The sequence below is a fragment of the Arthrobacter sp. YD2 genome, assembly GCF_030410475.1.
Lineage (GTDB): Bacteria > Actinomycetota > Actinomycetes > Actinomycetales > Micrococcaceae > Arthrobacter_B > Arthrobacter_B zhangbolii.
In genome coordinates this window covers 171,657-229,327 of record NZ_JAUHHB010000003.1, presented here as the reverse complement: position 1 = coordinate 229,327, position 57,671 = coordinate 171,657, and the positions used below count along the sequence as shown (strand labels likewise).

General features: G+C 65.7%; 51 protein-coding genes (2 of these 51 cut by a window edge). 30 read left to right on the top strand and 21 right to left on the bottom strand.

All coding sequences use genetic code 11. From position 1 onward, the window contains the following. The 3 genes in view from QWJ37_RS12110 to QWJ37_RS12100 are tightly spaced (each overlapping or abutting the next) and all read left to right on the top strand, a layout consistent with a single transcriptional unit that may run on beyond the window. Positions 1-317, top strand: the final stretch of a protein-coding gene (locus QWJ37_RS12110; protein WP_356882306.1) for a signal peptidase I. The gene continues 478 nt to the left of window position 1, outside the view; 317 of the gene's 795 nt are visible here — the last part of the coding sequence; its start codon lies beyond the left edge, outside the window; it ends in the stop codon at positions 315-317. Next, positions 317-1,228, top strand: coding sequence for a hypothetical protein (locus QWJ37_RS12105; protein ID WP_227928930.1), 912 nt, complete (start codon positions 317-319; stop codon positions 1,226-1,228). The genes QWJ37_RS12110 and QWJ37_RS12105 overlap by 1 nt, the downstream gene beginning before the upstream one ends. Continuing rightward, positions 1,225-1,839, top strand: coding sequence for a hypothetical protein (locus QWJ37_RS12100; RefSeq protein WP_290245404.1), 615 nt, complete (start codon positions 1,225-1,227; stop codon positions 1,837-1,839). Before QWJ37_RS12105 ends, QWJ37_RS12100 begins: the two co-directional genes overlap by 4 nt. On the opposite strand, the gene nhaA is transcribed toward QWJ37_RS12100, so the two are convergent. The 4 genes from nhaA to QWJ37_RS12080 all read right to left on the bottom strand — a co-directional run bounded on the left by nhaA (position 1,836) and on the right by QWJ37_RS12080 (position 4,905). Next, positions 1,836-3,209 (bottom strand): Na+/H+ antiporter NhaA, encoded by a 1,374-nt coding sequence (nhaA, locus tag QWJ37_RS12095; RefSeq protein WP_290245403.1) that lies wholly within the window; start codon positions 3,207-3,209, stop codon positions 1,836-1,838. The genes QWJ37_RS12100 and nhaA overlap by 4 nt on opposite strands. A gap of 173 nt (positions 3,210-3,382) precedes the next feature. After that, positions 3,383-3,604 carry an SCO4848 family membrane protein gene (locus QWJ37_RS12090; RefSeq protein ID WP_227904289.1) on the bottom strand — a complete coding sequence of 74 codons (222 nt, stop codon included), beginning with the start codon at positions 3,602-3,604 and terminating at the stop codon, positions 3,383-3,385. 8 nt (positions 3,605-3,612) lie between these two features. Continuing rightward, positions 3,613-4,116, bottom strand: a complete 504-nt coding sequence (locus QWJ37_RS12085) for a DUF2505 domain-containing protein (protein WP_227904290.1) — start codon at positions 4,114-4,116, stop codon at positions 3,613-3,615. 111 nt (positions 4,117-4,227) lie between these two features. Beyond that, complete coding sequence (locus QWJ37_RS12080; protein WP_290245402.1) at positions 4,228-4,905, bottom strand: hypothetical protein; 678 nt, start codon at positions 4,903-4,905, stop codon at positions 4,228-4,230. 589 nt (positions 4,906-5,494) lie between these two features. Here QWJ37_RS12080 and QWJ37_RS12075 point away from each other — a divergent pair. Both QWJ37_RS12075 and mfd read left to right on the top strand, forming a co-directional pair. Next, on the top strand, positions 5,495-6,895 hold the full coding sequence (locus tag QWJ37_RS12075; protein ID WP_290245401.1) for a M28 family metallopeptidase: 1,401 nt from the start codon (positions 5,495-5,497) through the stop codon (positions 6,893-6,895). 196 nt (positions 6,896-7,091) lie between these two features. After that, positions 7,092-10,691, top strand: coding sequence for a transcription-repair coupling factor (mfd, locus tag QWJ37_RS12070; RefSeq protein ID WP_290245400.1), 3,600 nt, complete (start codon positions 7,092-7,094; stop codon positions 10,689-10,691). A gap of 31 nt (positions 10,692-10,722) precedes the next feature. On the opposite strand, the gene QWJ37_RS12065 is transcribed toward mfd, so the two are convergent. From QWJ37_RS12065 to deoC, 3 genes are all read right to left on the bottom strand, one after another. After that, entirely contained in the window at positions 10,723-10,860 is a 138-nt protein-coding gene (locus QWJ37_RS12065) for a hypothetical protein (RefSeq protein ID WP_227904294.1), read from the bottom strand. A 161-nt stretch (positions 10,861-11,021) separates the two neighbouring features. Then, the gene (locus tag QWJ37_RS12060; RefSeq protein ID WP_227904295.1) at positions 11,022-11,273 is read right to left on the bottom strand and encodes a hypothetical protein; all 252 of its coding nucleotides are present in this window, start codon (positions 11,271-11,273) and stop codon (positions 11,022-11,024) included. A gap of 41 nt (positions 11,274-11,314) precedes the next feature. Next, on the bottom strand, positions 11,315-11,989 hold the full coding sequence (gene deoC, locus QWJ37_RS12055) for a deoxyribose-phosphate aldolase (RefSeq protein ID WP_227904296.1): 675 nt from the start codon (positions 11,987-11,989) through the stop codon (positions 11,315-11,317). A gap of 501 nt (positions 11,990-12,490) precedes the next feature. Between deoC and QWJ37_RS12050 the strand changes: the two genes are divergently transcribed. From QWJ37_RS12050 to QWJ37_RS12040, 3 genes are all read left to right on the top strand, one after another. Beyond that, positions 12,491-13,519 (top strand): hypothetical protein, encoded by a 1,029-nt coding sequence (locus tag QWJ37_RS12050; protein ID WP_290245399.1) that lies wholly within the window; start codon positions 12,491-12,493, stop codon positions 13,517-13,519. A 156-nt stretch (positions 13,520-13,675) separates the two neighbouring features. Further along, positions 13,676-14,122, top strand: a complete 447-nt coding sequence (locus QWJ37_RS12045) for an STAS/SEC14 domain-containing protein (RefSeq protein WP_227904298.1) — start codon at positions 13,676-13,678, stop codon at positions 14,120-14,122. After that, positions 14,119-15,693, top strand: coding sequence for an EAL domain-containing protein (locus tag QWJ37_RS12040; protein ID WP_290245398.1), 1,575 nt, complete (start codon positions 14,119-14,121; stop codon positions 15,691-15,693). The genes QWJ37_RS12045 and QWJ37_RS12040 overlap by 4 nt, the downstream gene beginning before the upstream one ends. Before the next feature lie 15 nt (positions 15,694-15,708). Here QWJ37_RS12040 and QWJ37_RS12035 read toward each other — a convergent pair whose 3' ends face one another. From QWJ37_RS12035 to QWJ37_RS12025, 3 genes are read right to left on the bottom strand one after another with little or no spacing between them, the layout of a single operon-like run. Next, entirely contained in the window at positions 15,709-16,266 is a 558-nt protein-coding gene (locus tag QWJ37_RS12035) for a dihydrofolate reductase family protein (RefSeq protein ID WP_227904300.1), read from the bottom strand. A gap of 17 nt (positions 16,267-16,283) precedes the next feature. After that, positions 16,284-18,053: a phospho-sugar mutase gene (locus QWJ37_RS12030; protein WP_290245397.1), complete on the bottom strand. Its 1,770-nt coding sequence runs from the start codon at positions 18,051-18,053 to the stop codon at positions 16,284-16,286. Between the two features lie 42 nt (positions 18,054-18,095). Then, positions 18,096-18,896, bottom strand: a complete 801-nt coding sequence (locus QWJ37_RS12025; RefSeq protein WP_290245396.1) for a purine-nucleoside phosphorylase — start codon at positions 18,894-18,896, stop codon at positions 18,096-18,098. A 93-nt stretch (positions 18,897-18,989) separates the two neighbouring features. Between QWJ37_RS12025 and QWJ37_RS12020 the strand changes: the two genes are divergently transcribed. Further along, on the top strand, positions 18,990-20,396 hold the full coding sequence (locus QWJ37_RS12020; protein WP_227904303.1) for an NAD(P)H-quinone dehydrogenase: 1,407 nt from the start codon (positions 18,990-18,992) through the stop codon (positions 20,394-20,396). A 179-nt stretch (positions 20,397-20,575) separates the two neighbouring features. Next, on the top strand, positions 20,576-21,994 hold the full coding sequence (locus QWJ37_RS12015) for an MFS transporter (protein WP_227904304.1): 1,419 nt from the start codon (positions 20,576-20,578) through the stop codon (positions 21,992-21,994). 74 nt (positions 21,995-22,068) lie between these two features. Here QWJ37_RS12015 and QWJ37_RS12010 read toward each other — a convergent pair whose 3' ends face one another. From QWJ37_RS12010 to QWJ37_RS11985, 6 genes are all read right to left on the bottom strand, one after another. Beyond that, positions 22,069-23,874 carry a biotin carboxylase N-terminal domain-containing protein gene (locus QWJ37_RS12010; RefSeq protein ID WP_227904305.1) on the bottom strand — a complete coding sequence of 602 codons (1,806 nt, stop codon included), beginning with the start codon at positions 23,872-23,874 and terminating at the stop codon, positions 22,069-22,071. 554 nt (positions 23,875-24,428) lie between these two features. Beyond that, positions 24,429-25,064 (bottom strand): Maf family protein, encoded by a 636-nt coding sequence (locus QWJ37_RS12005; protein WP_227928940.1) that lies wholly within the window; start codon positions 25,062-25,064, stop codon positions 24,429-24,431. Positions 25,065-25,182: 118 nt separating this feature from the next. Next, a complete protein-coding gene (locus QWJ37_RS12000) occupies positions 25,183-26,634 on the bottom strand; it encodes a dicarboxylate/amino acid:cation symporter (RefSeq protein WP_290245395.1) in 1,452 nt (483 codons plus the stop codon). 181 nt (positions 26,635-26,815) lie between these two features. Next, positions 26,816-28,543, bottom strand: coding sequence for a DUF885 domain-containing protein (locus tag QWJ37_RS11995; protein ID WP_290245394.1), 1,728 nt, complete (start codon positions 28,541-28,543; stop codon positions 26,816-26,818). Positions 28,544-28,588: 45 nt separating this feature from the next. Beyond that, complete coding sequence (locus QWJ37_RS11990; RefSeq protein ID WP_227904310.1) at positions 28,589-28,822, bottom strand: acyl-CoA carboxylase subunit epsilon; 234 nt, start codon at positions 28,820-28,822, stop codon at positions 28,589-28,591. Further along, a complete protein-coding gene (locus QWJ37_RS11985) occupies positions 28,819-30,414 on the bottom strand; it encodes an acyl-CoA carboxylase subunit beta (RefSeq protein ID WP_290245393.1) in 1,596 nt (531 codons plus the stop codon). The genes QWJ37_RS11990 and QWJ37_RS11985 overlap by 4 nt, the downstream gene beginning before the upstream one ends. 250 nt (positions 30,415-30,664) lie before the next feature. Here QWJ37_RS11985 and QWJ37_RS11980 point away from each other — a divergent pair, with 250 nt between their 5' ends. The 6 genes from QWJ37_RS11980 to QWJ37_RS11955 all read left to right on the top strand — a co-directional run bounded on the left by QWJ37_RS11980 (position 30,665) and on the right by QWJ37_RS11955 (position 35,525). Beyond that, on the top strand, positions 30,665-31,522 hold the full coding sequence (locus tag QWJ37_RS11980) for an NAD(P)-dependent oxidoreductase (protein ID WP_227904312.1): 858 nt from the start codon (positions 30,665-30,667) through the stop codon (positions 31,520-31,522). A 60-nt stretch (positions 31,523-31,582) separates the two neighbouring features. After that, entirely contained in the window at positions 31,583-32,467 is an 885-nt protein-coding gene (locus QWJ37_RS11975; RefSeq protein ID WP_290245392.1) for a biotin--[acetyl-CoA-carboxylase] ligase, read from the top strand. A 48-nt stretch (positions 32,468-32,515) separates the two neighbouring features. Beyond that, positions 32,516-33,085, top strand: coding sequence for a PH domain-containing protein (locus QWJ37_RS11970; protein ID WP_290245391.1), 570 nt, complete (start codon positions 32,516-32,518; stop codon positions 33,083-33,085). After that, complete coding sequence (locus QWJ37_RS11965) at positions 33,078-34,226, top strand: adenylate/guanylate cyclase domain-containing protein (protein WP_227904315.1); 1,149 nt, start codon at positions 33,078-33,080, stop codon at positions 34,224-34,226. The genes QWJ37_RS11970 and QWJ37_RS11965 overlap by 8 nt, the downstream gene beginning before the upstream one ends. A 126-nt stretch (positions 34,227-34,352) precedes the next feature. After that, entirely contained in the window at positions 34,353-35,162 is an 810-nt protein-coding gene (locus tag QWJ37_RS11960; RefSeq protein ID WP_227904316.1) for a PP2C family serine/threonine-protein phosphatase, read from the top strand. Positions 35,163-35,204: 42 nt separating this feature from the next. Beyond that, positions 35,205-35,525 carry a DUF6457 domain-containing protein gene (locus QWJ37_RS11955; RefSeq protein WP_227904317.1) on the top strand — a complete coding sequence of 107 codons (321 nt, stop codon included), beginning with the start codon at positions 35,205-35,207 and terminating at the stop codon, positions 35,523-35,525. Between the two features lie 10 nt (positions 35,526-35,535). Here QWJ37_RS11955 and QWJ37_RS11950 read toward each other — a convergent pair whose 3' ends face one another. Continuing rightward, a complete protein-coding gene (locus QWJ37_RS11950) occupies positions 35,536-37,878 on the bottom strand; it encodes an FdhF/YdeP family oxidoreductase (protein WP_290245390.1) in 2,343 nt (780 codons plus the stop codon). A 260-nt stretch (positions 37,879-38,138) separates the two neighbouring features. Between QWJ37_RS11950 and ligA the strand changes: the two genes are divergently transcribed. Together ligA and QWJ37_RS11940 are read left to right on the top strand one after the other, a co-directional pair. Then, positions 38,139-40,406 (top strand): NAD-dependent DNA ligase LigA, encoded by a 2,268-nt coding sequence (ligA, locus tag QWJ37_RS11945; protein WP_290245389.1) that lies wholly within the window; start codon positions 38,139-38,141, stop codon positions 40,404-40,406. After that, positions 40,403-41,197, top strand: coding sequence for an inositol monophosphatase family protein (locus QWJ37_RS11940; protein WP_290245387.1), 795 nt, complete (start codon positions 40,403-40,405; stop codon positions 41,195-41,197). Before ligA ends, QWJ37_RS11940 begins: the two co-directional genes overlap by 4 nt. Here the strand turns inward: QWJ37_RS11940 and QWJ37_RS11935 are convergent. Next, positions 41,194-41,808 carry a GNAT family protein gene (locus tag QWJ37_RS11935; RefSeq protein WP_290245386.1) on the bottom strand — a complete coding sequence of 205 codons (615 nt, stop codon included), beginning with the start codon at positions 41,806-41,808 and terminating at the stop codon, positions 41,194-41,196. The two genes, QWJ37_RS11940 and QWJ37_RS11935, sit on opposite strands and share 4 nt — an antisense overlap. 56 nt (positions 41,809-41,864) lie before the next feature. Beyond that, entirely contained in the window at positions 41,865-42,629 is a 765-nt protein-coding gene (locus tag QWJ37_RS11930; protein WP_290245384.1) for a class I SAM-dependent methyltransferase, read from the bottom strand. A 143-nt stretch (positions 42,630-42,772) separates the two neighbouring features. Between QWJ37_RS11930 and QWJ37_RS11925 the strand changes: the two genes are divergently transcribed. From QWJ37_RS11925 to QWJ37_RS11885, 9 genes are all read left to right on the top strand, one after another. After that, a complete protein-coding gene (locus tag QWJ37_RS11925; RefSeq protein WP_227904323.1) occupies positions 42,773-43,219 on the top strand; it encodes a TraR/DksA family transcriptional regulator in 447 nt (148 codons plus the stop codon). 117 nt (positions 43,220-43,336) lie between these two features. Next, complete coding sequence (locus QWJ37_RS11920; RefSeq protein WP_227904324.1) at positions 43,337-43,831, top strand: GNAT family N-acetyltransferase; 495 nt, start codon at positions 43,337-43,339, stop codon at positions 43,829-43,831. A 209-nt stretch (positions 43,832-44,040) separates the two neighbouring features. Then, positions 44,041-44,337: an Asp-tRNA(Asn)/Glu-tRNA(Gln) amidotransferase subunit GatC gene (gatC, locus tag QWJ37_RS11915; protein ID WP_146363477.1), complete on the top strand. Its 297-nt coding sequence runs from the start codon at positions 44,041-44,043 to the stop codon at positions 44,335-44,337. Between the two features lie 8 nt (positions 44,338-44,345). Then, positions 44,346-45,848, top strand: coding sequence for an Asp-tRNA(Asn)/Glu-tRNA(Gln) amidotransferase subunit GatA (gene gatA / locus QWJ37_RS11910; protein WP_227904325.1), 1,503 nt, complete (start codon positions 44,346-44,348; stop codon positions 45,846-45,848). After that, positions 45,849-47,366, top strand: coding sequence for an Asp-tRNA(Asn)/Glu-tRNA(Gln) amidotransferase subunit GatB (gene gatB / locus QWJ37_RS11905; RefSeq protein ID WP_227904326.1), 1,518 nt, complete (start codon positions 45,849-45,851; stop codon positions 47,364-47,366). Between the two features lie 144 nt (positions 47,367-47,510). Beyond that, positions 47,511-48,413 (top strand): aminoglycoside phosphotransferase family protein, encoded by a 903-nt coding sequence (locus QWJ37_RS11900; protein ID WP_290245383.1) that lies wholly within the window; start codon positions 47,511-47,513, stop codon positions 48,411-48,413. Continuing rightward, positions 48,414-49,220 (top strand): hypothetical protein, encoded by an 807-nt coding sequence (locus QWJ37_RS11895; protein WP_290245382.1) that lies wholly within the window; start codon positions 48,414-48,416, stop codon positions 49,218-49,220. After that, a complete protein-coding gene (locus tag QWJ37_RS11890; protein ID WP_290245381.1) occupies positions 49,217-50,332 on the top strand; it encodes an FAD-dependent oxidoreductase in 1,116 nt (371 codons plus the stop codon). The genes QWJ37_RS11895 and QWJ37_RS11890 overlap by 4 nt, the downstream gene beginning before the upstream one ends. Positions 50,333-50,517: 185 nt before the next feature. Next, the gene (locus QWJ37_RS11885) at positions 50,518-51,486 is read left to right on the top strand and encodes a hypothetical protein (protein WP_290245380.1); all 969 of its coding nucleotides are present in this window, start codon (positions 50,518-50,520) and stop codon (positions 51,484-51,486) included. Positions 51,487-51,729: 243 nt separating this feature from the next. On the opposite strand, the gene QWJ37_RS11880 is transcribed toward QWJ37_RS11885, so the two are convergent. Together QWJ37_RS11880 and hutH are read right to left on the bottom strand one after the other, a co-directional pair. Then, entirely contained in the window at positions 51,730-52,029 is a 300-nt protein-coding gene (locus QWJ37_RS11880) for an acylphosphatase (RefSeq protein WP_290245379.1), read from the bottom strand. 110 nt (positions 52,030-52,139) lie between these two features. Continuing rightward, on the bottom strand, positions 52,140-53,711 hold the full coding sequence (hutH, locus tag QWJ37_RS11875) for a histidine ammonia-lyase (RefSeq protein ID WP_227904337.1): 1,572 nt from the start codon (positions 53,709-53,711) through the stop codon (positions 52,140-52,142). A 163-nt stretch (positions 53,712-53,874) separates the two neighbouring features. On the opposite strand from hutH, the gene QWJ37_RS11870 reads away from it, so the two are divergent. The 3 genes from QWJ37_RS11870 to QWJ37_RS11860 form a co-directional block, all read left to right on the top strand. Continuing rightward, positions 53,875-54,747, top strand: a complete 873-nt coding sequence (locus QWJ37_RS11870) for an IclR family transcriptional regulator (protein WP_290245378.1) — start codon at positions 53,875-53,877, stop codon at positions 54,745-54,747. 127 nt (positions 54,748-54,874) lie between these two features. Next, positions 54,875-56,560 carry a urocanate hydratase gene (hutU, locus tag QWJ37_RS11865; RefSeq protein ID WP_227928959.1) on the top strand — a complete coding sequence of 562 codons (1,686 nt, stop codon included), beginning with the start codon at positions 54,875-54,877 and terminating at the stop codon, positions 56,558-56,560. Between the two features lie 10 nt (positions 56,561-56,570). Continuing rightward, positions 56,571-57,671, top strand: partial view of an allantoate amidohydrolase gene (locus tag QWJ37_RS11860; RefSeq protein ID WP_290245377.1) — the 5' portion only. It continues 105 nt past the right edge of the window; only the first 1,101 of its 1,206 coding nucleotides appear in the window; the start codon lies at positions 56,571-56,573; the stop codon falls past the right edge of the window.

The following is a 57,671-nucleotide window of genomic DNA, read 5'->3' as shown; positions in this document are numbered from 1 at the left end:
GGGGTGCGGTAGCCCTGCTCGGTTACGGTGTGGTCACCATGGTCCGCGGAGCCCTGGCCAAGAAGCGCGGGGAAGGCGAAACCCCTCAGGACGGCACGGGAACGGATGAACCGGGCCTTGATTCCTCCGACGGTGGGGATTCCTCCGACGGTGGAGCCGGCGCTGCGTCCCGGTCCATGCCGGGCAGCGGAGCAACGGTTACGGACTCCTATGACCACCTGGAGACGGGCGATCCGATCCTGGAAGAGTGCGATCACTGCACCCACGACGCCGCTCACCGCCACGGCAGTGCCACCCGGAAGCCTGTTGCCGTCTAATGACCTTCTCCAAGCCGTTGTGGCGCCGGCTGGTGCTCGGTGCGGTGACCGGAACTGCTGCCGCGGTCACCTTTGGTGGAATCCCCGCGGCATCGGCAGCGGAGAGCTACCTCAGTTTCAGCACCGACGGCACCAATTTCACCTCCACCCTGGCACGGCCCGTCTTTGATCAGAACCTGACCCTGGTTCCCGGAACATCCACGGCCGGAACCATCTGGGTGCGCAACGACGGCGATGACGCCGCCTACCTTTCCGCCGGTGCGGTAGCAACCCGGATGGACCCGCAGCTGGCAGGGATGCTCGGCGTCAGCGGATCGGCTCCTTCCCGAAACGGAAAGCCGGTTTATCTGGGCCCCGTCGGGGAATGTGCGGAGCTTTACCGCGGGTGGGAAATCCCCTCCGGGGATGCCGTGCGGGTAGCCCTCACCGCCGGACTCTCCCCGGACGCGCCAAACGAGGCCCGCAACCGCAGCGCCGGATTCAACGTTGTTTTCCATCTCCAGGCCATGGACGGCACCGGCACCGCCCCCGGGGCCTGCGACGCCCTGGACACTGATGCCGGGACCCCGGTTGCCCCGCCGGAAGATGAAAACGCCGGCAGCAGTACGGGTACGGACACCGGGGACGCGCAACCGTCCCGGTCCAACCAGCCGGCGGCCGGCCGGGCGCCGGAGGCTGCGCTGGCCGGTTTTCCCGCCACCGGGATAGGACCCGGGCAGGCAGTGACATCGCCGGAGTTCAACAAGATTCTCTCGCCGATGGACTCGGGGCGCCCGGTGCAGGCGGTGCCTGCCGGTTTCCAGAGCACTGTTGAACCCATCATCCGTTCTCTCTCGGGTACTCTCCTGATAGTGATGTCGGTGGCGTTTTTCGCCGCCGCGGGGATCCGACTACGAAGCAGGGGTCAATGAGCTGGAAAACGCAGCAGGGGGCTGCGGAACACCCTGAAACCGGCGACGGCAGGCGTCCGGGCGTGTTCGGCAGGCTCCGCAGGCAGCCGGGCTTCCGGACCGCCGTGATCGCGTTCATCGTCACGGTGGTCCTGGGACTGGGTGGCACTGCGGCCTACGCATACTGGAGCGCCTCTACGGCAGCAACCATCATGGTGACGCCGAAGGCGAACCTTGGCACGCCGCCGGCCAAGCCCGTCTGCCATGACGGTCCGTTGCCCAACGAGATTCGCTGGCCTGCCGTAACCGGCGCAGACAAGGACGTTGTTTATCTTGTGAGCTTCACGGTTGAAGGCACCACGAAGTTGTACGCCCTTCCTACCAACGGAAAATACGTTGTGCAGGGGAACGTGGTCATACAACCGGCGACTATTCGGTCACTGCAGCATGCATTCGGCCAGACCACCGCGCAGAAGCTACCATTGACTGTCACTTTGCGGACAGCCACAGTCAAACCGGCCGTGGGATCACTTGTACCGATTACCGAAGCGGACGTCATCGAACAGAGCGCACCGCAGGTGTTGCAGATGTTCTACAGCACCACTTTCTGGGGCAACTTCCCCTGCCGCTAGCCGGCTTCGCCTTCCTGGTACACATCCGGAATGCCGTCCTTGTCATCATCGCGGCGCTCTTCCGCCTCGATGGCCCGGTAGCGGCGGTTCCGCACCGTGAGCAGGGCTGAGGCGATGAGTGCCGCCAGCACGGAGGCCGCGAGGATGCCCACCTTGGCGTCGTCGTTATGCGCTGAACCGACGGCGAAGCTGAGGTCATTGACCAGCAGGGAGACGGTGAAGCCGATGCCGGCCAGGATGCCGATGCCCAGCAGGTCAACCCAGCGCAGGTCCGGGTCCAGCTTGGCCTTGGTGCCGGCGGTGATGCCCCACGTGGTGAGCAGGATGCCGATTGGCTTGCCGAGCACGAGGGCAATGATGATGCCGATGGCTACCGGGTCGGCCAGTACGCGGCTGAGCCCGTCCCAGCCGCCAATAGCGACGCCGGCGGAGAAGAACGCGAAGATCGGCACCGCGATGCCGGTGGAGATGGGACGGAACCGGTGCTCGAGGATCTCCGAGAGCCCCGGTGCTTCCGGGTTGGCAGGCAGCTTCTGCCGGTCCGGTCCGCGGCGCAGTACGGGGACGGCGAAGCCCAGCAGCACACCGGCGACGGTGGCGTGGACACCGGAGGCATGCATCAGCGCCCAGGTGGCCAGGGCCAGCGGCAGCAGGATGACCCAGGCGGGCCAGATACGGGTACCGAAGAACCGGGGTACGCGCTGGACCAGAACGGTGAACGCGGCCAGCGGCAGGAGCATCCAGAGCAGGTACAGGGGCTGGACGTTGTCGGAGTAGAACAGGGCGATGATGGTGATGGCGATCAGGTCATCCACCACGGCCAGGGTCAGCAGGAAGATGCGCAGGGCACTGGGCAGATGGGAGCTGATAACCGCCAGCACGGCAAGGGCGAAGGCAATATCAGTGGCGGTGGGGATGGCCCAGCCCCGCAGGCCGTCGGAGCCGGCGATCAGGTTGACGGCCACGTAGATCAGGGCGGGAACAACAACTCCGCCGAACGCTGCGGCAATCGGCACGATCGCCCGGCGCATGTCCCTAAGGTCGCCGGCGACGAATTCCTTCTTCAGCTCCAGGCCCACCAGGAAGAAGAAGATGGCCAGCAATCCGTCCGCTGCCCAGGCGCCAATGCTCAGTTCCAGATGCCAGGGCTCGTAACCGATTTCGTAGTCGCGGAGAGCGAAGTAGGTGTCCGAGGCGGGGGAGTTGGCCCAGATCAGGGCGGCAACGGTCGCTATCAGGAGGAGGATGCCGCCAACGGTTTCCTTACGCAGGATTTCGCCGATGCGCAGGGTCTCGCCGTAGCTGGACCGGCCAAGGACGGTTCGCGGGCTCGGCGGCTTGGAGGGCAGGTTCTGGGGCTCAGTGGCCATTAATCAGGTTCCTTACGGATTCGGGTACGGCAAACAATTGCCGACCAGACTTCCCGGCGCACCGCAGACCAGTCTACCCGGTCTCACCGGGTATGTGTGACCGGAGGCTACCGGCCGGGCAGCAAAACGCCCCGGCAGGCATACCCGGCCGGGGCGTTGGATGCTGCTGTGGACTAGCCGACCAGGGCGCGGATACCAATCACGATGGTGGCCAGGCCAAAGACCATGGCGGTGCTGATCTTCATCAGGTTTACGGTCATGTATCGGGTGGCGGCACCGTTTTCATCGCGTGCCTTGGGGGACTTGAGGACGTCCTTCAGGAAGGCCGGCCAGACCAGGATGGACCACAGGCCGGCAATAATCAGGATGATTGCAAGGGGGGCGGGAAGGCTCATGGCGGCGGTTAGCCCTGCCGGCTTTCGATCCACTTGCCGGCCTGTCCGGCCTGGATGGTCAGCGCCTTGCCGATCATCGGTTCCGCAGCCTTGGCAATCTTGTCGCCGAGGAACGGGATGGAGGAGCCAACCTTGCCGTCTACATCCACGCGGGTGCCTTCGGCCACGGTGACCAGACGCTGTACCGCGTTGACCTTCAGGGGCACCCCGCCAACGGACAGCTCAACGGTTGCCTCGCGGGACCCGTCAGCAGCCGGTGCTGCCCATTCTTCCTTCTGGGTCACGGTGAGGGTGGCACCAACAAATTTCTTGGCGATGTCCGGAAGCCGGTCGGTGGGCATGGTGCGTACGGCGGTGAGCACAAATGCACCGGCGGTGTTGCCTTCCACCAGGGCCGAGACCAGGGAGCCGCCCACGTGCTCGCTGATGCTGCGCAGGAACCCCTCGTCGGCAAACGTGTCCGTCACGGTGACGACGTCGTAGGGCAGGATGGTTGAAGCGTTCAGGGCCATGGGTCCTCCAGATGTGGGTGTGATGCCGGATGAATGCCGCAGGCGCTAGCCTGCCTACCGGCCAACCCTCATCCTAAACCGAGCACACAGCCGCCCATAAACAGCGGGAACCTAGCGGCCCAGGTTTACACATCCCGCAGCCTCACCCATTCCGTTGCTGCCGGTCACCTCGTAAATGAGGAGGGACTCACCATCCCCGTTGTCAGGCACCGTCCACGGCACGGTGCTGCTCACCGTGGCGTTGCCCGAGGGATCCGTGGTGAAGTCCAGGACGAGCCCGCCGCTGCCGGCATCCTGCGGGTCCACTTCCTCCTCCCCGGCGTCGGAGGCTGAAGCGCCACAGGCTTTCTGGTGCAGCCGGCCGGTGTAGCCGGTGTCCGGCTGGAAACCCTGCGCCTGCAGTTTCACCGTGGTGTCCGCTTCGGTTTCGGACACGGTGAGGATGGCCTCGGCATCGTCGGGGATTTGGGCGGTGTTGTAGGTGCTGGCGACGGCGCCGTCGCAGTAGCTGCCGAAGGTGCCCTCGATCAGGCCGTCCGGGCCCGGCGTCGCATCGCCCCCGCACCGGTCCGGGCTCACGGTTTCGCCGGGTATTCCGGCTGCCTGGCAATCCTGCTCGCCGGGACTGTTCGGAGACACGGTATCGCAGGAGGAAGCGGCAGAGGGCGTTCCCGACGCCGGGCCGGTGGTGTTCTCCCCGCTACTGTCTCCGCTGCCGCCCGCGCACCCGGCGACGCCGAGCGCGAGTACCGCCCAGCCGGTGGCCCAAAGGGATGCTTTGCGTGCCATGGGGCAATCCTCCGTATCTCGACCAGTACGTGGCCCGTGCCATTTCAGGGTGGCAGGGCCCTGAACGAAAAACCAGATGTCCCGGCCCTCCGGGGTGCCGTGTGCCCCAGAGCGCCAAACCTGCCCACCCTAGGCGCCGGCAGGCCGGAAGGGTAGCGGACAGGGCCGTTTGTGCGTCAATAGCAGCCAACCCTGCGCAGACGCGCTTCCGTGCTTACCCAAGGCGATACGAGTGCCGTAGTTTCGGCCTCACGGCGCCGACGGGGCACCGTATAAGCGCGGGGGATTCACTCTTAGGGGAGAAATGAACACGAGAAAAACACTGCGGACGACGGCGTTCGCGGCAGCTTTCCTGCTGGCGGCAGCGGGTGCGGCACCGGCGGTAGCCGCGGATAACCCCAGAGGCGGGGGCCCGGGCATGCAACAAGCCGGGGATGCTGCTGCTGGCAAGGGGAACCCCGGGAAGGGGAACCCCGGGAAGGGGAACCCCGGTAAGGGCAATCCGGGCAAGGGCAACCCCGGCAAAGGGAACCCGGGCAAGGGTCATGGGAAGCCCGACGCCAGTGAGAAGCTGCGGCAGAAGGTCACTGTGAAGAACGTGGTGCGCCACCTGGATGCCCTGCAGGCCGCGGCGGACGCCAACGGCGGCAACCGTGCCGCCGGGACGCCGGGTTATGAAGCCTCCGGCCGGTACATCGAGCAGCAGCTGCGCAAAGCCGGCTACAAGCCGGTGCGCCAGCCCTTCTCCTACGAGCAGTTTGAACTGGAGAGCGAGACGCTGGAACAGGTAAGTCCGACAGCCCGGACCTACACCGCCGGCACGGACTACTCCACCATGAGCTATTCCGGGCCGGGGGACGTCACTGCTCCGGTGACGGCCGTGGACGTCAACCTGACCGGTGACCGGGCCTCCACCAGCGGCTGCGAAGCGGCGGACTTCGCCGGGTTCACGCCCGGCGACATTGCCCTGATGCAGCGCGGAATCTGCAGCTTCGAAATCAAGGTGCAGAACGCCGCCGCCGCCGGTGCCTCGGCGGCAGTGGTCTTCAACCAGGGCAACACCGTCCCCGGAGAGGACCGCACCGGGCTGCTCAACGGCACGGTGGGCACCCAGCTGTCGGCCATCCCCGCCGTCAGCGCCACCTTCGCCCTGGGCGAGGAACTGGCCGGAACACCGGGGGCCGTGCTTCATCTGGATGTCGAATCCGGCGTGCGGGTCATCGAGTCCTTCAACATCCTGGCCGACACCCGCGGCGGCGATCCGAACCGGACCGTAGTGGTGGGCGCCCATCTGGATTCCGTCACCGAAGGGCCGGGCATCAATGACAACGGCACCGGCTCGGCAGCCACCCTGGAAACCGCCGTCCAGCTGGCCAAGACCAAGCCCGCACTCCAGAACCGGGTGCGGTTCGCCTTCTGGGGCGGGGAAGAGGACGGGCTGGTCGGCTCGGAATACTATGTCTCCCAGCTGGACGCGGCCGGCATTGCCGGCACCCTGCTGAACCTGAACTTTGACATGGTGGGCTCACCGAACTTCGGCCGCTTCATTTACGACGGCGACGGCAGCGCGTTCGGCACAAAGGGGCCCGCGGGATCGGACGTGATCGAGGCGGTCTTCGAGGACTACTTCGCCTCGCAGAACCTCACCAGTGCCCCGACAGCGTTCAGCGGCCGGTCCGACTACGCCGGCTTCATTGCCAACCGCATCCCCGCCGGCGGACTGTTCACCGGTGCCGAAGGACTCAAGACTGCTGAGGAGGCAGCGCTCTTCGGCGGCACGGCAGGCGCCCCGTATGACGCCTGCTACCACGCCGAGTGTGATGACATCACCAACGTGAACCGCACCGTCCTGGACCAGATGTCCGACGCCGTGGCGCACGCCGTCGTGACCTTCGCCCTGACGGAGGAGGAGCTGCGCTCCGGGGCGCAGGCCCGGCAGCAGTCCGTCCCGGCGGAGAGCGACTACCGGGGGCATCAGCTGCTGAAATAGCGCCATCACATGCCGCCGGGCACGGCGGAAACACGGCGGGAGGCTGCGCGTGCGGCCTCCCGCCGTCGTGCGTTTTCCGCTCTGAGCGGGAGCGGTCCATCCGGCTGCCGGCAACGGGTAGGGTGGAAGAAAACCCCGGGGTTCCGTCTGTGAACTTCGGGTATTTGCGTTGCGTCGTGAAGGAGAAAACACCCCCATGAGCCTGAACGGACTGCGTGCCGCGCTCGCCGAGGATCCGTCCTACGCCAGGGTGAAAACCCTTTCCTCGCGGCCGCCCGAGCGGCGAAGCGAGGATTTGCAGATCGGCGCCCCGCAGGGGATGCGGGCAGCGCTGTTGGCCGAGGTAGTGGACGGCCTCGCCGCATCCGGAACCGGCAACGGCGCCCCGCCGGTGGTCCTGGCCGTCACCGCCACCGGCCGTGAAGCCGAGGACCTGGCCGCTGCGCTGCGCAGCTATCTGCCGCTGGCCGGCATCGAGGAGTTCCCAAGCTGGGAGACCCTTCCGCACGAACGGCTTTCCCCGCGCTCGGACACCGTGGGCAGGCGGCTTTCGGTGCTGCGCCGGTTGGCGCACCCGGACACGTCACCGGTACAGATTGTGGTGGCACCCGTGCGCGCCGTTGTCCAGCCGCTGGTTGCCGGGCTGGGCGAGCTGAAGCCGGTGTCCCTGAAGGTCGGGCAGGAACAGTCCTTCGACTCCGTGGTGTCCGCCCTCGCCGAGGCCGCCTATGCGCGCGTGGACATGGTCTCCCACCGCGGCGAATTCGCCGTGCGGGGAGGCATCCTGGACGTCTTCCCGCCCACCGATGACCACCCCATCCGCATCGATTTCTTCGGCGACGAAGTGGACTCCATGCGCTGGTTCGCTGTTGCTGACCAGCGGACCCTCACCGGTGAACACATCACCCACCCCACCGAGCTCTATGCCCCTCCCTGCAGGGAAATCCTGATCACCCCGTCCGTGATGAGCCGCGCCGCCAAGCTCAAGGACCAGATGCCCGCGGCAGCGGACATGCTGGAGAAGATTGCCGGCGGCATAGCTGTCGAGGGCATGGAATCCCTGGCACCGGTGCTGGTGGACTCCATGGTTCCGCTGATGGGCGAGCTTCCGTCAGGTTCCATCGCTGTGGTGATCGAGCCTGAGAAAGTGCGGGCACGCGCCCACGATCTGGCGGCCACCAATGAGGAGTTCCTGGCCGCGGCGTGGGCGACGGCCTCCGACGGCGGTGCCGCGCCGCTGGATCTCTCCGCCGGACTCGCGGCGGACCTTGATGCCGCCAGCTTCCGCTCGCTGGCCGACACCCGCACCGCCGCGCACGCCAACAGTGTTGCCTGGTGGTCCATCACCTCGTTCAACCCCGATGACGAGACCGTGCTGGACATCGATACTTTGACCATCAATGCCCGTGAACCGCGCGGCTACCGTGGCGATGTGGCCGAGATGATGGAGTTCATCGGCGGGCGTGTCCGCGACATGTGGCGCGTAGTGGTGGTTACCGAGGGGCCCGGGCCCGCGTCCCGTCTGGCCGAGCTGTTCCGCGAGAACGACATACCGGCAGCCCTCGTGGATTCCGTCGACACCGAACCCCAGCCGGGGGTTATCGCCATCACCACGGCCAGTGCAGGCCGCGGCTATGTGTTCGACACCCTCAAGACGGGATTGCTGACCGAGGCGGACCTGCTGGGCCGTGCCAGTGCCTACTCCACCAAGGACATGCGAAAGATGCCCTCCAAGCGGCGCAACGCGGTGGATCCGCTGCAGCTGCAGGAAGGCGACTTCGTGGTGCATGAGCAGCACGGTGTCGGTAAATTCATTGAACTCATCCAGCGTTCCACCGGCGTTGGCGCGAACAAAACCGTGCGTGAATACCTGGTGCTCGAATATGCGCCGTCCAAGCGCGGTGCCCCCGGGGACCGGCTGTTTGTTCCTACCGACCAGCTGGACCAGATCACCCGGTACGTGGGCGGAGAAACCCCGGTCCTGTCCAAGATGGGCGGCTCCGACTGGGCCAAGACGAAGAGCCGGGCCCGCAAGGCGGTCAAGGAGATTGCGGGGGAGCTCATCCGGCTTTACTCCGCACGAATGGCATCCAAAGGCCATGCCTTCGCCTCGGACACCCCGTGGCAGCGGGAACTGGAGGAAGCCTTCCCTTACGTGGAGACGCCCGACCAGCTCACCACCATCAACGAGGTGAAGGCGGACATGGAGCGCGAGGTGCCTATGGACCGGCTGGTCTCCGGCGACGTGGGCTACGGCAAAACCGAGATTGCCGTCCGGGCAGCCTTCAAGGCCGTGCAGGACGGTAAGCAGGTCGCGGTGCTGGTACCCACCACACTGCTGGCCCAGCAGCACCTGGAGACTTTCGCCGAACGCTTCTCCGGCTTCCCCGTCCGGGTCCAGACCCTGTCCCGTTTCCAGACGGCCAAGCAGGCCCGCGATGTGGTGGAGGGCGTGAAGAACGGTTCGGTGGACGTGGTGATCGGCACGCACCGCCTTCTCTCCTCCGAGGTCCAGTTCAAGGACCTGGGCCTGGTGATTGTGGATGAGGAGCAGCGCTTTGGTGTGGAGCACAAGGAAGCGCTGAAGAAACTGCGCACCAACGTGGACGTGCTGGCCATGAGCGCCACCCCGATTCCCAGGACCTTGGAAATGTCCCTGACCGGGATCCGCGAGACCTCCACACTGGCCACCCCGCCGGAGGAACGGCACCCGGTTTTGACCTACGTTGGGCCCTACACGGATAAGCAGGCCTCCGCAGCCATCCGCCGTGAGCTGATGCGCGAGGGCCAGGTGTTCTTTGTGCACAACCGGGTTTCCTCGATTGACCGGACCGCCGCGCACCTGCAGGAACTGGTGCCGGAGGCGCGGATCGCCGTCGCGCACGGGCAGATGAGCGAGTCCAAGCTCGAGCAGATCATTGTGGACTTCTGGGAGAAGCGTTTTGACGTGCTGGTGTGCACCACCATCATTGAAACCGGCCTGGACATCTCCAACGCCAACACGCTGATTGTGGACCGGGCGGACCACTTCGGCCTCTCCCAGCTGCACCAGTTGCGCGGCCGGGTGGGCCGCGGCCGGGAACGCGCCTACGCGTACTTCCTCTACCCCTCGGAGAAGCCGCTGGGCGAGGTGGCGCTGGAACGCCTGAAGGCAGTTGCCACCCACAATGAGCTCGGCGCCGGCATGCAGCTGGCCATGAAGGACCTGGAGATCCGCGGCGCGGGCAACCTGCTCGGCGGTGAGCAGTCGGGCCACATTGCCGGGGTCGGGTTTGACCTGTACATCCGGCTGGTGGGCGAAGCCGTGGCGGACTACCGCGGCGAGGCCGAGGAAAAGGCCGCCGAAATGAAGATTGAGCTGCCCGTCAACGCCCATCTCCCTCATGACTACGTGCCGGGGGAGCGGCTGCGGCTGGAGGCCTACCGGAAGCTCGCCTCGGCCATCACCAACGAGGCGATCGACGAGGTCCTGGCCGAGCTCGTGGACCGTTACGGCGAGCCGCCGCAGGAAGTGAAGAACCTGATCGATGTGGCCCGCTTCCGGGTGGATGCCCGCGCAGCAGGCCTCACCGACGTCGCATTGCAGGGCAACTTCATCAAGTTTGCACCGGCAGACCTGCCCGAATCCCGGACCATGCGGCTGCAGCGGATGTACCCGGGGGCCCAGGTGAAACCGGCGTTGAACGCCGTGCTGGTGCCCAAGCCGAAGACTGCGAGGATTGGCGGACGCGATCTGGTGGACGCTGAGATCCTGGCTTGGGCCAAACAGGTGCTGGAGGCGGTCTTCAAGGAGTAACCGGCGGCACGAAGCCGGGCGGGCAACCCGGCTAGCCGGTAAGGGCAACCACGAAAAGCACGGCGGCAGCCACCACACAGGAGGCGAGTACCGCGTAACCGACGAACGTGATGCGCTGCTGCCGTGCCCTGTCCCGGCGCCATTCCCTGCGGGTCATCATGGTAGTCATGTGCAGAATCTAGGGAAAAGCCGTATGGGGCGCTAAGAGTAGGACCTACCTGCCTGCTAACGGGCACTACCTAGTGCTTGAACCGTGCCACTACCTGGTGCTTAAACACTGATGCACCCGGACCGCCTCGGTCCGGGTGCATCAGTGTGTGTCGGTGGTACTTACTCGTTGTGCGAGTAGCCCTTCGCCAGCTCCGTGGTGGTGTCGGAGCGGCCGATGCTGAAGGCCACGAGGTAGACGGCGGTGCCGACTACCAGCAGGATCGCCATGGGCCAGACGTTGCCCAGGGTCAGCCAGTTCAGCGAGTACAGAGCGCCGCAGAAGAGCGCGAAAAGTACGGTAAAGGTGATGAGGTTGCTGACCAGATGGCCCTCACCCGAGTGCGTCGGCTGCTTCGACCGTGTTCCAACCATGGGAGTTCTCCGTTTCAAAAAGTGTTCTGTAGCTTCGCGGGTCAGTAGTCCGACGTGGCTTTGCTTCCCTTAACAATAGCGATTCCTGAGCTGGCTCCGATACGCGTGGCTCCGGCGTCGATCATTGCCTGGGCATCTTCGAGCGAACGCACCCCGCCCGAGGCCTTTACACCAAGGTCGGGTCCGACGGTGCGGCGCATCAGGGCAACGTCCTCAGCGGTGGCACCGCCGCCGTTGAATCCGGTGGAGGTCTTGACGAAGTCCGCCCCGGCCTCAACGGATGCCTCACAGGCAAGGACTTTCTGCTCGTCATTGAGCAGCGACGTTTCGATGATGACCTTCAGGATGCCGCCGGCAGCATGCACTGCGTCGGCAACGGCGGCAATGTCGCGGACCAGGGCGGTTTTGTCATTCCGGCGGGCGGCGGCAATGTCGATGACCATGTCGATCTCGTCCGCGCCGTCCTGGAGGGCTCCCTGGGCTTCGAACACCTTGACTTCGGTGGTGGTGGCTCCGAGCGGGAATCCGATGACGGAACAGGTGAGCACACCGCTGCCCTTGAGCGCAGTGCGGACGGTGCCGACCCAGAGGGGATTCACGCAGACGGACTTGAAACCGTATTCAGCTGCCTCGGCGCAGACCTTAAGGATATCCTCGCGGCTGGCCTCCGGCTTCAGGAGCGTGTGGTCAATGTAAGAGGCAATAGGGGTAGGCATGAATCCATTTTGCCATAGGGCGGCGCGGCTAACTGCTGGGAAGATTTTCCGGGGAGCAGCGGTGCCTGCACGTGAAACAGCAATGGCCCGGATTCCCTAATTCGAAGGGAATCCGGGCCATTGCGGCTATGTGATTAGCCGTTCGGCCACATGCTGAGGGGCTTTACAACGTTGTTGGACGGAGAAAGCGGAGCGGCAGCTGCCGTTGCCGGCGCCGCTACTCCCGCTCCTGCAATAACAGCGGCAAGTGCCAGAGCTGCACCCAGTTTCTTCATTCTCTACCCCTAAAATCAACCTAATGAGTAACTACGACTCTCGAAGTATAGCTATACAAAGGTTCAGCCGATTATCCTAAGCTGAAGACTTGTAGAAAAACTGAGGACAAGTTGATCTAGGGTTGTCACGCCCAATCCGGGAGACCGCGGTTTATCGCGACGTGGGAACGCACCTGAGGCTAGAGTTCAGGTATCGATGGTTATCACAGCGAGAAAGTGCCGGGCAATGGATAGCAACACCGCATTCATCCTCAACGAATACCGTGCTCGACAGGCCGTTGATCGCCGAGATTATGGCGCAGCGATTGAGTACTCCATGATTGCCGCTGCGAAAGCAGCTGAAGCCAACGACGGGTGGGGATTCTGTCGTATGACCTTCAATGTGGCAGAACTGCAACTTGGGCTCGGCCTTATGGACGAGTGCATTGCAACTTGTGGAAACCTGTTTGAGACCGATGCGATTAAGCAGTACCCCGATTATGAGTCCCGTGCAAAGGTTCTCGTCACCCGGGCAATGCACAACAGGGGAGAGATGGGGGATGCACTGGTTACAGCCCGTGAGGCATCACGGCTGCCAATGCAGGAGTTGTCTTCAGAAGGCCGGCTCAGTGTTCAACATGTTCTCGTTGCCGCTCTGGCCGAGGAGGGCGATACGGAAACGGCCTGGGAAGAAGCTGTGCGTCTTGCCGGCATGTTGGATGATGAGCCGCAGCCTCGCGTTGCGGGAATGGCATATTGGGCGATAGGTAATGCCGGGTTCATGTCTGGGCGGATCGGTGCCGGATTGAATTATCACCGATTGGCGGCAGAATCGCTTGCCATGGTTGACGATGTCAGTCTTTGGGGACTTTTCAACAAGGCCTCCGCTCATATGCGGTTAGCCTCAGGCTTAGTCACCCAGGAAACGGTAGAGTGCATTGAGCGTGCAGAGGTCGCCTACGAGGTTGTCCGGGTGACTGAAATAGACGGTTATGAGATTACAATCACCCGGGCCTGGTGGGAGCTCGAGACTGGAAATCCGGGTATAGCTGACAAGTTGCTGATTTCGATCGAAGCCAAAGTAGCCGGTCCTTACCCCTTCCTCCTGGGACGTACGCTCCAGTTGCGCGCCCGCTGCCTCGACGCACTGGGGCAGGAAGCTGCTGCCATGGAATGCGCGCAGAAAAGCGAACGCATCTTTACCGAGGTAGGAGCCGAGGTGCTGGCGGCCGATTCGCGGAAAATCAGAGACGCCCTTGGGCAGTCGGCTCGATAAGGCGAGACACGTCGAGACAATAACTCGATATTTAAGCATCGAAGGCGCACAATACAAACAGGGTTACAGGTCTGGTCAGGCAAGCTCCAATCCGTCCTCCAGACCGAAATGGCAAATCCGCTGCATTGAGGTCCTGCGCGGCGACTTGGGGGAGCTATGGCAAGACAGAATACGGTGCAGGAAAGCAGTCCCGGGAACCATCCGGAACGTATGGACGCCGCAGAGGAGATGCGTGCGGAACCGCTCGCGGAGAGTGCCCGGGTGGGTATGACAGCGGACGGCAAAATCACGCTGGTACTGCCGCCCGGACAGGTGGTTACCGGAGCCATGGCTGCGGAAGCAGCCCAGGAGATCGAGAACCTGGCCGGCGTCCGGCGCCTGCCGCTGCTGCTCACCCTGACAGGTGTGGAATCCATTTCCCGTACCGCCCGGGACATTTTCAGTGCAGCCCGTTCCCTGTCCGCAGTTGCAGTGATCGGCATATCTCCCGTGGACAGGGTGATAGCCAATTTCCTGCTGGGCGGCGAAGTCCAGCCCTGTCCCACACGGTATTTTTCCCGTGAAAAAGACGCACTGGATTGGCTGAAACGGCACGCACCATGACAGACGCACCAACTGAGTCCGGCCAGCTGCCGGAGGACCCGCGCCTTGACCGGATTGTCGAGGGCATTGTCAGCATCGCTGCCGGGAACCTGACCTCCAAGATCCCGGTTTCCCCTGCCCGTGACCAGATCGATGCTGTCAGCACCGGCATCAATCTGCTTGCCTCCGAGCTGGACGACATCTACCAGGACATGGAGCAGCGGGTGGAAACCCGGACGCTGGAACTCCGTGAAGCTCACAGGCAGATGCAGCGCATGGCCCTCTCCGATCCCTTGACCGGGCTGGGCAACCGCATCGCACTGATGCAGCATGTGCAGCAGTCACTGATGAACTGGGATGGCGGCCCATCGGCGCCCGGCGTGCTGATGATCGACCTTGACGGCTTCAAGGAGATCAATGACAGCTTCGGGCACCACGCGGGGGACGTGGTGCTGCAGGAGGTGGCAGCACGCCTGCTTGCCTCGGTGCCGGAGGGGAGCTCCGTTGCGCGGCTGGGCGGCGACGAGTTCGCCGTGCTGGTTCCCGCCGTCGGGCGCCTTTCTGCGCGCGGAGTGGCCGAACGGATCCAGAATGCACTGGGAATCCGGACCAAGGTCGAGGAACTGGATGTCTGGCCGCGCGCCAGCATCGGCGTCCACGTGGCAGAAACGGGCCAAACCGCTGACGACCTGCTGCTGTGCGCCGATACCGCTATGTACGTTGCCAAGGAAGAAGGGCCGGGCCTGGTGCGGTCCTTTGAGCCGGTCATGCTGTACGCCCGGCAGCTGCGGCGTGAAATGGCCTCTGAACTGCGCAGCGCAGTGGAGCGCGACGAGCTGCGTCTGGTGTACCAGCCCGTTGTTGATCTGGTGACGGGCCACATGCAGGGCGTGGAGGTCCTGGTCCGCTGGCAGCACCCGGCCCAGGGCCTGGTAATGCCGGACATGTTCATCCCCCTCGCCGAGGAAAGCGGTGCGATTCTGCAGATCGGACGCTGGGTGCTGCGTAAGGCGCTGGAACAGCTCGCCGAGTGGCGCAGGCACGCAGAGCACCGGGAAGATTTCCACGTTCGGGTCAACGTCAGTGCGGCCGAGCTGCAGGCCATGGACCTGGTGGACTATGTCCGCTCGGTCCTGCGCGACACGGGGGCATCACCCCAGGAGCTGGTCCTGGAAATCACCGAGAGTGCCTTTGTGGGCAGCGGGGATGTGGAGACCTACTCAATGCGCTCGCTCAAGGCGCTTGGCGTCCGCCTGGAGATTGACGATTTCGGCACCGGCTATTCCTCCATCAGTTACCTGCGCCGGCTGCCTGTGCACACGGTCAAGGTGGACCGGACGCTGATCGCGGACATCTGCGGTGACGAGGGACAGCTGAAATTCGTGGACGCCGTGCATCAGCTGATCCGGGCGGCCGGGATGGAAGCGGTGTTCGAAGGGATCGAGACAGAACAGCAGGCGGGGAAGCTGCGCGAGATGGGATGCTGCAGCGGACAGGGCTACTACTTCAGCCGGCCCATTAACGAGGAGCAGGTAGGCACCCTCCTTGCCAGTGGCAGCCGGCTGCCACTGGCAACCGAACTGGTTGCCTAGGCGCCCGCCCGGACGTCAGTTCCGCACGAGGTAGCGCAGAAACACCACCCCGTTACCGAACCGGCGCTCCTCCTGCAGGTCCAGCTCCAGCCGCAGCCCCGCAGGCAGGAAATGCCGGCCACCGCCGACAATCACGGGGGAGAGCAGCTGCTGCAGTTCGTCAACGAGCCCGGTCCGCAGCGCCCGGCCGGCGAGTTCTGCTCCGCCCACTGAGAGATCGGCGTCGGACTCCGCCTTGAGCCGTTGCACGGCGTCCGGATCGAACTCACGTTCCAGACGGGTGAGCGGCGCGGAGACTCCGGCGAGGGAGCGGGAAAACACCACCTTCTCCGCTCCCCGCCAGATGCGGGCATAGTCCTGCACAGCCGCCGGTTCGTTCTCTGTCTCCACGGTGTCCCAATAGGACATCACCTCATACATCCGCCGGCCGAGGAGCTGCGTGCCGACGCCGCGTTCCAGGTTGTTGACGAAGCGGTGCACTTCCTCATCGGGCATGCTCCAGTCGAAGGAACCTGACTCGTCAGCGACATAGCCGTCCAGCGAAGTGATTGCCGTATAGATCAGCCGTCCCATGCCGGCCTCCTGCCTGGTTACAGTCCCAGGGCCGCCCTGACATCTGCGAGCACGGCATCCAGCGACTCCCGCGCCTTGGACCGCGCCGCCGGCAGGTCGTCTGCCGATCCCACAGGTTCAATGACTTCGAGGTAGCACTTGAGCTTTGGCTCGGTTCCGCTGGGACGGATGATGACCCGGGTGCCATCCCGGGTAATGTACCGCAGGCCGTCTGTGGGCGGCAGGCCGTCCGCGCCTTCGGCCAGATCGACGGCGGTTTCCACCGGCGAGCCGGCGAAGGATGCGGGCGGGTTCGCTCGCAGCCGGTCCATCATTTCCGTGAGGAGGGCGAGGTTGTCCACCCGCACCGAGAGCTGGTCACTCTGGTGCAGCCCGTGCTCCAGCGCCAGGTCGTCGAGCTCATCGAACAGCGTCCGCCCGGCGGCCTTCAGCGAGGCTGCCAGCTCTGCCAGCAGCACACCGGCGGAGATGCCGTCCTTGTCACGGACCAGGCCCGGGGCCACGCAGTAGCCCAGCGCCTCTTCGTACCCGTAGGTCAGCTTGGGCACCCGGGAGATCCATTTGAAGCCGGTGAGGGTTTCCTGGTGAGCGAACCCGGCAGACTCGGCGATGCGGGCCAGAAGACGGGAGGAGACAATCGAGTTCGCGAAAACCACATTCGAGCGGGTTTTCTCGCCCCGAACCTTCCAGCGTCCGGCGGCAATCCTGCGGGCTATGTGGCGGCCCAGCAGGGCACCCACCTCGTCACCGCGCAACATCCGCCATTCATCCGTGGCGGGATCCTTTGCCGCGACAGCGGCGCGGTCCGCGTCGGGATCATTGGCCAGCACCAGATCCGCGTTTCGTTCCTTGGCCAGCTTCAGTGCCAGGTCCAGGGCACCGGGTTCCTCCGGGTTGGGGAAGGCCACGGTGGGGAAGTCCGGATCGGGCAGGGCCTGCTCCGGCACCAGCTTCACCTTGGTGAACCCGGCACCGCGCAGCACCGCGGTCATGGTCTCTCCGCCGACGCCATGCATCGGTGTGAGGACAATGTCCAGGTCCCGTTCCGGGTAGCCCTCGGCATGCATCAGCCGGTCCACCGCTCCAATGTAATCCGCAATCAGGGACTCGGACACCTCGGTGTAGCCGTCCGGTGCCAGGTCGATGGAGCCCAGCGGCGTCGAGTAGTCAATCCGTGCCGCGATCTCCGCGTCGTAGGGTGTCACGATCTGCGCGCCGCGGCCAGGCCCCTTCACGGTGCGTCCGCCGAGGTAGACCTTGTAGCCGTTGTCCAGTGCGGGGTTATGGCTCGCCGTGACCATTACACCGGCATCCGTATCCAGGGCGCGGACCGCGTAGGCCAGCAGCGGCGTCGGTAGCGTGCAGGGCAGCAGGAAGGTTTCGATGCCTGCCGCGCCGAAGACCGCAGCGGTTTCCAGAGCGAAATCCTTGGATTTGTGCCGGGCGTCGTACCCAATGACCGCGCTTGGGGTCCAGTTGTCCCCGGCGGTCTCCTGCAGGAAGGAAGCGATGCCGGCAGCGGTGCGCCGCACCACCACCCGGTTCATCCGGCGCGGGCCGGCGCCAAGGGCGGCCCGGAGCCCGGCGGTGCCGAACTCCAGTGTGCCGGCGAACCGGTCTGCCAGGTCCAGGGCAGCTGCGGCAACTTCGTCCTCTGTGCCTTCACCGCCTTCAAGGGTGCGCAGGAGTGAGCGCAGCTCGCGGGCGGTGTCCGGATCGGGGTCACTGTCCGCCCATGCCCGCGCAGCGGCGGTGAGTGCGTCCAGTTCAACGGGGTTGCTAGTCATGATGTGTACCTACGATTGGGGTGGCCGGTTGAAGATTGCCGGCTAGATGCGGTTGATGATCTCGGCGAGCAGCTTGGAAATACGGGGACCGGCAGCCTGTCCGGCCTCCAGCACTTCCTGGTGGCTCAGCGCCACCGGGCTGATGCCCGCGGCGAGGTTGGTTACCAGGGAAATGCCGAAAACCTCCATGCCGGCGTGGCGGGCTGCAATGGCTTCCAGTGCGGTGGACATTCCCACGAGGTCCGCCCCGATGGTCTTGGCGTAGCGGACTTCGGCGGGGGTCTCATAGTGCGGGCCGGTGAACTGGGCGTAGACGCCCTCATCCAGGGTGGGGTCGACGCTGCGGGCAACGTCCCGCAGGCGTGAGGAGTAGAGGTCGGTCAGGTCCACGAACGTGGCACCTTCAAGCGGCGACGTTGCCGTGAGGTTCAGGTGGTCGCTGATCAGCACCGGGGTGCCGGGCTGCCAGTCCGGGTTCAGCCCGCCGCAGCCGTTGGTCAGGACCATGACCTGGGCGCCGGCTGCTGCCGCGGTCCGGACACCGTGGACGACGGCGCGGACACCCTTGCCCTCGTAGTAATGGGTGCGGGCGCCGAGCACCAGTGCACGCTTGCCGTCAGTGGTGAGTACGGAGCGGATGGTGCCCACATGGCCCTGCACTGCGGGGGCCGAGAAACCGGGAATATCCGCGGCGGACAGGGTTGCGGTGGTCTCGCCGATCAGCTCGGCCGCTTCCCCCCAGCCGCTGCCGAGGACCAGGGCGATGTCATGGGAGGGCACGCCAGTGTGCTCGGCAATGTAGTCGGCGGCCTGCTGGGCAAGTTCAAATGGGTCGTTAGTCACTTAACCAACCTACCGTGTAATGGATGGGGGCTGGGCGCACTGCGAAAGGGCACCGTTTGAGCGCCGTCACTGGATGGGACAGAATAGAGCCTTGTGACGAGCCAACTAGATTTTACTGCCCGGAAAATTGCGATTCTTGGAGGAGGCCCCGGCGGCTACGAAGCTGCTCTGGTAGCGGCTTCCCTCGGAGCGGACGTAACCGTTGTAGAGCGGCAGGGCCTGGGCGGCTCCGCGGTGCTGACCGACGTTGTCCCCTCCAAGACGCTGATCGCGACGGCGGACGTGATGACACGCCTGACCGCTGCACGAAACCTCGGAGTGGAATTCGGCGACGTCGAGTCCCCGGTGTACGCAGACCTGAAGGTGGTCAACCACCGTCTGCTGGCACTGGCCAAGGAGCAGTCAAATGACATCCGCCGCACCCTTGAGCGGGTGGGAGTGAAGGTCAAAATCGGCGACGGCCGGCTGCTGGACAACCACACCATCGAGGTCACGGCAGCGGACGGCAGCGTGGAAACCGTTGAAGCGGAGGCGCTGCTGATCGCCACCGGTGCGAACCCGCGCGAGCTGGAGACATCCATGCCCGACGGCGAACGCATTTTCACCTGGAAGCAGATCTACAACCTGACCGAGGTGCCCGAACACCTGATCGTCATCGGCTCCGGTGTGACAGGTGCTGAGTTTGCTTCCGCGTACAACGGGCTGGGCACCAAGGTCACGCTGATCTCCAGCCGCGACCGCGTGCTGCCGGGCGAAGACGCCGACGCCGCCGTCGTCCTCGAGGACGTGTTCCAGGCCCGCGGCATGACCGTCCTGAACCGTTCCCGCGCAGATTCGGTGAAGAATACCGGCCAGGGCGTGCTCGTGACGCTGTCCGACGGCCGCACCGTGGAAGGCAGCCACTGCCTGGTGGCCGTGGGTGCCATCCCCAACACCGCCGGAATCGGGCTTGAGGAAGCCGGCATCCAGCTGGATGACCGCGGACAGATCAAGGTCGACGGCGTCTCCCGCACCACGGCGCCGAACGTCTACGCCGCAGGTGACTGCACCGGCGTGTTCAACCTTGCCTCCGTGGCCGCCATGCAGGGACGTATTGCCGTGGCCCACCTCATGGGCGACGGCGTGAAGCCGCTCAAGCTCAAGCAGGTGGCCTCCAACATCTTCACGTCACCGGAAATTGCCTCGGTAGGCGTCAGCGAGTCCGACGTCGCCGAAGGCCGTTATCAGGGCGACGTCATCAAGCTCTCGCTGCACACCAATGCGCGGGCCAAGATGATGGATGTGCAGGAGGGCTTCGTAAAGATCATTTCGCGCAAGGGCTCCGGCACGGTAATTGGCGGTGTAGTGGTGGGACCGCGTGCCTCCGAGCTCATCTTCCCGATTGCCATTGCCGTCTCGCAGAAGCTGCACGTGGATGACCTGGCGAACACCTTCACGGTCTACCCGTCCCTCACCGGTTCCATTTCCGAGGCTGCACGGCGCCTGCACGTACACATGTAGCGTTCTACGCTTGTATATCCCGCGCCCGGGACGGAATATCCGTCCCGGGCGCGGGTTTTTTTGTGCCGTCTGCGGCTCCGGAAAGAAATATTAGTCCAATATGTGGACACGAGTCTCAGATAACGGACGCGGGCTCCTACGATGTGGATACTTCAATTCCTCTTGCGAAAGACCACCAAATGTCTACTACGAATCCCTCCACGGCGCAGGCGCCGGCAAAGGCCAATTCCAAGAGCCGCGTGGTAGTTGCCAGCCTTGTTGGCACCTCCATCGAGTTCTACGACTTTTACGTCTATGCGACCGCCGCCGTCCTGGTCTTCCCCAGGCTGTTCTTCCCCAATGCGGAGGGCGCAACGGCCCTGCTGAGCTCGTTCGCGGTCTTCGGGGTCGCCTTCATTGCCCGCCCGCTCGGGTCGATCATTTTCGGACATTTCGGTGACAAGGTCGGGCGCAAGGGAACCCTGGTGGCATCCCTGCTGACCATGGGCATTGCCACATTCCTCATCGGCTGCCTGCCCACCGCCGAGATGTCCGGCTGGTCCTTCTGGGCTCCGGCCCTGCTGGTGGTTATGCGCTTCGCCCAGGGCCTGGCGCTCGGCGGCGAGTGGAGCGGTGCAGCACTGCTGGCCACCGAGAATGCGCCGGCCAACAAGCGCGCTGTCTGGGGAACCTTCCCGCAGCTGGGTGCTCCCATCGGATTCATCCTGGCCAACGGCCTCTTCCTGATCCTCAGCATCAACCTGGACAACGAGCAGTTCGATTCCTGGGGTTGGCGTGTCCCGTTCCTCGCCAGCGCCGTGATGGTCATCATCGGCCTGTACGTACGCATGAAGCTGGTGGAAACCCCTGCCTTCCAGAAGGCCGTGGACTCCGGCGAAGTCAGCAAGCTGCCGTTGGGCCGGGTCTTCCGGTTCAGCTGGCGCGCCATGATTGCCGGCACCTTCATCATGCTGGCCACCTACGTGCTCTTCTACCTGATGACCACGTTCACCCTCTCCTACGGCACGGCAGCGAAAACCGAGGAGGCGGCCCGTGCGGCCGCTGAAAAGGCAGGCAAGATCTTCGACCCCGAGTCCTTTGCCCCCGGCCTTGGCTACGCCCGCAACGACTTCCTGATCATGCTGATTGTGGGTGTGGTGTTCTTCGGCATCTTCACGATGGTCTCCGGCCCGCTGGCTGAAAAGTTCGGCCGCCGCAAGACGCTGCTGGCCGTGACCGGGGCCATCTTCCTCTTCGGGTTCAGCTTCGCTCCGCTGTTCGACGGCGGCACCGCCGGTGTGATGACCCTGCTGATCATCGGTTTCACCCTGATGGGCCTGACCTTCGGTCCCATGGGTGCCATGCTGCCGGAGCTCTTCCCCACGAACGTCCGATACACCGGATCAGCCATTGCCTACAACGTTTCTTCCATCCTGGGCGCAGCCGTGGCGCCGTTCATTGCCGTCGCCCTGTGGCAGGCAGCGGACGGCAGCCCGTGGCTGGTGGGCATCTACCTCAGCTCCATGGCCGTACTGACCCTGATTGCCCTGTTCGTCACCAGGGAGACCCGCGACGTCGATTACGAGAACAACTCAAGTGAGACCGTGAAGGCTTCCTAGGTCCGTTCAAATGCGAAAGGCCCGGCTCCCCGAACAGGGGGAGCCGGGCCTTTCGTATGTGGCGCTGTCCGGGCCTAGTCCCGGATGGAAGCGATGACCGCGCCGGCGGAGACCGTGGCGCCGGGAGCTGCCGTCAGGCCGGTGACTGTGCCGGACTTGTGGGCCGTGATGGGCTGCTCCATCTTCATGGCCTCCAGCACCACCACCAGGTCACCCTCACGGACAGCCGACCCGTCTTCCACGGCCACCTTGACGATGGTTCCCTGCATCGGGGACGTCAGGTCATCACCGGCGGCTGCAGTGGAGACGCCACCGCGGGAACGCTTCCGGCCCTTGCCGTTCGAGCCGTTGCGGGCACCGTTGGACGCTGCCGGTGCACCGAGGCCCGCCGGCAGCACCACCTCGAGGCGTTTTCCGCCCACTTCCACCGTCACGCGGCGGCGCTCGTCGTCGTCGTTCGCCGCGCCGGCCTCGCCGTCCCAGACCGGAATCGTGTTGGCGAAATCCGTCTCGATCCAGCGGGTGTGGACGCCGAACGCGTCCTCGGCGGTGAACGCCGGATGCGCAGCAACGCTGCGGTGGAAGGGCAGCACGGTAGGCAGACCGGCCACATCCATTTCCGCCAGTGCGCGGCGGGCACGCTGCAGTGCCTGCTGGCGGGTGGCACCCGTGACAATGAGCTTGGCAAGCATGGAATCGAAGTTCCCGCCCACCGTTTCACCGGCTTCAATGCCGGAGTCCACGCGTACGCCGGGGCCGGTGGGCAGTTTGAATGCCGTGACCGTGCCGGGTGCGGGCATGAAGTTGCGCCCGGGATCCTCGCCGTTGATGCGGAATTCGAAGGCATGGCCGCGGATTTCGGGGTCGTTGTAGCCCAGGGCTTCGCCGCGGGCGATGCGGAACTGCTCCCGGACCAGGTCCAGGCCCGTGACCTCTTCGGATACCGGGTGTTCCACCTGGAGCCGGGTATTCACCTCGAGGAAGGAAATGGTGCCGTCCGTACCCACGAGGAACTCGCAGGTTCCGGCGCCCTGGTAGCCGGCTTCCTTGAGGATTGCCTTCGAGGCCGCGTAAAGGCTGGCGTTCTGCTCTTCGGTGAGGAAAGGCGCAGGAGCTTCCTCAACAAGTTTCTGGTTGCGGCGCTGGAGGGAGCAGTCGCGGGTGGAAACAACCACAACGTTGCCGTAGGCATCGGCCAGGCATTGGGTTTCCACGTGGCGGGGCGCGTCGAGGAAACGCTCAATGAAGCACTCGCCGCGGCCGAAGGCGGCTGTGGCCTCACGGACGGCCGATTCGAACATTTCGGGGATTTCCTCGCGGCTGCGTGCCACCTTGATGCCGCGTCCGCCGCCGCCGAAGGCGGCTTTGATGGCCAGGGGCAGGCCATGCCGGTCGGCGAAGTCCAGCACGTCCTGTGCGGTTTCCACCGGGTCCGGGGTGCCGGGTACCAGCGGGGCACCGACCTTGGCTGCAATATGGCGGGCCTGGACCTTGTCTCCGAGGGAGGAGATGGCGCTGGGCGAGGGGCCGATCCAGGTGAGGCCGGCGTCGATGACGCGCGCGGCAAACTCCGCATTTTCGGACAGGAAACCGTACCCGGGATGGATGGCATCAGCGCCGGAGCGGGCAGCCGCGTCCAGGATTTTGTCCATGTCCAGGTAGGATTCGGCAGCAGTGCTGCCGCCCAGTGCATAGGCTTCATCGGCCAGGCGCACGTGCAGGGCATCGCGGTCGGGATCCGCGTAGACGGCAACGGCCGCAATGCCTTCGTCCCGCGCGGCGCGGATAACCCGTACGGCAATCTCGCCGCGGTTGGCAATGAGGATCTTGGTGAGTGCCTTGGCGGCTGTCGCGGAAGGCTCGGGGGTGTTCTGGCTCATTGGTGCACTGGCTCCTTTTGATCTGTTCGGAGCCTAGCGCGGTTTTGTGGTGATGAGCCATAATGCGTGCTGTTTCTGCGTGGGAGGTACCGGATAGTTGTGGGGATTCTACAAAGGTGGCGTCGTTGCCGCACCCTTCACCCTGCCAGCCGCTGAACCGCTGGGGCTAAGTCGCGGGAGGTTGCGGGCTTCGGATCTCCGTGTTCCCAGCCGCTCCATCCGGGTGCCTGCAGACGGGTCGTTTCGTCTTGCGGCCAGCTGCCGGCCGTACATCGATCTGACCCTGATGCCGTCGTGAGCCATTCCACGGCTGTTGCCCGCACCTGGTTGGACTGCGCCGGAATGCTGACACGGAATGAACCCATAGTGATGGCAGACCAGATTGTCAGTGAGCACCGTCGGAGCTTTGGTCCACCGCGCCTGGTCCTGGTCCCGCTCAAAACCGCCCAGCAGGCCATGACCAGGGGCCTCAGCCGGCATCGATAGTACAGATAACGCGCTTTTGGACACCGGATAAGGCCGTTATCTGTACTACCGGCGGGTGTTGAAGAGGGTTACTTCCAGAGGTCGATAATCCGGACCCCGGCGCTGGCCAACAGCTGGCGCAGCGTGGAGACGGAAAGCCCGACGACGGCGTGGGGATCGCCGTCGACTCGCTCGATGAACGCGCCGCCAAGGGAATCGATGGTGAAGGACCCCGCCACCTGCAGCGGCTCACCCGTAGCAATGTACGCCTCGATTTCATCTTCGGTGAGTTTCGCGAAGTGCACCTCGGCGGAACTCACGGCTCCGAGAGTCGCTCCCGAGCCGTCCTCATCCGTGTCGCGGCAGTCCACCAGCCAGTGTCCGGTGTGCAGGACGCCGGAGGATCCGCTCATGCGGCGGATCCGTTCGCGGGCAACGTCGGCCTCCCAGGGTTTGCCGTGCGCTTCGCCGTCGAACTCGAAGACCGAATCGCAGCCGATCACCAGGGCGCCCTCGGCGTCGGGAAGAGCAGCCACGGCCTCGGCCTTGGCGCGGGCCAGCAGCAGGGCGGTGTCATGCGGATCGGTGAGGCCATAGCGGGCGGTGACGGCATCTTCATCCACGTCCGACACCAGGACGGAGTGGGAAATGCCGGCATCGGTCAGCAGCTTGGTACGGGCGGGGGAGGCGGAGGCCAGAATGAGGCTCAGGTTCGGGTTGGTCACGGCATCCAGCCTAGTGCTGGCGCGAACCGGCACGGTAACCGGTGGGGAACAGCGTTAAAACGCCGAACGCCGGGCCGCCCGGTAAATGGGCGGCCCGGCGTTCGGGATGCGGGGTGGATCAGCTCCGGGATTCGGTGACCTGGGCCGTATCCTGGGGGGCAGCATCGCGGGGTGCCGCGTCCTGGCGTCCGTCCACCTGCGGGACCTCGATCTGCTCGGAGTCGTCGGCGAAGGGATCGCCCTGTCGCTTGGCGCCGTAGAGACCGGCATCAAGCAGCCCGTTGCGCTTGGCCACCAAGGTGGGCACCACGGTCTGTCCGGCCACGTTCACGGCGGTCCGGCCCATGTCCAGGATCGGGTCGATGGCCAGGAGCAGGCCGACGCCGGCCAGCGGCAGGCCCAGGGTGGACAGCGTCAGCGTCAGCATAACGACGGCGCCGGTGGTTCCGGCGGTCGCGGCCGAGCCCAGGACGGAGACCAGGGCGATCAGCAGGTACTCCTTGAAGCCCAGATCGATGCCGAAGAACTGTGCCACGAAGATGGCCGAGACGGCCGGGTAGATCGAGGCGCAGCCGTCCATCTTGGTGGTGGCGCCCAGCGGCACGGCGAAGGAGGCGTAGGCGCGGGGGACACCAAGGTTGCGTTCGGTGACCCGCTGGGTCAGGGGCAGCGTGCCCACGGAGGAGCGGGAAACGAAGGCCAGCTGGATGGCGGGCCAGGCGCCGGAGAACCACTGGCGGATGGAGAGGCCGTGTGCCTTGATCAGCACCGGGTAGACGCCGAACAGCACCAGTGCCAGGCCGATGTAGACGGTCAGGGCGAACATGCCCAGGGAGCCGATGGTGTCCCAGCCGTAGGTGGCCACGGCCGTGCCGATCAGGCCGACGGTGCCCACCGGAGCCAGGCGGATGATCCACCACAGCACCTTCTGGATGACGGCCAGCGCGGAGGCGTTCAGGTTAAGGAAGGGCTCTGCGGCCTTGCCCACCTTCAGGGCTGCGATGCCGACAGCGATCGCGATGACCAGGATCTGCAGCACGTTGAAGCTGACGCTGGTGGTCAGCGCACCGGATTCAGCCATCTTGGAGCTGGCACCCAGGCCCAGGAAGTTCGCCGGGATCAGTCCGGTCAGGAAGCCGAGCCAGCTGCCCTGGCTGCCCCGGTACTCCTCGGCCGGTTCAACATCGGCGTTGCTGCCGGGCTGCAGCAGGACACCGAGCAGGATGCCGATGACCACGCTGATCAGTGCCGTGATGGCGAACCAGAGCAGGGTCTGCCATGCCAGCCGGGCCGCATTGGAGACGGCGCGCAGGTTGGCGATGGAGCTGACGACGGCGGTGAAGATCAGCGGCACGACGGCGGCCTTGAGCAGCGACACGTAGCTGGTGCCGATGGTGTTCAAGGTGGTGGTCAGCCAGTTCGGCTCGTCACCGGCCGTGCCCATTGACTTGGCCAGCAGGCCCAGGGCCAGGCCCGCAATGAGGGCGACAATGATCTGCGGTCCGAAGGAGGTCATCCATCGGGGCAGCCGCCGGGCGGGGGTTTCAGGGGAGGAGGTCTGTGAGGTCACGGAAAGACTCTAGCCGCAGGCCAATACCAGACGGGCGCGAAAGTTGCGAAATATTACGCAGGCAAACCGCAGTTCAATCAGGCTCGGGAGGTCAGGATCCGCGCCGGATCTGGGCAGCGGGGCAGCGGCCCGGGTTATTCCCCGGGCCGCTGTGACTAATATCCCTGTTTGGCCGCCGAACTCAGTCGTCCAGGAGTGCCCTGCGCAGGGTGTCCAGCCCCACCGAGCCCAGCTGAAGCGCGCGGGTGTGGAACGCCTTCAGATCAAAGGCGTCGCCTTCACGGGTGCGGACTTCGTCCCGGATCTGCTCCCAGAGACGCTGGCCGAGCTTGTAGGAGGGGGCCTGTCCCGGCCATCCGAGGTAGCGGGTGAACTCGAAGTTCAGCTGCCCTTCGCTGATGGACATGTTCTGCCGAAGGAAGTCATAGCCCTTTTCAGCGGTCCAGGTACCCTCGCCCCAGCGTGCCGGAATTTCCAGTTCCAGATGGACGCCGATGTCGAAGACCACCCGGGCGGCACGCATCCGCTGCGCGTCCAGCATGCCCATCTTGTCGCCGGGATCGCTCAGGTAGCCCAGCTGGTCCATCAGCCGTTCGGCGTAGAGCGCCCAGCCTTCCCCGTGTCCGGAGACCCAGCAGACATTGCGCCGCCAGGCGTTGAGCAGCCCGCGGGCAGCAGTCGCCGTCGCAATCTGCAGATGATGCCCGGGAACGCCCTCATGGTAAACCGTGGTGGTTTCAGCCCATGTGGTGAAAGTGTCTTCACCGGCGGGGACGGACCACCACATGCGTCCGGGGCGGGAGAAGTCCTCGCTGGGCCCGGTGTAGTAGATGCCGCCCTCCTGGGTGGGGGCAATCATGCACTCAATGCGGCGCATGGGTTCGCTGATTTCGAAGTGCGAACCGGCCAGGTCCTCAACGGCGCGGTCCGCCAGTCCCTGCATCCAGGCACGCAGCTCCTCGGTGCCGTGCAGCTGGCGGGCCGGGTCCTCGTTGAGGATGGCGACGGCTTCCTCCACGGTGGCACCGGGGCGGATCTGTTCGGCAACGGCTTCCTGCTCCGCGATGATGCGGTCCAGCTCCTCCACGCCCCACCGGTAGGTTTCCTCCAGATCGACAGCGGACCCGAGGAACTGGCGGGAAAAGAGGGCATACCGTTTCGGGCCCACGGCGTCCTTTTCCGGGGCTGCGGGGAGCAGTTCGTCTTCAAGGAAGGTGGCCAGGTTGAGGTAGGCGCGGCGGGCGCATTCGGCGCCGGTGCGCAGTTCCGCACGCAGCCCTTCGGATAGCGGTTCCCCGCCGGGCAGGGCTGCGTTGGTTGCCAGGGCGTCGAAGTACCCGCCGTCCTCGGCGTAGGCAGAAGCCTGCTCAATGACGATCTTCACCTGCCGGCGCGCAGCCACGAGCGAACGCTCCAGTCCGCTGCGCAGGCTGGTGATGTATCCGGCGACGGCGTCATCAACGTTGTTCAGCCGGCCGGCAATGTGGCGCCACTGCTCTTCGGTTTCCGTGGGCATCAGGTCAAAGATGCTCCGGATTCCCTGTGCCGGGGAGGCGATGTTATTCAGGTCGGCAAGGTCCCAGCCGGACTCGTGGATCTCCAGATCCAGGCCCAGCCGTTCATGCATGGCGTCCAGTGTTACCCGGTCCACGTCATCCGCCGGTTCCAGGCCGTCCAGCCGGCCGAGGGTTTCGCGGATGGCTTCGGCAGAGGATTCCAGTCCGGCAGGCGAATAATCGGCGTACTCGGTCTCCCTTCCCGGGATGCCCAGGGAAGTGGCGAAGGACGGATCCAGCTGCAGGAGGGTGTTGGTGAACGCATCGGCAACGGCGTCGATGGCGGTCGGCTGGCGGACCGGAACATGGCCAGCGGCGGGCAGAGACTCGGAAGATGATGTCTGTTGGGTCACAGACGGTAGCCTAACCGCACACCGGGTGCAGGGGCCTAATTCATGTCAGCGGAAACTGCGCCGCCATGAACCCGGACCCGGTGTGGGTGCAAGGCTGAGCATCCGTCGCCGGGCCCAGGCCCGGTATGGCTGCCGGACGGCCGGGGCCGGGGCCTGCGAACCAAGCCCGGCGACAACGGCCGTCAGTGCTGCCAGCTCTTCCGCCGTGGGATTGCCGGCCAGCACGGAGAGCAGTGGTTCGGCCGCTGCCGGTTCCAAAGGTGCGTTCTCGACACTCACAGCGGCATGTTCCCGTGCTTCTTGGCGGGCAGGGAAGCCCGCTTGTCCCGCAGGGCCCGCAGTCCGCGGATCAGCTGCAGGCGGGTGTCGGACGGGGCGATGACGGCGTCCACGTAGCCCAGCTCGGCCGCCTGGTACGGGTTGAGCAGTTCGTCTTCATACTGCTCAATGTATTGGCGCCGGACCTCATCAACGTCTTCCCCGGCATCGGCGGCGGCCTTCAGCGGTGCGCGGTAGAGGATGTTCACGGCGCCCTGGGCGCCCATGACGCCAATCTGCGCGGTGGGCCAGGCCAGATTGATGTCCGCGCCGAGCTTCTTGGAGCCCATCACGATGTAGGCGCCGCCGTAGGCCTTGCGGGTAATGACGGTCAGCTTGGGCACGGTGGCCTCGGCATAGGCGTAGAGCAGCTTGGCGCCGCGGCGGATAATGCCGTTGAACTCCTGCTCCTTGCCCGGCAGGAAGCCCGGAACATCAACAAAGGTCAGGATGGGGATGTTGAACGCGTCGCAGTTGCGCACAAAACGGGCGGCCTTCTCGGACGCGGCAATGTCCAGGGTGCCGGCGAACTGCATGGGCTGGTTGGCCACGATGCCCACCGTGTGCCCTTCTATGCGGCCGTAGCCGATGATGACGTTGGGCGCATAGAGGGCCTGCATCTCCAGGAAATGCCCGTCATCCAGCACGTTTTCGATCACGGCACGGATGTCGTAGGGCTGGTTTGCGGAATCCGGAATCAGTTCGTCCAGCGCCAGGTCCGCGTCGGTGACTTCCGGATCCTGCTCGAAGGCCGTCAGCGGTGCCTCGGCAAGGTTGTTGGAGGGCAGGAAATCCAGCAGTTCCCGGACAAACTCGATGGCGTCCTCTTCATCGGAGGCGAGGTAGGTGGAGGTGCCGGTGTTGGCGTTGTGCTGCCGGGCGCCGCCCAGGGTTTCCATGTCCACGTCTTCGCCGGTGACGGTCTTGATGACGTCGGGTCCGGTGATGAACATGTGTGAGGTCTTGTCCACCATGACCACATAGTCGGTAAGCGCGGGGGAGTAGGCAGCCCCGCCGGCGGAGGGGCCCATGATCAGGGAAATCTGGGGGACGACGCCGGAGGCATGAACATTGTTGCGGAAGATATCGGCGAACATTGCCAGCGAGGCGACACCCTCCTGGATGCGGGCACCGCCGCCGTCGAGGATGCCGACCACCGGGCAGCCGTTGCGCAGTGCGAATTCCTGGACCTTGACGATCTTCTCGCCGTTGACCTGGCTGAGTGAGCCGCCGTACACAGTGAAGTCCTGGGCGTAGATCGCCACGGGCCGTCCGTCCACTGTGGCGTAGCCCGAGACCAGGCCGTCGCCGAGGGGCTTTTTCTTCTCCATCCCGAAGGCGGTGGACCGGTGCACGGCCAGAGCATCGAATTCCACGAAGGACCCGGCATCCACCAGCAGCTCAATGCGCTCACGGGCGGTGTGCTTGCCGCGGGCATGCTGCTTCTCGATGGCGGCAGGCCCGGAGGGCACCTCGGCCTCTGCCTGGCGGCGGCGGAACTCCGCGATCTTCCCCGCCGTCGTGTGCAGGAACAGGTCCTGATCAATACTCAAAGGTGGCCTCCGGTGCGCAGATTCAGACCCTGTCCGGCCATCCGGGGGAGGCGGCCGTCCAAGGCGTTAAGTAGGTTCCGCACAAAGAATGTGACGGTTCACCCAGTCTAGTGAGCCGGTCCGCCGGGAGTGAGTGTAGAAAACCTACAATTTGTATCCATGACGGTTGGTCGGACGCCGCCCGGACGGACACGGACGCGTCGATGTTACTCACTAGTAACATCGACGTGAGGTGCATTACCCTCATGCTATGAGCATCCCCAACAACACTCCGGAAACGACGTCGCGGTCCCTGGCCGGACGCACCATCCTGATGTCCGGCGGCAGCCGCGGTATCGGACTTGCCATCGCGCTGCGTGCAGCCGCGGACGGCGCCAACATCGCCATGCTGGCGAAGACGGCAGAGCCCCACCCGAAGCTGGAAGGCACTGTCTACACTGCGGCCGAGCAGCTCGAAGCTGCCGGCGGCAAGGCACTGCCCATCATTGGTGATGTGCGCCGCGACGAAGATGTTGCACGCGCCGTGGAGGAAACCGTGAAGCAGTTCGGCGGGATCGACATCGTCCTGAACAACGCCTCCGCCATTGACCTGTCCGGCACCGACGCCGTGACCATGAAGAGCTATGACCTTATGGCGGACATCAACACGCGGGGCACCTTTATGCTCTCGAAGTTCTCGCTGGAAGCCCTGCGCCGCTCCGACAATCCGCACATCCTCACCCTGTCCCCGCCCCTGAACCTGGATCCGAAGTGGGCGGGCAATTACCTGGCCTACACCATGGCCAAATACGGCATGTCCCTGACCACCCTGGGCCTGGCGGAGGAGCTGAAGAACGACGGCATTGCCGTGAATTCCCTGTGGCCGGTCACCGGCATTGATACCGCTGCCATCCGCAATATGCCCGGCGGGGAGAAGCTGGCCGCGGCCTCGCGCAGCGCCGACATCATGGCTGATGCCGCCCATGCCATCCTTACCCGGCCCAGCCGCTCTTCAACCGGCAACTTCTTCACCGATGAAGAGGTGCTGCGCCAGGAGGGCGTGACCGACTTTGACCGCTACGCCCCCGGCGTACCCGCAGAGAAGCTGATGCAGGACTTCTTCCTCTAAACCGCTCCGTCCTGAGCCGGGCGCCCGGGAATGTCCGGGCGCCCGCGTAAGATCGAAGGCATGCAACTGCACTACTCCAGCATGGAAAGACCGGGCCTGGACCCGGACCGCCTCAGGGCGGCGCTGGTGGCCCCCAACGGGCCTTACGCCGCGTTGGACGTGGTGCAGGAAACCGGGTCCACCAACTCCGACCTGGCGGACTCCGCCCGCCTGCGCCCCTCGGCAGCGTCCGACCTCACGGTCCTCACCGCCGAACTGCAGACCGCAGGCAAGGGGCGCCTGGACCGGAGCTGGGTTGCCCCCGAGCGTTCCTCACTCTTTGTCAGTGTGCTGTTCCGGCCGGTAAATGCCGAAGGCCGTCCGCTGCCCACGTCCTCCTACGGCTGGCTTTCCCTGCTTGCGGCCCTGGCCATGGCTGAAAGTGTGGCCGCCCGCACCGGCGTTGAAGCCCGGTTGAAGTGGCCCAACGACGTCATGGTGGACAACCGTAAACTTGCAGGCGTCCTGGCCCAGCTCGTCCCGTTTTCCGACGGGTCGCCGCCGGCCGCAGTGGTGGGCACAGGCCTGAACGTCAGTCTCACCGACGAAGACCTGCCGGTGCCCACGGCAACCAGTCTGCTGATGGAGTATGCCTCCACCACTGACCGCAACATCCTGCTCCAGGACTACCTGCTGGCTCTGGCCGAAAAGTACCGTGCCTTCTGTTCCGTGGACGGAGATCCGGAGGCCGCATCGGACGGGCAGGCATCTCTGCGGGAACAGATCATGGCCCGCCTGTCCACCCTGGGCCGCGATGTCCGCGCGCAGCTCCCCGGCGGCGGCGTCCTTACCGGCCGGGCCGTGGCACTGGCCGCCACCGGTGCGCTGGTCATCGTTGACGGTGCCGGCGCTCCGCACACCGTCTCTGCGGCGGACGTGGTACACCTGCGCGCCGAGCCGGCATGAGGCCGGCCCGTTGAGTCCGGTACTTCCCGCAGTCGGGAGGGCAGCCGCGTGCGTGTAAGGCTCTCTCAGGGGGAGTACATCATTGCCGCCGGGCGCCCGCATGCACGTTCGCTTTGGAAACCGCTGGCCCTGGCGGGGGCAACCGGCGCGGCGGCAGGGTATGCGCTGGGCTGGCTGGGCAGGGATACCCTGCCCGGCCAACTGGCGGAGTGGAGCCCGTACCTGCAGCCCGCCGTCATTGTGTTGGCCCTGCTGGTGCTGCTGCGCTACTGTCTGCCGCCCGTACTTTGCTGGTTTACCGGCCGGATCATCCTGACCGACCGCAGGCTGATCCGCCGGCAGGGAGTGCTGCTGCGCCGGGAACACGAAATTGCCCTGGCAGCGATCTACCAGCTCGAGATCAGGCAGACGGTCACAGACCGGATGCAGCGCAGCGGCACCCTCGTCCTCGACCTGGGCCACGGCCGGATTATGCAGTATCCGGCGGTGCCGGAGGTACACCGTTTCCGGTCCCTTGTGGTTTCCGCCATAGGCCAGCTGCCACTGACTGCCATGTTTGATGGTGTAGATATTGAGGGAGACGGGGGATACGACTATGAAGGGAGGGACTATGACTGACGCCGGCCACGGTGAGTCCGGACCCGCGAGCCATCCCGAACCGATGACGCTGTCCCTGCCGGCGGTCAAGCCGTCCCGGCCGGACTATTCAATGGCGGACACCGGAACCGAAATAGACCGCGAGGATGTCCGCCGGCTGGAAGCGCAGCTGATCGGCGGACCCCGCACCCTGAAGCGCCGCGAAGCGGCTGCCGAAGCCGGGGTGTCCCTGCTCTCTGCCCGCAAGCTTTGGCGTGCCATGGGCTTCCCCAACCTTGACGACGACGCGGTCTTCTTCACGGAACAGGACCGGGAGGCCCTAAGCACCGTGATTGAGCTGGTGCGCGATGAGCAGCTCACCGAGGAAGCCGCGATTTCCATCATGCGATCCATCGGCCAGATGACAGACCGAATGGTTGTCTGGCAGGTTGAGGCACTGGTGGAGGAGATGGTGTCCACCCGCGGCATCACCGATGCTGAGGCCCGCAGGAATCTTGTTGCGGCACTGCCGGCCCTGATTGAACCGCTGGAAAAAACCCTCGTGTACGCCTGGAAGCGCCAGCTCAATGCTGCCATCCAGCGTCTGGCCCTGCGCGCGGAGGCCGGACTGGCCAGCCATGACGGGAGCGCCTCGGACGACGCGCCGCTGCCGCTGGCACGCGCCGTCGGTTTCGCGGACCTGGTCTCCTACACCAGCCTGTCCCGCCAGATGAACGAAAAGACCCTGGCGCAGATGGTCCAGCGCTTTGAGCACAAATGTGCCGAAATCATTTCCGTGGGCGGCGGACGGCTGGTCAAGACCATCGGCGACGAAGTCCTCTTTAACGCCGAAACCCCCGAGGCCGGCGCGGAGATTTCCCTTGCCCTCGCGAAGGCCTTCACTGAGGATGAGCTGCTTCCCTCCGCCCGGGTTTCGCTGGTATGGGGGCGCGTCCTGTCACGTCTGGGCGACATATACGGTCCCACCGTCAACCTCGCCTCGCGGCTGACATCGCTGGCCGAACCGGGGACAGTCCTCACGGATGCCTCCACTGCGGCGGCGTTGAAGGATAATCCCCGATTTGTGCTGATTCCGCACCAGCCGCGCAACGTGCGAGGGTTCGGCGAGATCCATCCGGTAACCCTGGCCCGGGGCACCGGTTCCGGGCTTGTCCTGGATTAGCCGCGCATCGAATGGCCGACGCGCCATTTCCTCCGGACCGCAGGGTGCCTGCCGTCGGTTAGTGTATGGAGAGATACTGTAAGACGGATCACCTAGTGAACAAACAGCTTTCCGGACAGGGCGTGAATGAACTCCGACGAAACGACATCCCCGGATACCGGCCTGCATGCAGTGTTTGGTTATGCTTCCGATCGCGGTCTGCGGCGCGAGTTGAATGAAGACTCACTGATCGCCGCAGACCCGGTCTTTGCCGTGGCGGACGGCATGGGGGGACACGAAGCGGGTGAGGTAGCCAGCAGCATCTGCGTCCGCACGCTGGGTGATTCCCCGATAGTGGGACAGCATCTGCCCGACTTCTCCGCGGAGCAGCTCAGGGAACTGCTGCTGGAGGCAGACCACCGGATCCGGGAGGCTACCGGAGGCCGGGCCGGCACAACGCTGACCGGCGGTGTGCTGGTAAGTGCCGACGGCAAACCTCACTGGCTGGTGTTCAACGTGGGTGATTCCCGCACGTACCGGCTCAGCGCCGGAAAGCTGGACCAGATCACCGTGGACCACAGCGAGGTGCAGGAACTGGTGGACCTGGGCCAGATCACCCCGGACGAAGCACTGGTCCATCCCCGTCGTCATGTGGTCACCCGTGCCCTGGGCACCGGCAACGACGCAGAAGCGGACGTCCGGCTGGTCCCGGCGGAACCCGGAGACCGGCTGCTGGTGTGTTCGGACGGACTGACGGGCGAGGTATCCGACACCCGCATCCTGGACATACTGGCCTCTGAGGCCAATCCGCAGGACGCCTGCGCCGCCCTGGTCCAGGCTGCCCTGCGGTCCGGGGGCCGGGACAATATCACCGCACTGGTGGTGGACACCGTGGGCGGTACGGTTGGACCCGAACCCGTAGCCGTTACGCTCACCGGTGAGGCCGGCTACGAATAACCACCGAATCTCTGTGAACACCGCCTATGCGAAGGAGCCCCGATGAGCACCCATCCGGACGAACTGGAACAGCGCCGCCTGAATGACTGGAGCCGGCGCCTGACCCAGGCGCTGCAGATCCTGGACCTCGAGGTGGACCCGGCCATGCTCGTTGAGCTTGGCGAAAAATCCGGCCGCACGGTGGCACCCAACGCGGGCGTGGTGAGCGCCTTTATGGTTGGGTATGCTGCCGGGCTGACCACCACCAGCGGACGGAAGTCAGCGGAAGAAGCCGTGAAAAAAGCAGCGGACACCGCCTTCCAGCTGGCTGAAACCGGCCTGGAGGGGCCGGACCAGCCAGGCTGGAAGGGATCCGCGCAGTAACTGCGGGCGGTTACGCCGGCGCCGGGGTACGCCGCATCTTGTCTTCGGCGCCGGCGCCGGCTGCAGCCTCCACCCGGACCAGTACCGTCTTGGACACCGGGGTGTTGCTGCCTTCGGCCACGTGGTCCATGGGCACCAGCACATTGGCTTCCGGATAGTACGCAGCCACGCACCCCTTGGGCGTGGGGTAGGACACCACACGGAAACTGCGCAGCACGCGCTCTACGCCGTCGTGGTGGACGCCGTGGATGTCCACGTACTGGCCGTCCGCCAGGCCGAGTTCCGTAATGTCTCCGGCGTTCATAAACAGCACGTGCCTCCCGCCCTTGATGCCCCGGTAGCGGTCATTGTGGCCGTAAATGGTGGTGTTCCACTGATCGTGTGAACGCATGCTCTGCAGCAGGAGCGTCCCTTCCGGACGCTGGACAGCCTCCAGGTCATTCACCGTCAGCACGGCCTTGCCGGTGGGAGTGCGGAAGGTCCTGGAATCCCTCGGTCCGTTGGGCAGCACGAAACCGCCCTCATGCCGGATCCTCTCGTTGTAGTCCTCGCAGCCTTCCACCACCCGGGAAATGGAATCGCGGATCAGGTCATAGTCCTTTTCGAAGCCCGCCCAGTCGGCGTCGATCCGGTCCCCGATCACCCGGGCCCCGAGCCGGGCAACCAGGGCAGGTTCGGAGAGCAGGTTCGGCGAAACGGGATCCACTCCGCCATGTGAGGCATGCACTACGCAGACCGTGTCTTCCACGGAAACGAACTGCCGGCCTGTCTCCTGGATGTCTATCTCGGTGCGGCCCAGGACCGGGAGGATCAGGGCTTCCTTGCCGGTGACCAGATGGGACCGGTTGAGTTTGATGGAGATCTGCACGGACATGTCGGTCTTTTTCATGGCTTCTTCAGCCAACTGGGTATCCGAAATGGCGGAGATCAGGTTGCCGCCCAGCGCCATAAAGAACTTGATGCGTCCGTCCTGCATGCGGTGGAAGGTTTCAACCGCGTCGGCTCCATGCTCCCGCGGGGGATCGAAGCTGAATTCCTTGCCCAGGGCGTCAAGGAAAGTACCCGGCATCTGTTCCCAGATGCCCATCGTCCGGTCACCCTGCACGTTGCTGTGCCCGCGGATGGGTGCGGCACCGGCGCCGGGCTTGCCGATGTTTCCCCGCAGCAGCAGCAGGTTGATGATTTCCTTGATCGTGGCAACGCCCTTTTTCTGCTGGGTGATGCCCATGGCCCAGGTGATGATGACTTTCTCGGCCTTGAGGTAGCGCTCTGCGAGCTCGTCGATTTCCTCTGCACGCAGCCCGGTGGCTTCGAGCACTTCATCGTCATCGAGGAAGGAAAGATGTTCCTTGAGGTCTTCCAGGCCTTCGCAGTGCTTCTCGAGGAACTCATGGTCCAGCACGGTCCCCGGGTTCTTTTCTTCGGCTTCAAACACCCGCTTGGAAATGGCCTGCAGCAGGGCCATGTCCCCGCCAAGCCGGATCTGGAGGAACTGGTCTGCCAGCTCCGTGCCCTTCCCTGCGATGCCGCGGGGCTTCTGCGGGTTCTTGTACCGCTTCAGACCGGCCTCGGGGAGGGGGTTCACAGCTACGATGCTGCCACCGTTCCGCTTGCAGTTTTCCAGTGCCGTCAGCATGCGTGGATGGTTGGTGCCGGGGTTCTGTCCCATCAGGATAATCAGATCTGCCTGGCCGAAGTCGTCATAGGTCACCGTCGCCTTGCCGATCCCAATGGTCTGGCCCATGGCCCAGCCGGAGGACTCATGGCACATGTTGGAGCAGTCCGGCAGGTTGTTGGTGCCGTACGCCCGGACAAACAGCTGGTAGAGGAACGCCGCTTCATTGGAGGTCCGTCCGCTGGTGTAGAACGCTGCCTCGTGCGGGGAATCCAGGCTCTTGAGCCGCCGGGCCACAATGTCCAGTGCCTCGTCCCAGCCCACCGGGCGGTAATGGTCCTCACCTGCGGGCTTGTACAGGGGCTCGGTGAGCCGGCCCTGCATGCCCAGCCAGTATTCGGTGCGGTCGCGCAGTTCGGTGAGGCTGTGTTCGGCCCAAAAGTCGGAAGAAATCACCACCGGCGTGGCTTCCCACGTGACGGCCTTGACGCCTTCCTCGCAGTATTCGAACGGGCTGCGGTCCTTGGGGTCGGGCCAGGCGCAACTGGGGCAGTCGAAGCCGTGCTTCTGGTTCATGCGGAACGTGGTTCCCAGGGCCCGGGCCAGACCCATCTGCTCGATGGCCGGTTTCATGGAGTGATACACCGCCGGCAGCCCGGCGGCCCACTCCTTGGGCCGCGATTCGACCTGGATGTCCTTTTCGTTGACGTCCTCTATCCGGGGTTCTTTCCTGGCCACGCCGCACTTCCCTTCATCGCTTCACTGCGCGTCCGTCCTGGCCCGCGAACACAGTTGCCTAGCATCAGGCCTAGCAGTCCCGCGGGTCCGCCGCAAGCACCAAGGCCGCACACGGCAAGGGCGTGGCGCCCCGAGACGGCGGTGCCGGGCCCCCGACACGGCGGTCGGCGGACGCCGGCAGGCACTGCAGCGCCGCCGTCGCCTGCCCGGCGGCGATGCACCGCTGACGCAAGCGCACACTATGCGGCAAGATTAGTTAGGTGAGCACAGCCAAGACATCCCCGGAAATCACGGACACTGAAGCAGCCGTTGAATCGGTCAGCACGGACACCCCGCCCGCCGGGGACCTGCGCGAGGAATATGACGCGCTCGCGGACCAGGTGCGCCGCTACCGTTTCGCCTATTACAACGAAGACTCCCCGCTGGTCTCCGACGCTGAGTTCGACCGGCTCTACCGCCGCCTGGAAGAGATCGAGGCGCTGCACCCGGAGCTGGTCACCAACGATTCACCCACCCAGGAAGTGGGCGGTGAAGTCTCGGCGGCCTTTGCCCCGGTGGAACACCTGCAGCGGATGTACAGCCTGGAGGACGTCTTCTCCCTGGATGAGCTGGAGGCATGGGTCCGCAAGACCGAAGGGTCCGTAGCCAACATTGCCCCCGGCGCCCGGATCAAATGGCTGACCGAACTGAAGATCGACGGGCTTGCCGTGAACCTGCTCTACCGCAACGGCGAACTGGTCCGGGCTGCCACCCGCGGCGACGGGACCACGGGGGAGGACATCACCCACAATGTGCTCACCATCGCCTCCATCCCGCGCACGCTCAAGGGTGAAAACCTGCCTGCGGAAATGGAAATCCGCGGCGAGGTATTCATCCCCTCGAAGGACTTCGCGCACCTGAACGAAACCATGGTCGAGGCGGGCAAGGCGCCTTTCGCCAATCCCCGCAACGCCGCTGCCGGCTCCCTGCGGCAGAAGGACCCCGAAGTCACCGCCAGGCGTCCGCTAAGCATGTACGTGCACGGCATCGGTGCCCGCGAGGGCCTGGACGTGGCCAGCCAGTCCGAAACCTATGACCTGCTTCAGCAGTGGGGACTGCCGACGTCGCCCTATTACAAGGTGCTGGACACTTACGAAGAGGTCCTGAAGTACATCGCGGAGAACGGCGAACACCGGCACGACCTCTCGCACGAAATCGACGGCATCGTGATCAAGGTGGATGACTTTGCCCTGCAGCGTGCCCTGGGCAACACGTCCCGGGTGCCGCGCTGGTCCGTGGCGTACAAGTACCCGCCGGAGGAAGTGAACACCAAACTGCTGGATATCCGGGTGAACGTGGGCCGGACCGGCCGCGTCACCCCCTACGGCATCATGACACCCGTGCTGGTCTCCGGCTCCACCGTGGAGATGGCCACCCTGCACAACCAGGACGTGGTGAAGGCCAAGGGCGTCAAGATTGGCGACACCGTGGTGCTGCGCAAGGCCGGCGACGTGATTCCCGAAATTGTGGGCCCCGTCGTCGCCCTCCGAGACGGCAGCGAACGCGATTTCGTTATGCCCACGCACTGCCCGTCCTGCGGCACCGAGCTGAAGCCGGCCAAGGAAGGGGACGTGGATATCCGCTGCCCCAACGCGAAATCCTGCCCCTCGCAGCTGCGTGAACGCGTGTTCCACCTGGCCGGCCGCGGTGCCTTCGACATTGAGGCGCTGGGCTGGGAGGCAGCTATTGCCCTCACCTCACCCGCCGAGCCGGAAAACCCGCCGCTGACCAGTGAGGCCGGCCTGTTCGACCTGAAAATCGAGGACCTGGCGGACGTGCGGATTGAACGGCCCAAGCGTGTCAAGGGCGTGGTGGACGGCACCGAACTCGTTCCGTACTTCTACACCAAGGGCACCGCCAAAAAGCCGTCCGTTGCTTCCGCCAATACCCGCAAGCTGTTCGAGGAACTCGAGAAAGCCAAATCCCAGCCACTTTGGCGGGTCCTGGTGGCACTGTCCATCCGGCACGTGGGCCCGACGGCGGCCCGAGCCCTCGCCGGCGCCTTCGGGTCGATGGAGGCCATCCGTGCTGCCACCGAGGAGCAGCTGGCGCATGTCGACGGCGTCGGCCCCACCATCGCCGCAGCCCTGACGGAATGGTTCGCCGAGGACTGGCACCGCGAGATCGTGGATGCCTGGGCCGCCGCCGGTGTGCGGATGGCCGACGAACGGGACGAGTCAATGCCCCGCACACTCGAGGGCCTGACCGTTGTTGTCACCGGCACATTGCCCAACTTCAGCCGGGACGAGGCCAAGGAAGCCATTCTCACCCGCGGGGGCAAGGCCTCCGGGTCGGTCTCGAAAAAGACCGACTACGTGGTGGCCGGGGAAAATGCGGGCACCAAGCTGGAGAAGGCCGAAGCCCTGGGCGTCCGGGTCATTGACGAAGACGGCTTCCGGATCCTGCTGGCTGAAGGGTCCGTCCCGGAGGACGGGGCAGGAACCGATGGGCAAAACGAGGAAGACAAACCGGAAGAAGGTACCGAATGAGCCCGCTGCCTGACGCGGCCGATCCGCTGGAACTGCTGGAAGTTGCCCGCGAGGCCGCCGCTGCGGGAGCGGCTGTGCTGGCGGGACGCTCGGTCGCCGGCCTGAATCCGGTGAACAAAAGCGCCGACGGAGACTGGGTCACCGAATTTGATACCGCCGCAGAGATTGCCGTGCGGGAGGTCCTGGCCCGCCTGCGTCCGCATGACGTTGTCACGGGGGAGGAGCTGGAAGCGGCCGTCCCATCCAATCCGTCAGGCATCCGATGGTCCATAGATCCGCTGGACGGCACCACCAACTTCATCCGCAACATTGTCTACTACGCCACCTCCGTGGCTGCGGTGACCGACGACGGCGAGTGGCTGGCCGGCGTCGTCCACGCCCCGGCGCTGGTCCGGGTGTACTCGGCCGCCCGCGGGAACGGGGCCTGGCTGTCCGAGCACGGCAGCGTCCGCAAGCTCTCCGGCCCCGATCCGCAGCGGGTGGGGAAGCTGCTGGGTACCGGGTTCTCCTACAACGCGGAGGTCCGGTCCGAGCAGTATGCGGCCTTGCCGGAGCTTGCCGGGCAGTTCGCGGACGTCCGTCGGCTGGGATCCGCCGCGCTGGACCTGTGCATGGTGGCCGACGGCACGCTAGACGCCTATATCGAGCGCAGCCTCAACGAATATGACTATGCCGCGGGCGCCTTGATCGCCGAGGAAGCCGGCGTTCCCGTTCAGCGTCCGCCGCGGCCGGCCAACGACGCCGAACGTGAGGACGCGGTGACTGTCGCCGGAGCTGCGCTGCTGGGCTAGGTGTGGAGCCGCGGTTCCGCCACGGCACTTCCGCCGGCGGGGGATGCCCGCCATTCTTCGGCCAGGAGGGCGTAGCGGAGGTCATCCAGCCAGCGCCCCGAACGGTGGAGGGACCCCTGGCGGGACCTCCCCTCACGCCGCATCCCCGCTTTTTCCATGACCCGCCAGGAAGCGGTGTTGTCGGCGAAACACTCCGCCACCACCCGGCGCAGGCCCAGGTCCTCGAAGCAGATGCGCAGTAGTGCAGCTACGGCTTCGCTTGCGTACCCCCGCCCGGCGAACTCCGGTGCAATGACGTAGCCAATCTCGGCCTGCGTGTCGCGCGCCAACTCCTCGACCTCCTGCTGCGCCCATGCGTCCTGGCAGGCAAGATAAAGGTCACCGACCAGGGCTCCGCCCAGTTCCACGGCAAAAGTGGCCGCCAAATGCTCCGGCTGCCGGAGCCGCTCCACGAAGGCGTCCACGTCCGTGGGCCGGGCCGTCATCCATTGCGCGACCTCCGGCTTCCGCCGGTACTCATACATGCGCGGCAGGTCCTCGGCTTCGGCGGGACGGATGGTGAGGCGGGGTGTGATGACGGGCCAGCGGGGGCCGGAGGGATTCGCGGTCATGGCACCATGATGGCCTATTGGGTTCCCCGGACGCGGTTGGCGGATCGGGCACTCGTCTACCGCCGGGCGGCAACGATGATCTCCCGGCTCACCGCTGCCAGGAACGGCCCGCCGTCCCAGTCCCCGTACCAGTCGGCGGAGCTGAAGCCTGCTTGATACAGCAGCCGTTCCAGCAGGTCCGCGGGCGGGAATTTGAGGGTGCTCCTGCTGGCGAACCGTGCGCCGTCGGACAGGAACCGGGTGCGGTCCTCGAAGGTCACCAACACGCCGTCGGGGCGGTCCTCCGCCGAGATCAGTTCCCAGTCCACCTCGAGGGTGCCCGCTGAGGATTCCTGCAGCTCAGGTCCGGCGTGGCCGGAATCCCACTCCAGCCATGCCTTCGCTGCCGGGTTCCTTGACTCGAAACAGAAGATGCCGCCGGGCGCCAGCCGGGACCGCACCGCGGCCAACGTCTGCAGCATCTCGGCTTCGGTGAGCAGGCACTGGAAGGCATGGCCCGTCATCACCGCGGCGTCGAAGGGGCCCGCCGGCAGGTCCTCAGCCGTCCCGGGGAGCCAGGTGACCAGTTCGCTGTCCGGCCGGGACCGTGCCGCCTCCAGCATGCCGGCGGCGGGATCAATGCCCGTCACGGCGTGTCCGGCACGCGCCAGCCGGACGGCGAAGCTGCCGGTGCCGCAGCCAATATCCGCGATCCGCAGCGGCTCCTGACGCCCGTTGATCCCACCCAATAGCCCCGCATAAAAATCGGTGTCCCACCGCCCGGCGTTGTCCTCGTCGTACAGCGCCACCAGACGTGGCTCGTTGTAGTGCGCGTCAACCATGGTTTCCTTTGTTTGCCCGGATTCAGGAGGAAGCCTATCGGGATTAAGCCCTGAGGAAAGACCCGCCCTGTCCGGGCCTGTTTCCCAGCCGCACAGCGGATAATTGCATCCCGTGCAGCATCGACTCACAAGGAGGTACCGGCATGCCCCGTAAAGCAACCGCCGCTCCGCGGAAAACTTTCCGCACGGCTCCCGAAACCGGCCCCGCCACGCCTGTGGCCCAGACACCGACGGAACTGGATGCCGCCTACTTCGCCGGCCTGATTGATGAGCGGATAGCGAAGACCCGTGAACAGATTGTGATGCTGACCGATCTGATCCGCGAAGTCACCCTGGCGGCCAAGGACATTCCTGCCGATGATGAGCATGATCCCGAAGGCACCACCGTGTCCGTTGAACGGGCCAACGAAGTGGCCATGCTCGCCGCAGCGGAAAACTCGATGATCGAACTGGTGGAGGCACGGGAACGGCTGGACGCCGGTGCCTACGGAATCTGCGAAAACTGCGGCAACCCCATTCCGGCTGCCCGCCTGGAAATCCGGCCGGAAACCCGCTTCTGCGTGAACTGCGCAGCTGCGCGCCGGCGGTAGGAAAGAAGCCCCTGCCACGGGTGAACGTGTGCCCCCTCACCCCGGTCCCCGGCGGGACCGGGGAGGGGGATAGAATCTACGTGCACTTCAACCTGACCGTAAGGATTCGTAACACGCATGAGCATCACCATCCGGCTTGCCACCGAGGCTGATTTTGAAGATATCCGCCGGATTACCCGTGAGGCTTATCTGCACGGAAAGCACATCGAAGCCGACAATCCCTACGTCAAGGAACTCGAGAACGTCGAGGACCGGGCCAGGCACACCGAACTGTGGGTCGCGGAACTGGGCGGGAAGGTCGCAGCCTCGGCCGCCATCACCTACGCCGGCCAGCCCTACACGGATATTGCCATTGAAGGTGAATTGGAATTCCGCATGCTCGCCGTGGATCCTTCCGTGCAGCGCGGGGGAGTGGGCCGCGCCCTGGTGAACGCCATTGTTGACTACGCCCGGAGCAAGGACGGCATTGAAGCGGTCAGCCTCACCAGCATGACGACCATGCTCAATGCGCACGCGCTGTACCTGTCCCTGGGCTTTGTCCGCGTGCCCGAGCGTGACTGGACCGTTCCCGGCGAAGACTACATTCTCTGGGTCTTCCGCAAGGCCGTCTAACCGTCTGCTTCAAACCCTGCCGGTCCGGCGCCTGGTGGTTTGCCGTATGTACCGGTGAGGCGGGCAACCGCCTCACCGGGCAGCATCTGCTGTACAGCGGCTGTGCGGTGTGTGTCGGCTGCCTCCGTGACCTACCCCCGAACGCCGTAGACTGGAACGGATACCGGTTACATACCGAAACGTTCCTATATAAGACGCATGGGAGACTCATGTCTGAGATCAATCGTGAGGCCGTGGCGCATCTGGCGCGGCTGGCCCACATTGAGATGACCAACGACGAGCTGGACAAGATGGCCGGCGAACTCGATGTCATCGTGGATTCGATCAAATCCGTAAGCGAAGTTGCCGGCGAGGACATCCCGGCCACCTCCCACCCCATCCCGCTGACCAACGTCTTCCGCGAGGACGTTGTGGGGCAGACGCTGACCAATGAGGAAGCCCTGTCCGGTGCGCCCGACAATGCCGCCGGCCGCTTCAAGGTCCCTGCCATCCTGGATGAGGAGTAAAAGCTTCCATGAGTGAACTGATTACATCGAGCGCCGCGCAGCTGGCCGCCAAGCTGGCCGCCCGCGAGGTCACCGCCGTCGAGGTCACGCAGGCGCATCTGGACCGCATCAGCGAGGTCGACGGCGCCGTCAACGCCTTCCTGCACGTGAACACGGACGAGGCGCTGCAGGTAGCTGCCGACGTCGACAAGGCCCGTGCCGCCGGCGAGCAGCTGCATGAACTGGCCGGCGTCCCCATCGCCATCAAGGACCTGATTGTCACCAAGGGCCAGCCCACCACGGCCGGCTCGAAGATGCTCGAAGGCTGGATGAGCCCCTACGACGCCACGGTGATCTCCAAGATCCGTGCCGCGCGGATGCCGATGCTGGGCAAGACCAACCTGGACGAGTTCGCCATGGGCTCCTCCACGGAGCACTCCGCCTACGGGCCCACCCGCAACCCGTGGGACCTGGACCGGATCCCCGGCGGCTCCGGCGGCGGGTCCGCGGCCGCCGTCGCCGCCTTCGAGGCTCCGCTGGCGCTGGGCACCGACACCGGCGGCTCCATCCGCCAGCCCGCCGCCGTCACCGGTTCCGTGGGCGTGAAGCCCACCTACGGCGGTGTTTCCCGCTACGGTGCCATCGCCATGGCCTCCTCGTTGGACCAGATCGGCCCGGTCTCCCGCACCGTGCTGGATGCGGCTCTGCTGCAGGAAGTCATTGGCGGTCACGACCCGCGCGACTCCACCTCCCTCACGGACCCGGTGGGTTCCCTGGCCGACGCCGCCCGCAACGGCAACGTGGCCGGCATGCGGATCGGCATCGTGAAGGAACTGCAGGGCGAAGGCTACGAAGCCGGTGTGCAGGCACGCTTCAACGAGTCCGTTGAGATGCTCCGTGAAGCCGGCGCAGAGATCGTCGAGGTCTCCTGCCCCAACTTCAAGTACGCCCTCGGTGCCTACTACCTGATCATGCCGTCCGAGGCCTCCTCGAACCTCGCCAAGTACGACGGCGTCCGGTACGGCATGCGCGAGCTGCCCGCCGAGCCGCCGCTGACCATCGAACGGGTTATGGGCGCCACCCGTGCCGCCGGCTTTGGTGACGAGGTCAAGCGCCGCATTATCCTGGGCACCTACGCACTTTCAGCCGGCTACTACGATGCCTACTATGGCTCGGCCCAGAAGGTGCGCACCCTGATCCAGCGCGACTTCGACGCCGCGTTTGCGCAGGCCGATGTGCTGATTTCCCCGACCTCGCCCAACACCGCCTTCAAGCTCGGCGAGAAGCTGGACGATCCGCTGGCCATGTACCTGAACGACATCGCCACCATTCCGGCCAACATGGCCGGCGTCCCGGGCATTTCGGTTCCCGGCGGCCTGGCCGACGGCCTGCCTGTCGGCATCCAGTTCCTGGCTCCGGCCCGCGAAGACGTCCGCCTCTACCGCGCCGGCGCCGCCCTTGAGGGCATGCTGGAGCAGAAGTGGGGCGGCCCGCTGCTGGCCTCGGCACCCGTACTCGGAGGAGTGAAGTAAATGTCCGTCCACATCCAGGATGAAACCCTGTCCTTCGAAGAGGCCATGGAGAAGTACGACCCGGTGCTGGGGTTCGAGGTCCACGTGGAGCTGAACACCAAAACCAAGATGTTCTCCGATGCACCGAACATCTTCGGCGACGAGCCCAACACTGCCGTCACCCCGGTGGACCTGGGCATGCCCGGCGTCCTGCCCGTGGTGAACAAAAAGGCCGTGGAGTACTCGATCCTGATCGGCCTGGCCCTGAACTGCAAGATCGCCGAATCCTGCACCTTTGCCCGGAAGCAGTACTTCTACCCGGACACGCCCAAGAACTTCCAGACCTCCCAGTACGAAGATCCCATTGCGTACGACGGCTACCTGGACATCGAGCTGGAAGACGGCACCGTCTTCCGGGTCGAGATTGAGCGTGCCCACATGGAAGAGGACGCCGGCAAGCTCACCCACATGGGTGGTGCGGCAGGCCGCATCCAGGGCGCCGACTTCTCCCTGGTGGACTACAACCGTGCCGGCGTGCCGCTGGTGGAGATTGTCACCAAGCCCATTGAAGGCGCCGGATCCCGTGCCCCCGAACTGGCCAAGGCCTACGTGGCCGCCATCCGGGAAATCGTGAAGAACCTTGGCGTTTCCGACGCGAAGATGGAACGTGGCAACGTGCGCTGCGACGCGAACGTTTCGCTGCGCCCGCACGGCCAGGAGAAGTTTGGCACGCGTTCGGAAACGAAGAACGTGAACTCGCTGCGCGCCGTCGAACGCGCCGTCCGCTTCGAAATCCAGCGCCACGCCGCCGTGCTGGACTCCGGCAACACGATTGTCCAGGAAACCCGGCACTGGCACGAGGACACCCGCTCCACCACCTCGGGCCGGCCGAAATCCGACGCCGATGACTACCGGTACTTCCCCGAGCCTGACCTCGTTCCCGTGGTCACCTCCAAGGAATGGATCGAAGAGCTCCGCGCCCAGTTGCCCGAACCGCCGGCTGAACGCCGCAAGCGGCTCAAGGAAGACTGGGGCTACTCGGACGCCGAGTTCCGCGACGTGGTGAACGCCGGCGTCATGGAAGCCATCGAGGAAACCATTGCCGCAGGCGCTTCCGCGCAGGTTGCCCGCAAATGGTGGATGGGTGAGGTTGCCCGCCGTGCCAAGGAAGCCGAAGTGGATCCGGTGGACGTGGGCGTTACGCCGGAACTGATCGTGGAACTGGACCGCCTGGTGCAGGCCGGCAAAATCAACGACAAGCTGGCCCGCCAGGTCCTCGACGGCGTGCTCGCCGGCGAAGGCACCCCGGAGGAAGTCATTGAAAAGCGCGGCCTGGCCGTCGTTTCCGATGACGGGCCCCTGCTCGAAGCGATCGACGCCGCCCTGGCCGCACAGCCGGACGTTGCGGACAAGATCCGCGGCGGCAAGGTCCAGGCTGTCGGCGCCATCGTGGGCGGCGTCATGAAGGCGACCCGCGGTCAGGCCGACGCCGGCCGCGTGCGCGAACTGATCCTGGAACGCCTGGGCGTCCAGGGCTAGTCAGGCTGGTGCTGAAAACCGGCCCCGGGTCATCCGGGGCCGGTTTTCGCGTTAAGCCCCCGGGTCAGCGTGCCGTGCCCGGCCGAAGGCGTCATCTCCGATTTCCGGCAGACGGCCGGCATGGCCTGACGGTAGGCTTTCGAAATGGCCAACCTTCCCGCTGCTGAGATCTCCGCCGACCCCGCACTGGTGGGGCAGCTGATAAGGGAACAGCGGCCTGACCTGGCCGGCCTCGAGCTGCACGTAGCCGGCAGCGGATGGGACAACCACATCTACCGGCTGGGCGCCGACTACGCTGTCCGCCTGCCACGCCGCCGGTCCGCAGCGGGGCTGACGGCCAATGAACAGCAGTGGCTGCCGCAGCTGACCGCCGAGGTTCCCATACCGACATCAGCTCCGCTGTTCTCCGGCACACCCTGCGAGCTCTACCCCTGGCCGTGGAGCATCACCCGCTGGTTCGACGGGCAGGACGTCTCCCTGCAGCCCCGGGACCGCAACACAGCCCTGGCGGAGGGCCTGGCCTCGTTCCTCAATGCCTTCCACCGGCCCGCGCCGCCGGACTACCCGCGGAATCCGTTCCGGGGCGGGCCGCTGCCGGAACGGGACAGATCAGTGCAGGAGCGGCTGGACACCGGCATGGTCCCGCACGCGGTTCGGGTCCGGGAAGTCTGGTCAGAGGCACGTGAGGCGCCCGGCTGGCCCGGGCCTTCGCTCTGGCTGCACGGGGACCTGCATGCCGCGAACCTCGTCTCCAAGGACCAGGCACTTCAGGCAGTGATCGATTTCGGTGACATGACCGCCGGGGATCCGGCCACGGACCTGGCCGCAGCGTGGCTGGTGTTCGACGCCGCGGGCCGGACGGCGTTCCGTGCCGCACTGGGGCCGCAGTACGATGCCGACCCGCATATCTGGCAGCGTGCCCGCGGGTGGGCGGTCTGCCTCGCGACCGTCCTGCTGGCCAACTCCGATGACGCTCCCGGATTGAACCTGCTGGGGTCCGAGACCCTCATGGAGATCCTTACGAATGACAGAGAAGGGACGCCCTAAGTGGGGATGGGCAGCTGGAAACACTCGGTCCGGATTTCGATCGAGGGGGACGACCACGTCCAGGAGGATGAATGCGGTTTCGCCGGGGCAACGGCGTGGGTGCTCGACGGCGCCAGTTCGCTGCTTCCCCAGCTCGGCCTGCCGGGTCCGTCCGACCCGTCCTGGTATGCCCGGCAGCTGGACCGGCTGCTCACCGAGGCTGCCGTTGCCGCGGAAGGGACGGGGAACGCGGACCTCAGTGCACCGGCAGTCCTTGCCGATGCCCTGGGCCGCATGGACAAGCTCGCCGCCAGCCTGGTCGGCGGGGAAAGAGTCCGCTTTCCGTCGGCAGCGATGTGCCTGGCCCAGCTCACGGGGGAGGGGGTCGAGGTGCTGGCCCTGGCGGACTGCCATGCGGTGGTGGAGCTGGAGGACGGCTCCACAGTCCACGTCACGCACGAACCCGCGGACATCCGGATCCGCCCTGAAGAATCCGCCGACCCCTTCCGGGAACGGGAACTGCGGATCCGTGACAGGGAACTGCGCAATACACCCGGACGGCTGTGGGTGGCCCGGCGCGAGGTGGAGGCCGCCGATCAGGCGCGCACGGTCCGTCTGGGCCCTCCCCGACGGATGGTTCTGGCCTCCGACGGAGCCTGGCGGGCGGTGGACCTGGGCATTGTGCAGGGACCGGCCGAATTCCTGCAGGCGGCACGGTCGCCGCTGGCGGCCCAGGAAATGCTGCTGGCGCTGCGCCGCCTGCAGGCCGGGACCGGCGAGAGCGCCGATGACGCCACCCTCCTCACCGTTGAAAGGACCTCATCATGACCGTTCCGCCGAACACGCCGGTTTCCTGCGATGTCCTGGTGATCGGGGGTGGGATCGCGGGCCTTTCCCTGGCCGCCGAACTGGCCGTCGCCCACGGGGCGGACGTGGTGCTGGTGGAAGCGGAACAGACACTGGCCCATCACACCTCCTCCCGGTCCGCCCGGCAGCTGATCCCCAGTTACGGACCGCCCCCGGTCCAGGACCTGACCCTGCGGACGCTGGCTCTGATCCGAAGCGCGGAAGCCGAGCTGTCCGCACCTGTTTTGACCCCCCGCAGTTTCCTGCTGATCGGTGATGAGGAATCCGTCCGGGACCGGGCAAGTACGCACATGCATCCCGTCATGCCGGCGGAGGCGCTCGGGCTGGCCCCGGAGCTGAAACCGGGAGCCTTCACGGCCGCCGGGCTGGACACAACATCGGTAGCCTGCGACACGGACGCGCTGCTCGAATACCACCGGCAGCGCCTGTGCTCCGCCGGTGGGCGCATCATGACCGGACAGCGCGTCCGGGAGGCTGGCCGGAGGGAAGGTCCGGCCGCGGGATTATGGGAGGTCGCGGCGCAGGGGAGCCGGTTCCGCGCCCAAACGGTGATCAACGCAGCAGGTGCCTGGGCAGACGGCATCGCGGACATTTTCGGTGCCCGCCCGCTGGGGCTGACGCCATACCGCCGGACAGCCGCCGTCGTCGACGTCGAGCGGCCGCTGGCGGAAGGGGCACCGATGGTCGCCGATGCCGGAGACCGTTTCTACTACCGCCCCGAAGGGCAGCAGGTGCTGATCTCGCCGTCCGAAAGCGAACCGAGCGTTGCCGAGGATGCCCGGCCGCGGCAAACCGATGTGCAGGCGCTGGTGGAACTGGTCAACAGCGTCACGACCATGGGTATTACCGGGGTGTCCCGGGCATGGACCGGACTGCGCACCGAAACACAGGACGGGCTGCCCGTGGTGGGCCCGGATCCGGCCGTGCAGGGCTTCTTCTGGCTCGCCGGACAGGGCGGTTACGGATTCCAAACCTCCTCCGGCATTGCCGAGCTCGCAGCCGGAATCCTGTTGGGAACCGAAGCGGAAAACCCGCTCAGCAGGGCACTGAGCCCGGCCCGGATAACAGTGTGACCAAGATCTCACTGTTTCCGCTGTAACGAATCAGCCAAGGGCCCTCCGTATGGTCGTTAGGGCACCAAGAGATGCCTAGAGTTGTAGGTATCAAGCCCGTCCGGCGAAAACACCTACGCATCGAAAACTCAGTGCCCGAAAGGTCAGTCTCAGTGCCAGATTTCTTGCCGCCAAAAGTTGTTGGCGTGCAGCAGCGTCCCCTCTACATCCGGGTCCGTTCGATCCTGACAATTATCAGTACGTTGTGGCTGGTTCTGGCCATTATCGGGGTCGGTTTCTTCTCCGGCGGAACCACCTCCCTGGCCTTGTCCCTGATTCTGCTTTACGGCACGGGTGCCGCCCTCCTGGTGGTCATCACGGCAATTTACCGATACGTTTCCCGGGCAGCACGCCAGCGGGTGGAAACCATGCCGGATGACAACGCCGCAGCCGTTTTTGTTGACACCACGCGTTCGGCCACCGAGGAAATTATGGCTGCGCTACGTCCCGCCGCGCCGGCAGGCCGTCCCGCCGTGTCCGTGCGGATGCCGCAGACGGTCGACGCCCTGGACGTAGCCGCTGCCCTCGCTGCCCGGACGGCTGCCCTGACCTCCGCCGCAGCAGCCGAAAAGTCCGCAGCCGCAGCTGCTGCAATCGTCTCGCCGGCGAAAACCAAGTCCCCGGTGAATAAATCCGCCACCAAAAAGAAGACCGGGACGAAGCGGCCGGCCCAGCCCAAGAAGGCACAGGCAGGTAAGTCGCGCCCGGCCACCAAGACTGCCACGCGGGGTACAGGCGCGGCAGCGAACACCACGCCGAAGAAGAGCTCCGGCGGCCGGAAGTCCGGTTCTGCTGGCAAAGGAGCAGGGGCCGCGGGGAACACACCCCGGGCTGAGCGGGTAGCCGCGGCCCCTTCCGGACCGGCCGCTAACACGGGGGCCGCGGGTACAGCCGCTAACACGGGGGCCGCGGGTACAGCAGTCCGGAAGGACGCCGGCAGCGCTCCGCGGGAAAACATATCCGCTCCGGCGCCGGTCATGGGCGTTCCGGGCATCCGCACCGCAGAGCAGGAAATCCTGCCGCGCCTGGAAGGAGCACCGTCCTGCGGTTTCACTGCGGGTCCGGTCCGCACCGCCGCCGTGCGACAGCCCGACCGGGAACTCACAGCCGCCTGATCGGGGAGGGGCCAGAGGGCCCTGAATACTCAGGTAGTTGTCAGGTTGTCTTCAGCACCTACCCAGACGGGCCGCTTATCGTAGTTAGTACCTCATAAGGGTGCGAGTGATGAATGGACCGAGTAGTGACCGGTCCGGCGCCGGCAGACTAGGGTTGTTTCCCCCAACCAGCCCCAAGTCTGCCGGCGTTTTCCTTTTAACGGGTGTTTGTTTCCGGTGCCGCCGTGGCAGGGAAGCCAGGGGCTATTCCGCCCGGAAATCGGGAAATTCGCCGGTGGCAGGTGAGAAGAATTCTTCGACGCCGGTCACCACACCCGGAGCTTCCGGGCCGCGCAGATACTCCCGGAGTCCGTCCAGGGCCGGCTCCCGGCCCTCGGCAACCAACCGCACGGATCCATCCGGCATATTGGAAACCGCCCCGGTCAGTCCCAGCTGCACGGCACGGCCCCGGGCCCGGTACCGGAACCCCACTCCCTGCACTTCGCCGGTGACGCGGGCGGTCAGCCGCCGCTCAGTTCCTTCCGGGCGCTCCTGCTCATTCATCCGCGACGCTCCTGCTTATTCATCCGCACTTATTCATCCGCACTTATTCATCGGCACAGCCTAGCGCCGGCATACCACCGCACGCCCGTTCTCCCGGAATCAGGGAAAACTCAGTACAGCCGGGTTCCCAGTCTGTCCTCCACGGCAGCCAGGAGGGTGCCGCCGTCCACAAGGACCCGTACCGCCTCGATCTCCGGGGCAAGGTACCTGTCCGGTCCCGGACCGGCCACGACCTCCCGGATCGCGGCCCGGCCCGCCGCCACGGCGGGGGCGCTGCGTGTGGTGGCCAGTCCGCCGTCGCGCATGTCCAGTGCGCGGGCGGCGGTTAGAAGCTCTATGGCGAGCACCCGGGTGAGTCCGTCCAGCGCACGGCGCAGTTTCAGCCCCGCAGCCCAGCCCATGGAGACATGATCCTCCTGCATGGCCGAGGACGGGATGGAATCCACGGACGCCGGAACCGCGAGCCGCTTAAGTTCGGAGACGATGCCGGCCTGCGTGTATTGGGCGATCATGTGTCCCGAGTCCACCCCTGGGTCGTGGGCCAGGAAGGCATTCAGTCCGTGGCTGCGGGACCTGTCCAGGAACCTGTCGGTGCGGCGTTCGCTCATGGAAGCCACGTCAGCGACGGCAATGGCCAGGAAATCCAGCACATAGGCCACCGGCGCACCGTGGAAGTTGCCATTGGATTCCAGCCGTCCGTCCGGGGTCACCACCGGATTGTCGACGGCGGAGGCGCGCTCAGCGGCGGCCACGCTTTCCGCGTGGGCCAGCGTGGACCGTGCAGCGCCATGGACCTGGGGAGCGCAACGGAGCGAATACGCGTCCTGCACGCGGGTGAAACCGCCGGTCTTGTGCTCCTCGATCAGCACCGAACCGGCGAGTATGGACCGGATGTTGGCGGCGGACTCGGCCTGGCCGTGCTGCGGACGCAGTTCCTGAAGGTCTGCCGCGAACACCGAGTCGCTGCCCAGCAGCCCTTCAACACTCATGGCGGCGGCCAGATCCGCGGTGGACAGCAGGCGGTGCAGATCCGCGAGCGCCAGTGTCAGCATGCCCAGCATTCCGTCCGTACCGTTGATCAGCGCAAGGCCTTCCTTCTCCCTCAGCTGCACGGGAGTGAGTCCGGCGTCCGCGAGCGCTGTCGCCGCGGGGAGCATCCGGCCATCCGGCGTCCGAACCTCCCCCTCGCCCATCAGGGCCAGGGCACAGTGGGACAGAGGCGCCAAATCACCGGAGCATCCCAGCGAACCGTATTCCCCGACAACGGGGGTGATACCCGCGTTCAGGAGTCCGGCGTAGGCCAGGGCAATCCCGGGACGTACGCCCGTCCGGCCGGTAGCCAGCGTGGAGAGACGGTTGAGCATGAGCGCACGCACCACCTCGCGGTCCACTTCAGCGCCCGACGACGCCGCGTGGCTGCGGATCAGTGAGCGCTGCAGCTGGGTCCGCTGGTACGGCGGGATCTGCTTGACGGCCAGGGCGCCGAACCCGGTGGAGACACCGTAGTGGGGTTTGTCATCCGCTGCCAGGTTGTCGATGACGCTGCGTGAGGAGGCCATGGCGGCCAGCGCCTCGGGGGCAAGATCCACCCTGGCCCCGTGCCGGGCCACCGCCACGATGTCCCGCGCCGCCAGCGGCCCGGTCCCCAGCTCAACGGCCTCAAGGCCCTGTTCAACGTGCATTTCTCTCCGTCCTCGCGGAGAAAACTCTCCGTTTCATGCCGGCTGCCCGTGCAGTCCCGGCCGGTATGCTGCGAGCTTCCATCTCACCACCGCTGCGGCACCAAACCTACGTTCCGGGCGCATTCCGTTTCTGGGATACCAGACACTGCCCTAGACTCAGCCCATGTCCGCCAGTTATTCCCGCGTCCAGGTCCCGGCGGCGGCGCAGGTCCTGTCCATCCTCCGCTACCTTGGCCGGCAGGCCGGGCCGGTCAGCGCCGGTGCCGTGGCCAGGGATCTCTCCCTGCCCCGTTCCACTACCTATCATCTGCTTGCCGCGCTGGTGGCCGACGGTTTTGCAGTGCACCTGCCGGAGGAGAGCAAGTATGCGCTAGGTGCCACCGCCCATGAACTGGGCACCGGATACGCCCGGCAGGCGCCTCTGCAGCGCATCGGGAGATTTCCGTTGCGGAAGCTCGTCACCCGCACCCGGGCCACCGCGCATCTGGCGGTGCTGCAGGGAGCCGACGTTATCTACGTGATCGAGGAACGTGCGCCGCGGCAGCCCCCACTGGTGACCGACGCCGGGGTACGGCTTCCGGCCCACCGCACCGCCAGCGGGCGGGCCATGCTGGCCCCGATGAACCCGTCCCAGCTGCGGGCCCTGTATCCGGAAGCGGACGTGATGCGGTCCTCCCGCACGGGGGGTCCCTCCCTGAGCGGACTGCTGGAACAGGTGCGGGAGCGCGGCTACGCGTGGGAGGAGGACGAGGTCTCAGACGGCTTCTCCTCCCTGGCCGTACCTGTCCTGGACCGTGCCGGACATGCGGTGGCCAGTGTCACGGTGACGGTGCCCACCCGGCATGCCATCCCCGGGCCAAGCGCCCTGCCCGACCGGCCCGGCCACTCCGCCCCCGCCGGACACGCTGCCCCCGCCAGGTCCGTTTCCGCCGCCCCGGCTGCCGCCGTCGAGGCCCTGGCGGAGGAATACCTGCCGGAGCTGAACCGCTGCGCTGTTGAAATCTCCCGGCGGCTCGGCGCCCCTGCCGGACCGTAACCGGCGGGGCGCCGCCCGGAACCCCGGCAATCACGGGCACCGATCCCCGGAACGGGTGCTGTCTGGTATCCCAGAAAGCGACTGCTCCGGCGGCGGCACGGGAAAGTCCGTGGGCTACGGTCTGGCTATGGCAACCACATCCGATCCGGACCGGCAGGTCAGTGCACCCCGGGGCACCCGTCTCACCGCGAAAAGCTGGCAGACCGAAGCACCGCTGCGCATGCTGATGAACAACCTGGACCCCGAGGTGGCGGAACGGCCGGCGGACCTGGTGGTCTACGGCGGTACCGGGCGCGCAGCGCGCAGCTGGGAAGCCTATGACGCCATCATCGCGACCCTGTCCACCCTGGCCGGGGATGAGACGCTGCTGGTCCAGTCCGGCAAGCCGGTGGGTGTCTTCCGCACCCACGAATGGGCCCCGCGGGTGCTGATTGCCAACTCCAACCTGGTGGGGGACTGGGCCACCTGGCCCGAGTTCCGGCGGCTCGAAGCTGAAGGCCTGATGATGTACGGGCAGATGACTGCCGGGTCCTGGATCTACATCGGCACCCAGGGCATCCTGCAGGGCACGTATGAAACCTTCGGTGCCGTGGCCCGCAAACTCTTCGGGGATGGCAACGCCACCCTGGCCGGAACGCTGACGCTTACCGGCGGGTGCGGAGGAATGGGCGGTGCGCAGCCGCTGGCCGTGACCCTGAACGGCGGAGCGGTGCTGATTGTGGACGTGGACGAAACCCGGCTGCAGCGCCGTGCCGCCAAGCGCTATCTGGACGAGGTGGCACCGGACCTGGACACCGCCGTCGCCCGGGTAATGGCGGCCCGGACCGAAAAGCGGGCGTTGTCCGTGGGCGTGGTCGGCAACGCCGCCGAGGTGTTTGAAGAGCTGCTGCGGCGCCGTCACGCCGGGGAGATTACGGTGGACATCGTCACTGACCAGACCTCGGCCCACGACCCGCTGAGCTACCTGCCGGCAGGCATCCCGGTGGACCGCTGGCACGCCGAAGCGGCAGCGGACCCGGACGGATTCACCAAACAGGCACGTGAGTCCATGGCACGCCAGGTCGCGGCCATGGTGGGCTTCCAGGACGCCGGGGCGGAGGTCTTCGACTACGGCAACTCCATCCGGGACGAGGCCCGCCAGGGCGGTTACGCCCGCGCCTTCGACTTTCCCGGGTTTGTGCCCGCCTACATCAGGCCGCTGTTCTGCGAGGGGATGGGCCCGTTCCGCTGGGTGGCGCTCTCCGGGGACCCGGCGGATATTGCCGTCACGGACGCAGCCATCAAGGAGCTGTTCCCGGAGAACACCCGGCTGCACCGCTGGATCGACGCCGCCGCCGAACACGTGGAGTTCGAGGGACTGCCGGCACGGATCTGCTGGCTGGGCTACGGGGAGCGGGCCAGGGCCGGCCTGCTGTTCAACCGGCTCGTGGCCGAAGGCAGGGTCAGCGCGCCCATCGTCATTGGCCGCGACCACCTGGATTCCGGCTCCGTGGCTTCCCCGTACCGGGAAACCGAGGCCATGGCAGACGGGTCGGATGCCATTGCGGACTGGCCGTTGCTGAACGCCCTGCTCAATACGGCCTCCGGCGCCACCTGGGTATCGCTGCATCACGGCGGCGGTGTGGGGATCGGCCGGTCCATCCACGCCGGCCAGGTAGGCGTGGCGGACGGCACCGAGCTGGCCGCCCGCAAGCTGGAAACGCTGCTCACCAATGATCCCGGCACCGGAGTGATGCGCCACGCCGACGCCGGATACGCGCGGGCGCACGATGTCGCAGCAGAGCGCGGCATCCGAATCCCCATGAACGAATAGGGTCCGGACCATGGACAGCTCCGGCGTTAACCCACTGCTCGCAGCGATCGCGGACACCGGCCGTGACCGCCGGCGCGGCGGCTACTCCCGTCCGGTATTTTCCACCGCCGAACTGGACCTGCGCAGCTGGTTCACCGCCGAGGCGCAGCGTCGCGGACTGGATACGGAGACTGACCGCAACGGGATTCTCTGGGCCTGGTGGGGGCCGCCGCAGGCCGGGGCACTGGTCACCGGGAGCCATCTGGACTCCGTTCCGGGCGGCGGCGCGTTCGACGGTCCGCTGGGGATCGCCTCGGCGCTCGCGGCCGTCGACCTGCTGCGCAGCCGCGGCGTGCAGCCCCGACGGTCACTGGCGGTTGCCGTCTTTCCGGAGGAGGAGGGATCCCGGTTCGGCGTTGCGTGCCTGGGCTCCCGGCTCCTGACCGGCGCCATCGATCCGGATACTGCACGGAACCTGCGTGACGCCGACGGCACCACCTTCGCCGAGGCGGTCCGCGCCCACGGGCTGGACCCCGACCGGCTGGGCCGGGACGAGCCGGCCCTGGCCAGGATCGGGGACTTCGTGGAACTGCACGTGGAGCAGGGCAGGGGACTGGGCGACGGCGGCCCGGCAGTCGCCGTCGGCGGTTCCGTCCTGGGCCACGGCCGCTGGCGGCTGAGCATACGCGGAGAAGGCAACCACGCAGGCACCACCGCGATGGCCGACCGTGCCGATCCGATGGTTGCTGCAGCGCACATTATTGTGGCCGTGCAGCAGACCGCCGCCGCGGTGGACGGCGCCCGGGCCACAGTGGGCAGGATTTCCCCCGTGCCCGGCGGTACCAACGTCATTGCCTCCCGGGTGGACCTGTGGCTGGACGCCCGGCACCCCCGGGACACAGTCACCCTGGAACTGGTGGACACCATCCACGGCAAGGCACAAAAGATCGCTGCATTCGAGGGCTGCACCGTGAGCCTCTCGCGCGAGTCATGGACCGGGACAACGGAGTTCGAGCCCATGCTCCGGCGCAGCCTGGAACTCTCCCTGCCCGGAGCTCCGGTGCTGGCCACCGGCGCCGGACACGATGCAGGGATCCTCGCCGGCCACGTCCCTGCCGGGATGCTGTTTGTC

Bases quoted from the DNA above. Each gene is read 5' to 3' on its own strand.
- QWJ37_RS11925 (WP_227904323.1), top strand. From the start codon at position 42,773: ATGCCCCGTAAAGCAACCGCCGCTCCGCGGAAAACTTTCCGCACGGCT.
- QWJ37_RS12040 (WP_290245398.1), top strand. From the start codon at position 14,119: ATGACAGACGCACCAACTGAGTCCGGCCAGCTGCCGGAGGACCCGCGC.
- QWJ37_RS11965 (WP_227904315.1), top strand. From the start codon at position 33,078: ATGACTGACGCCGGCCACGGTGAGTCCGGACCCGCGAGCCATCCCGAA.
- QWJ37_RS12060 (WP_227904295.1), bottom strand. From the start codon at position 11,273: ATGGTTGGAACACGGTCGAAGCAGCCGACGCACTCGGGTGAGGGCCAT.
- gatC (WP_146363477.1), top strand. From the start codon at position 44,041: ATGTCTGAGATCAATCGTGAGGCCGTGGCGCATCTGGCGCGGCTGGCC.
- deoC (WP_227904296.1), bottom strand. From the start codon at position 11,989: ATGCCTACCCCTATTGCCTCTTACATTGACCACACGCTCCTGAAGCCG.
- QWJ37_RS12030 (WP_290245397.1), bottom strand. From the start codon at position 18,053: ATGACTAGCAACCCCGTTGAACTGGACGCACTCACCGCCGCTGCGCGG.
- hutU (WP_227928959.1), top strand. From the start codon at position 54,875: ATGGCAACCACATCCGATCCGGACCGGCAGGTCAGTGCACCCCGGGGC.
- QWJ37_RS12105 (WP_227928930.1), top strand. From the start codon at position 317: ATGACCTTCTCCAAGCCGTTGTGGCGCCGGCTGGTGCTCGGTGCGGTG.
- QWJ37_RS11920 (WP_227904324.1), top strand. From the start codon at position 43,337: ATGAGCATCACCATCCGGCTTGCCACCGAGGCTGATTTTGAAGATATC.
- QWJ37_RS12045 (WP_227904298.1), top strand. From the start codon at position 13,676: ATGGCAAGACAGAATACGGTGCAGGAAAGCAGTCCCGGGAACCATCCG.
- QWJ37_RS11980 (WP_227904312.1), top strand. From the start codon at position 30,665: ATGAGCATCCCCAACAACACTCCGGAAACGACGTCGCGGTCCCTGGCC.
- QWJ37_RS12100 (WP_290245404.1), top strand. From the start codon at position 1,225: ATGAGCTGGAAAACGCAGCAGGGGGCTGCGGAACACCCTGAAACCGGC.
- QWJ37_RS11870 (WP_290245378.1), top strand. From the start codon at position 53,875: ATGTCCGCCAGTTATTCCCGCGTCCAGGTCCCGGCGGCGGCGCAGGTC.
- QWJ37_RS11960 (WP_227904316.1), top strand. From the start codon at position 34,353: ATGAACTCCGACGAAACGACATCCCCGGATACCGGCCTGCATGCAGTG.
- QWJ37_RS12015 (WP_227904304.1), top strand. From the start codon at position 20,576: ATGTCTACTACGAATCCCTCCACGGCGCAGGCGCCGGCAAAGGCCAAT.
- QWJ37_RS12035 (WP_227904300.1), bottom strand. From the start codon at position 16,266: ATGGGACGGCTGATCTATACGGCAATCACTTCGCTGGACGGCTATGTC.
- QWJ37_RS12050 (WP_290245399.1), top strand. From the start codon at position 12,491: ATGGATAGCAACACCGCATTCATCCTCAACGAATACCGTGCTCGACAG.
- nhaA (WP_290245403.1), bottom strand. From the start codon at position 3,209: ATGGCCACTGAGCCCCAGAACCTGCCCTCCAAGCCGCCGAGCCCGCGA.
- QWJ37_RS11890 (WP_290245381.1), top strand. From the start codon at position 49,217: ATGACCGTTCCGCCGAACACGCCGGTTTCCTGCGATGTCCTGGTGATC.
- QWJ37_RS12065 (WP_227904294.1), bottom strand. From the start codon at position 10,860: ATGACTACCATGATGACCCGCAGGGAATGGCGCCGGGACAGGGCACGG.
- QWJ37_RS11935 (WP_290245386.1), bottom strand. From the start codon at position 41,808: ATGACCGCGAATCCCTCCGGCCCCCGCTGGCCCGTCATCACACCCCGC.
- QWJ37_RS12010 (WP_227904305.1), bottom strand. From the start codon at position 23,874: ATGAGCCAGAACACCCCCGAGCCTTCCGCGACAGCCGCCAAGGCACTC.
- QWJ37_RS12090 (WP_227904289.1), bottom strand. From the start codon at position 3,604: ATGAGCCTTCCCGCCCCCCTTGCAATCATCCTGATTATTGCCGGCCTG.
- QWJ37_RS11930 (WP_290245384.1), bottom strand. From the start codon at position 42,629: ATGGTTGACGCGCACTACAACGAGCCACGTCTGGTGGCGCTGTACGAC.
- gatB (WP_227904326.1), top strand. From the start codon at position 45,849: ATGTCCGTCCACATCCAGGATGAAACCCTGTCCTTCGAAGAGGCCATG.
- QWJ37_RS11975 (WP_290245392.1), top strand. From the start codon at position 31,583: ATGCAACTGCACTACTCCAGCATGGAAAGACCGGGCCTGGACCCGGAC.
- QWJ37_RS12080 (WP_290245402.1), bottom strand. From the start codon at position 4,905: ATGGCACGCAAAGCATCCCTTTGGGCCACCGGCTGGGCGGTACTCGCG.
- QWJ37_RS12085 (WP_227904290.1), bottom strand. From the start codon at position 4,116: ATGGCCCTGAACGCTTCAACCATCCTGCCCTACGACGTCGTCACCGTG.
- hutH (WP_227904337.1), bottom strand. From the start codon at position 53,711: ATGCACGTTGAACAGGGCCTTGAGGCCGTTGAGCTGGGGACCGGGCCG.
- QWJ37_RS11940 (WP_290245387.1), top strand. From the start codon at position 40,403: ATGAGCCCGCTGCCTGACGCGGCCGATCCGCTGGAACTGCTGGAAGTT.
- gatA (WP_227904325.1), top strand. From the start codon at position 44,346: ATGAGTGAACTGATTACATCGAGCGCCGCGCAGCTGGCCGCCAAGCTG.
- QWJ37_RS11955 (WP_227904317.1), top strand. From the start codon at position 35,205: ATGAGCACCCATCCGGACGAACTGGAACAGCGCCGCCTGAATGACTGG.
- QWJ37_RS11880 (WP_290245379.1), bottom strand. From the start codon at position 52,029: ATGAATGAGCAGGAGCGCCCGGAAGGAACTGAGCGGCGGCTGACCGCC.
- mfd (WP_290245400.1), top strand. From the start codon at position 7,092: ATGAGCCTGAACGGACTGCGTGCCGCGCTCGCCGAGGATCCGTCCTAC.
- QWJ37_RS11900 (WP_290245383.1), top strand. From the start codon at position 47,511: ATGGCCAACCTTCCCGCTGCTGAGATCTCCGCCGACCCCGCACTGGTG.